This window comes from Natrinema limicola JCM 13563 (assembly GCF_000337475.1).
Taxonomy (GTDB): Archaea; Halobacteriota; Halobacteria; order Halobacteriales; family Natrialbaceae; genus Natrinema; species Natrinema limicola.
Map to the genome: position 1 here is coordinate 1 of NZ_AOIT01000025.1, position 49,103 is coordinate 49,103.

46 protein-coding genes and 2 pseudogenes are annotated in these 49,103 nt (G+C 61.3%); 23 read left to right on the forward strand and 25 right to left on the reverse strand.

The annotated features are described in order from the left end of the window. Nucleotides 1–280 (reverse strand): pyridoxamine 5'-phosphate oxidase family protein (locus tag C476_RS05305; protein ID WP_049911610.1); only part of this gene is annotated, 280 nt, incomplete at its 3' end. 472 nt (nt 281–752) lie between these two features. Between C476_RS05305 and C476_RS05310 the strand changes: the two genes are divergently transcribed. Continuing rightward, nucleotides 753–977 carry a hypothetical protein gene (locus tag C476_RS05310; protein ID WP_008010631.1) on the forward strand — a complete coding sequence of 75 codons (225 nt, stop codon included), beginning with the start codon at nt 753–755 and terminating at the stop codon, nt 975–977. Between the two features lie 214 nt (nt 978–1,191). On the opposite strand, the gene C476_RS05315 is transcribed toward C476_RS05310, so the two are convergent. Next, nucleotides 1,192–1,815 carry a class I SAM-dependent methyltransferase gene (locus C476_RS05315; RefSeq protein WP_008010633.1) on the reverse strand — a complete coding sequence of 208 codons (624 nt, stop codon included), beginning with the start codon at nt 1,813–1,815 and terminating at the stop codon, nt 1,192–1,194. A 114-nt stretch (nt 1,816–1,929) separates the two neighbouring features. On the opposite strand from C476_RS05315, the pseudogene C476_RS19795 reads away from it, so the two are divergent. Further along, nucleotides 1,930–2,075 (forward strand): annotated as a pseudogene (locus C476_RS19795) (ion transporter); the annotation flags it as partial. A 326-nt stretch (nt 2,076–2,401) separates the two neighbouring features. After that, nucleotides 2,402–3,796 carry an FAD-dependent oxidoreductase gene (locus tag C476_RS05320; protein ID WP_008010635.1) on the forward strand — a complete coding sequence of 465 codons (1,395 nt, stop codon included), beginning with the start codon at nt 2,402–2,404 and terminating at the stop codon, nt 3,794–3,796. A 68-nt stretch (nt 3,797–3,864) separates the two neighbouring features. Here C476_RS05320 and C476_RS05325 read toward each other — a convergent pair whose 3' ends face one another. From C476_RS05325 to C476_RS17715, 3 genes are all read right to left on the reverse strand, one after another. Continuing rightward, entirely contained in the window at nt 3,865–4,440 is a 576-nt protein-coding gene (locus C476_RS05325; RefSeq protein ID WP_008010636.1) for a hypothetical protein, read from the reverse strand. Nucleotides 4,441–4,682: 242 nt separating this feature from the next. Then, nucleotides 4,683–5,147 carry a pyridoxamine 5'-phosphate oxidase family protein gene (locus C476_RS05330; RefSeq protein WP_049911611.1) on the reverse strand — a complete coding sequence of 155 codons (465 nt, stop codon included), beginning with the start codon at nt 5,145–5,147 and terminating at the stop codon, nt 4,683–4,685. 64 nt (nt 5,148–5,211) lie between these two features. After that, entirely contained in the window at nt 5,212–6,867 is a 1,656-nt protein-coding gene (locus C476_RS17715; protein WP_008010640.1) for a sensor histidine kinase, read from the reverse strand. Between the two features lie 181 nt (nt 6,868–7,048). Here C476_RS17715 and C476_RS05340 point away from each other — a divergent pair, with 181 nt between their 5' ends. Continuing rightward, nucleotides 7,049–8,974, forward strand: coding sequence for an MASE3 domain-containing protein (locus C476_RS05340; protein WP_241430474.1), 1,926 nt, complete (start codon nt 7,049–7,051; stop codon nt 8,972–8,974). Between the two features lie 17 nt (nt 8,975–8,991). Here the strand turns inward: C476_RS05340 and C476_RS05345 are convergent, their stop codons facing one another. Then, the gene (locus C476_RS05345; RefSeq protein ID WP_008010642.1) at nt 8,992–10,095 is read right to left on the reverse strand and encodes an LEA type 2 family protein; all 1,104 of its coding nucleotides are present in this window, start codon (nt 10,093–10,095) and stop codon (nt 8,992–8,994) included. A gap of 234 nt (nt 10,096–10,329) precedes the next feature. Here C476_RS05345 and C476_RS05350 point away from each other — a divergent pair, with 234 nt between their 5' ends. From C476_RS05350 to C476_RS05370, 6 genes and pseudogenes are all read left to right on the forward strand, one after another. Further along, complete coding sequence (locus C476_RS05350) at nt 10,330–10,995, forward strand: AIM24 family protein (protein WP_008010643.1); 666 nt, start codon at nt 10,330–10,332, stop codon at nt 10,993–10,995. Between the two features lie 206 nt (nt 10,996–11,201). Further along, a pseudogene (locus tag C476_RS19800) lies at nt 11,202–11,371 on the forward strand (sodium:calcium antiporter); the annotation flags it as partial. 225 nt (nt 11,372–11,596) lie between these two features. Then, entirely contained in the window at nt 11,597–11,734 is a 138-nt protein-coding gene (locus tag C476_RS19345) for a hypothetical protein (RefSeq protein WP_241430475.1), read from the forward strand. 125 nt (nt 11,735–11,859) lie between these two features. Then, the gene (locus C476_RS05360; protein ID WP_008010645.1) at nt 11,860–12,597 is read left to right on the forward strand and encodes a hypothetical protein; all 738 of its coding nucleotides are present in this window, start codon (nt 11,860–11,862) and stop codon (nt 12,595–12,597) included. Nucleotides 12,598–12,685: 88 nt separating this feature from the next. After that, complete coding sequence (locus C476_RS05365; protein ID WP_008010646.1) at nt 12,686–13,126, forward strand: DUF2391 family protein; 441 nt, start codon at nt 12,686–12,688, stop codon at nt 13,124–13,126. 144 nt (nt 13,127–13,270) lie between these two features. After that, entirely contained in the window at nt 13,271–14,530 is a 1,260-nt protein-coding gene (locus tag C476_RS05370) for an MgtC/SapB family protein (protein ID WP_008010647.1), read from the forward strand. 46 nt (nt 14,531–14,576) lie between these two features. Here C476_RS05370 and C476_RS05375 read toward each other — a convergent pair whose 3' ends face one another. From C476_RS05375 to C476_RS05415, 9 genes are all read right to left on the reverse strand, one after another. Beyond that, nucleotides 14,577–15,830 (reverse strand): RNA-guided endonuclease InsQ/TnpB family protein, encoded by a 1,254-nt coding sequence (locus C476_RS05375; RefSeq protein WP_049911605.1) that lies wholly within the window; start codon nt 15,828–15,830, stop codon nt 14,577–14,579. Between the two features lie 124 nt (nt 15,831–15,954). Further along, the gene (locus tag C476_RS05380) at nt 15,955–16,413 is read right to left on the reverse strand and encodes a pyridoxamine 5'-phosphate oxidase family protein (RefSeq protein WP_008010651.1); all 459 of its coding nucleotides are present in this window, start codon (nt 16,411–16,413) and stop codon (nt 15,955–15,957) included. Nucleotides 16,414–16,526: 113 nt separating this feature from the next. Continuing rightward, entirely contained in the window at nt 16,527–17,390 is an 864-nt protein-coding gene (locus C476_RS05385; RefSeq protein WP_008010653.1) for a GNAT family N-acetyltransferase, read from the reverse strand. A gap of 123 nt (nt 17,391–17,513) precedes the next feature. Next, nucleotides 17,514–17,924, reverse strand: coding sequence for a universal stress protein (locus C476_RS05390; protein WP_008010654.1), 411 nt, complete (start codon nt 17,922–17,924; stop codon nt 17,514–17,516). A gap of 59 nt (nt 17,925–17,983) precedes the next feature. Beyond that, nucleotides 17,984–19,690, reverse strand: coding sequence for an acyl-CoA synthetase (locus tag C476_RS05395; protein WP_008010656.1), 1,707 nt, complete (start codon nt 19,688–19,690; stop codon nt 17,984–17,986). A gap of 102 nt (nt 19,691–19,792) precedes the next feature. Then, entirely contained in the window at nt 19,793–20,089 is a 297-nt protein-coding gene (locus tag C476_RS05400; RefSeq protein WP_008010659.1) for a hypothetical protein, read from the reverse strand. Between the two features lie 100 nt (nt 20,090–20,189). Beyond that, on the reverse strand, nt 20,190–21,071 hold the full coding sequence (locus C476_RS05405) for a TIGR01548 family HAD-type hydrolase (RefSeq protein ID WP_008010660.1): 882 nt from the start codon (nt 21,069–21,071) through the stop codon (nt 20,190–20,192). A 71-nt stretch (nt 21,072–21,142) separates the two neighbouring features. Continuing rightward, entirely contained in the window at nt 21,143–21,778 is a 636-nt protein-coding gene (locus C476_RS05410) for a metalloprotease family protein (protein WP_008010662.1), read from the reverse strand. 30 nt (nt 21,779–21,808) lie between these two features. Next, complete coding sequence (locus C476_RS05415) at nt 21,809–22,234, reverse strand: UPF0146 family protein (RefSeq protein ID WP_008010664.1); 426 nt, start codon at nt 22,232–22,234, stop codon at nt 21,809–21,811. Between the two features lie 39 nt (nt 22,235–22,273). Here C476_RS05415 and C476_RS05420 point away from each other — a divergent pair, with 39 nt between their 5' ends. After that, nucleotides 22,274–22,795 (forward strand): archaemetzincin family Zn-dependent metalloprotease, encoded by a 522-nt coding sequence (locus C476_RS05420; protein ID WP_008010665.1) that lies wholly within the window; start codon nt 22,274–22,276, stop codon nt 22,793–22,795. Between the two features lie 150 nt (nt 22,796–22,945). Here the strand turns inward: C476_RS05420 and C476_RS05425 are convergent, their stop codons facing one another. The 7 genes from C476_RS05425 to C476_RS05455 all read right to left on the reverse strand — a co-directional run bounded on the left by C476_RS05425 (nt 22,946) and on the right by C476_RS05455 (nt 32,365). Beyond that, on the reverse strand, nt 22,946–24,118 hold the full coding sequence (locus C476_RS05425; RefSeq protein WP_008010666.1) for an extracellular catalytic domain type 1 short-chain-length polyhydroxyalkanoate depolymerase: 1,173 nt from the start codon (nt 24,116–24,118) through the stop codon (nt 22,946–22,948). Between the two features lie 81 nt (nt 24,119–24,199). Continuing rightward, nucleotides 24,200–26,014, reverse strand: coding sequence for a ribosome biogenesis/translation initiation ATPase RLI (locus C476_RS05430; RefSeq protein ID WP_008010667.1), 1,815 nt, complete (start codon nt 26,012–26,014; stop codon nt 24,200–24,202). Between the two features lies 1 nt (nt 26,015). Continuing rightward, nucleotides 26,016–26,330 (reverse strand): EMC6-like membrane protein, encoded by a 315-nt coding sequence (locus tag C476_RS05435; protein WP_008010668.1) that lies wholly within the window; start codon nt 26,328–26,330, stop codon nt 26,016–26,018. A 213-nt stretch (nt 26,331–26,543) separates the two neighbouring features. Further along, nucleotides 26,544–29,729: a DUF7289 family protein gene (locus C476_RS05440; protein ID WP_449289257.1), complete on the reverse strand. Its 3,186-nt coding sequence runs from the start codon at nt 29,727–29,729 to the stop codon at nt 26,544–26,546. A gap of 561 nt (nt 29,730–30,290) precedes the next feature. After that, nucleotides 30,291–30,815, reverse strand: coding sequence for a hypothetical protein (locus C476_RS05445; RefSeq protein ID WP_008010672.1), 525 nt, complete (start codon nt 30,813–30,815; stop codon nt 30,291–30,293). A gap of 103 nt (nt 30,816–30,918) precedes the next feature. Next, nucleotides 30,919–31,461 carry a DUF7344 domain-containing protein gene (locus C476_RS05450; RefSeq protein WP_008010674.1) on the reverse strand — a complete coding sequence of 181 codons (543 nt, stop codon included), beginning with the start codon at nt 31,459–31,461 and terminating at the stop codon, nt 30,919–30,921. A gap of 130 nt (nt 31,462–31,591) precedes the next feature. After that, complete coding sequence (locus C476_RS05455) at nt 31,592–32,365, reverse strand: bactofilin family protein (protein WP_241430476.1); 774 nt, start codon at nt 32,363–32,365, stop codon at nt 31,592–31,594. Between the two features lie 538 nt (nt 32,366–32,903). Here C476_RS05455 and C476_RS05460 point away from each other — a divergent pair. From C476_RS05460 to C476_RS05485, 6 genes are all read left to right on the forward strand, one after another. Then, nucleotides 32,904–33,440, forward strand: a complete 537-nt coding sequence (locus C476_RS05460) for a hypothetical protein (protein WP_049911607.1) — start codon at nt 32,904–32,906, stop codon at nt 33,438–33,440. 147 nt (nt 33,441–33,587) lie between these two features. Further along, entirely contained in the window at nt 33,588–34,700 is a 1,113-nt protein-coding gene (locus tag C476_RS05465) for a CARDB domain-containing protein (protein ID WP_008010679.1), read from the forward strand. 165 nt (nt 34,701–34,865) lie between these two features. After that, nucleotides 34,866–36,044 carry a signal peptidase I gene (locus C476_RS05470; protein ID WP_008010684.1) on the forward strand — a complete coding sequence of 393 codons (1,179 nt, stop codon included), beginning with the start codon at nt 34,866–34,868 and terminating at the stop codon, nt 36,042–36,044. A gap of 151 nt (nt 36,045–36,195) precedes the next feature. Next, nucleotides 36,196–37,380 carry a DUF5305 domain-containing protein gene (locus C476_RS05475; protein ID WP_008010685.1) on the forward strand — a complete coding sequence of 395 codons (1,185 nt, stop codon included), beginning with the start codon at nt 36,196–36,198 and terminating at the stop codon, nt 37,378–37,380. A gap of 287 nt (nt 37,381–37,667) precedes the next feature. Further along, entirely contained in the window at nt 37,668–37,961 is a 294-nt protein-coding gene (locus C476_RS05480) for a MarR family transcriptional regulator (protein WP_008010686.1), read from the forward strand. 45 nt (nt 37,962–38,006) lie between these two features. Next, complete coding sequence (locus C476_RS05485; RefSeq protein ID WP_049911609.1) at nt 38,007–38,420, forward strand: hypothetical protein; 414 nt, start codon at nt 38,007–38,009, stop codon at nt 38,418–38,420. Between the two features lie 39 nt (nt 38,421–38,459). Here C476_RS05485 and C476_RS05490 read toward each other — a convergent pair whose 3' ends face one another. Continuing rightward, nucleotides 38,460–39,365, reverse strand: coding sequence for an NAD+ synthase (locus tag C476_RS05490; RefSeq protein WP_008010689.1), 906 nt, complete (start codon nt 39,363–39,365; stop codon nt 38,460–38,462). A gap of 190 nt (nt 39,366–39,555) precedes the next feature. Continuing rightward, complete coding sequence (locus C476_RS05495; protein ID WP_049911615.1) at nt 39,556–40,158, reverse strand: hypothetical protein; 603 nt, start codon at nt 40,156–40,158, stop codon at nt 39,556–39,558. Nucleotides 40,159–40,307: 149 nt separating this feature from the next. Here C476_RS05495 and C476_RS05500 point away from each other — a divergent pair, with 149 nt between their 5' ends. The 4 genes from C476_RS05500 to C476_RS05515 all read left to right on the forward strand — a co-directional run bounded on the left by C476_RS05500 (nt 40,308) and on the right by C476_RS05515 (nt 44,217). Then, on the forward strand, nt 40,308–41,048 hold the full coding sequence (locus C476_RS05500) for a bacteriorhodopsin (protein WP_394295554.1): 741 nt from the start codon (nt 40,308–40,310) through the stop codon (nt 41,046–41,048). Between the two features lie 290 nt (nt 41,049–41,338). Beyond that, nucleotides 41,339–42,214, forward strand: a complete 876-nt coding sequence (locus tag C476_RS05505; protein WP_008010693.1) for a bacteriorhodopsin — start codon at nt 41,339–41,341, stop codon at nt 42,212–42,214. Between the two features lie 166 nt (nt 42,215–42,380). Next, a complete protein-coding gene (locus C476_RS05510) occupies nt 42,381–43,163 on the forward strand; it encodes a lycopene cyclase domain-containing protein (RefSeq protein WP_008010694.1) in 783 nt (260 codons plus the stop codon). Then, nucleotides 43,153–44,217 (forward strand): Brp/Blh family beta-carotene 15,15'-dioxygenase, encoded by a 1,065-nt coding sequence (locus C476_RS05515; RefSeq protein WP_008010695.1) that lies wholly within the window; start codon nt 43,153–43,155, stop codon nt 44,215–44,217. The genes C476_RS05510 and C476_RS05515 overlap by 11 nt, the downstream gene beginning before the upstream one ends. Nucleotides 44,218–44,273: 56 nt before the next feature. Here the strand turns inward: C476_RS05515 and C476_RS05520 are convergent, their stop codons facing one another. After that, complete coding sequence (locus C476_RS05520; RefSeq protein ID WP_008010696.1) at nt 44,274–46,151, reverse strand: PINc/VapC family ATPase; 1,878 nt, start codon at nt 46,149–46,151, stop codon at nt 44,274–44,276. 333 nt (nt 46,152–46,484) lie between these two features. Between C476_RS05520 and C476_RS05525 the strand changes: the two genes are divergently transcribed. Beyond that, nucleotides 46,485–48,131, forward strand: coding sequence for a globin-coupled sensor protein (locus C476_RS05525; RefSeq protein ID WP_008010697.1), 1,647 nt, complete (start codon nt 46,485–46,487; stop codon nt 48,129–48,131). Nucleotides 48,132–48,221: 90 nt separating this feature from the next. Further along, nucleotides 48,222–49,103, forward strand: an 882-nt coding sequence (locus tag C476_RS05530) for a M20 family metallopeptidase (protein ID WP_008010698.1), incomplete at its 3' end; no start/stop codon positions are given.

The following is a 49,103-nucleotide window of genomic DNA, read 5'->3' on the forward strand; positions in this document are numbered from 1 at the left end:
CAGCCGTTTCGTCCTCGTCGTCGATCACCGTCGCCGTCCCGAGCAGTGACACCATCCAGCGTGCCTGTCCTGCCTCGGCTTTCTGGATCGAGAGGGAAACGCGTGGGTTTTGCCTGACGTTCGCCAGCTTTCGGCCCGTCGTCACGATCTCGACGACCCCGTCGGCGTACCGGTACCAGACCGGCGCGACGTGGGGTCGCCCCTCGACGCAGGTTCCCAGGTGGGCCATCAGCGGCTCGCGCTCGAGCAATCGTTCTGCCTCCGGTGGAACGGTTGACACAGTGGGATCGTTGACGGCGATCGAGAAAAGCGTCGGCCCCGGCTGCACGGAACCTCGCCTCGCGAGACTCTCCGGGAGATAGTCGGCCTCGTTTCGCGCCGGTCCCACGAAACCGGCGTCCATCACGGCGGCAGCGACTCGCTCGTCACGGCTATCGATACGCGAGGCATCACTGGCACGTATTCTCAAGCTGTCGATGTAGTCGCCGGTCACTGCCGCTTTCGATCGCACCCATCGCATCGATTTCAGTCGGCCACCTCCCAGTCCCGAACGCGGCTCGATGGCTATCCTGGCAGTGACATCTTCTACCATGGTGGTTACTTTCTGACATCATTTGCTCGAGGTGAGGTTTATCATGAACTTTTATAACCATGGGGGCGGTATGAGGGTGTACAGATGTCGGTCGTACACGTAGCAGCCTGAGTTCATTGCCGACCAGTACCGATTTCGACGACATTACCACCCGACCGACATGCACACAGAATACCTGACCCGATCCGAGCCCGAACCCGAACCGACGACCGACCGAACGCGAGCGACACCCGCGAGCACGACCACGACCCCGCTCGAGGACCCACGGACGGCGACCGACCGCGCCCCCCGGATGTTCTCCTATCGGAACCGGGCGCGACTCGAGAATCTTGTCGACGAGTGGAACGCAGCGTTTGCGCCCGGAACCACGGACGAAGCGGCGTAAGGAAGACCTGTTCTGTCGAATCCAAACCGTCTTTTGAGCGACGGCGCTACGTTCGCATGGCCGATGACGATACACCCGCTCCGAGCCGGACTCGGCATCCGGTCGTGACGAGCCCTATGAGTGCCGAGGCCTGCTTTTGAAAACGACGATGGCCTGCTGAGACATCGGTCTCCGTCGTTGTGTCCGCACACTCCGTTCGCACGCTCAGTAGCGATTAGGCCTGTGGCGTCCGGAACGTTCGAACCGTATCCCGCTTGCCGGACGTGGCCTCGACCTCGACGCAGCCCAGCTCGGTAAACACACGGTTCCAGTCGCGGTGGTACAGCGGGAAGTCGTCGTTGACGTAGCTCACGTCGGGGGCTGCTGACTTTGAGCTGTCGCCCTCGCCCTCGTTTTCGATCGTAATGAGGAGGTCAGCGGTAATTCGGGCTAGATCCTCGAACACCCACTCGACGTCCGGGTGGAGGTGTTGCAGCGTCTCGACCGAGTAGACGACGTCGAACTGGCCGTCGTCGAACTCGCCGACGGCGGCTTCGATCGAGTCGTGGTAGAACGTTCCGTCAGCGGCAAGTTCGGGGTAGGCCTCTGCCATGACGTCGAACGCGTCGTCGTTGACGTCGATTCCCGACAGAGTTTCGAAGCCATGGTCGTGGAGATGCGCGAGGTGACGGCCTGAACTACAGCCCACCTCGAGAATAGATACGTCTCGGCCGACGAGCCGATCAAGAATACTGCGAATCGTCTCACTCGTCTCGTCAGGCCCGTAGTAGGCGTAATATTCCGGTGAGTATTCGCCGGATCGGTCTGCCCACTGGCGACGGACCGTTGTAGAATTCACGTGTACTACTGCCGACGAACACGTAAAGTCTAGGTGGTCTCTCTCGTCATTTTTCATGCATCAACGTCGGATTCACGCCGACACGCCATCCATCGGGATCGCTGTCATCCCGTGGCAAGCAAGATCGTCCGTGAGTGGAGCCGCAGGGATAACGTCGACGTCACGTGTCCGAACTGTGGGCTGTCGTCTCACGACCGGGACGTCCCCACTGCAAGGCCTGTGGCCACGTCATCTACCAGGACGACGACTCGAGCGAGTGACCAATCACGGAGACAAGCAACGCACACCCGGTGAGGAGTCACTTCGTGGTACGTCGACTGTCGATATCGTGTTGAGATACGGACCGAGACATCGGGTGAGAAACGGCAGTGGACGCACGACTATCCACTGCTGAAGTCATCGGATACGCTGATAATCAGTCGAACTGACCAACTTATCGGCCGATAACGCCGCTCTCCGTACGATTCCGGCGCTAAGCTTACAGTCGTCGATTCCGATATAGACAGTTGTCGAAAACCAGGAGGAAAAAATATGAGTTATAGGTCTGGAGTCGAGCGTATGCAGTACCGACCCACACAACCCAATAATGTCTGGTAAATACGACCTAGTTATCGTCGGCGGCGGTATCAGTGGCGCATCCCTTCTGTACACGACCGCGAAGTTCACTGATATCGACTCGATCGCACTGATCGAGAAGGAATCGGAGATCGCAGCGATCAACTCCCACCACACCAACAACTCCCAGACGCTCCACTTCGGAGACATCGAGACCAACTACACGCTCGAGAAGGCCGAAGAGGTCAAAGAGGCTGCGGAGCTTCTCGCGGGCTATCTCGAGAACCACGACCCCGACCGGGAGATGCACTCCAAGCGCAGCAAGATGGTCCTCGGGGTTGGCGACGAAGAGGTCGCAGAACTCGAGGAGCGCTACGAGGACGAGGGCTTCGGCGACCTCTTCCCGAAACTCCGGCCGATCGGCCGCGAGGAGATCGCCGAACTCGAGCCGAAGGTCGTCGAGGGCCGCGACCCCAACAAGGAGATGCTCGCCCTGCAGACGCCCGACGGCTACGTCGTCGACTACGGCGAGACGTCGAAGTCGTTCGTCGACGAAGCCCGCGAGGAGGCAAACGTCGACGTCTACACCGGCACGGAAGTCACAGACATCACGCCGACGCTCGACGGCTACACGATCGAGACCGACCGCGGTCGCTTCGATTGTGACGCCACCGTCGTCGCTGCTGGCTCGCACAGCCTGCAGATGGCGAAGGAACTCGGCTACGGGCAGGACAAGGTCTTGCTCCCCATCGCCGGGAGCTTCTTCCTCGCGGACACCGACGACGGCCTCCTGAACGGGAAGGTCTACACGCTTCAGATGAAGAAGCTGCCCTTCGCGGCCGTCCACGGCGATGCGGACGTCCACGACGGCAGCATCACGCGATTCGGGCCGACCGCAAAGCTCGTCCCGACGCTCGAGCGCGGTCGCATCTCGACGGTCAAAGACTTCCTCGACGTGTTCGGTCTGAACGCCGCCGCGTTCCTCAGCTACGCCAACATCCTCTCGGACCGCATCCTGCTGCCGTACGTGCTCCGGAACCTCCTCTACGACATCCCCGAGGTCGGCCGGAAGCAGTTCCTGCCTCACGTCCAGAAGGTCGTCCCGACCGTCGAACTCGAGGACATCGAGCGGGCGAAAGGCTACGGTGGCGTCCGCCCACAGATCGTCGACACGAAGAACAAATCGCTCGACATGGGCGAGGCCAAAATCGTCGGCGACGACATCATCTTCAACATCACGCCGTCGCCGGGTGCCTCGACGTGTCTCAAAAACGCCATGCGCGACACGCACACGCTGCTCGACTTCCTCGGCGACGACTACGAGTTCGACGAGGAAGCGTTCCGCGAGGAAACGATCGGTCATTTCCCGCGTGCTGACGACTCCGACGACCCGAAAGTGGTCGCACCGAGCGCTGACGACGACTGATCGGTCACGTTGGGGCCGTCCCGTCGGCTCTCATCTCATTTTTATCCGGTGCTGTGTCGCAGTTATGATCAGCCGTCGGAGTCGAAGCCGTCGTCGGATAGCTGTAGTCCCGAAAGCATCGCTCCGATCCCCGACCGTTCCTCGAGTGTGCGACGTGCCTGCTCGATGTGCGTTTGCACGTCTCCCGAGTGGGCAGTCTGCAACCGTTCGAGTTCCTCCGCGAGCGCCTGTCGCTCCGCGTCCAGTTCAGCGGTGGCCAATACGAGTGCCAGCGTTTCGATCCCGTCGACGGCGGCACGTCGGACCCGGCCATCGTCGTCAGTCAGTGCCTCGAGCAGGAACTCGAGCAGCGCGGTCCGCTGTTCGGAGAGATCATCGAGTGTGTACCCCTCGACGCTCTCGGTCGCACTGGCACCGAGACGGAGCTCGAATCGTGGATACGCATCTCGCAGGAAGCGAACGACCGATTGGCGAACGTAACCGTCGTCGCTTTTATAGATCGGGCGACAGGCGTCGAATAGGTCGTCGTAGACTGGTACGCGGTCGGTTGCGTCGATCGCTTCGATCCGGTCAATCGCCTCGTTGACGCGGTCGCTTTCGCCCGATTCGAGTGCGTTCGCATACCAGGTCGGCGACTCGTTCATGGACCGACGCTCGTGGTCGCGACGGATAGTTCTAGTCTTCGGTCGCGAAGGTTCTCATACGGACTCCTGTCAGCCATTTCCGGCGCACCCGCGAGCCTGTCATGCGGATGCGCCGGTAAATCGGTACAGCAGACCGTATCAGACAGTGCTGTCACTGGTTCCTGGGACACACCACATCCCGGATCACGGGCCTGCTAACATCCATTGACATAGGAGCACGTATTATGCGCAAGATCACGTGTTCACGTATCATCGTTGTCGCTCGAGTCAGTCATGCGCTCGCTGTAATCCCAGCTGTAGAGCTCGTGGGGCTCGATCCGAATTCGCACTTCCTTGCGGTCGTCGTCGAGCAACCACGCGGCGAGTTCGGAGTCGGTCCCGCCGAGATAGCGCTCGAGGAGCGCCCGCAGGACCGTCTTGTCGGCATCGGGCGCGAGGGTTGCGGTTCCGTTCCCCCTAACGCCGCGGTAGGGGACATCGTTGGTCGAAACCTCGAAGGCGACTGCCGGATCGTCACGGAGGAAGCGAACGAGCGCTGCGTTGGCACCGGTCGCACACTCGAGGGTGCCCTCGCGGTAACGATACCACAGCGTGACGAGCCACAGCGAGCCGTCGGGTCGCTGGGTCGCGAGCCGGATCGGGATCGTCGTCTCTTGGAAGAAGGTCTCGACCTCGGGTTCGGACCAGGCTCCGCGGAAGTCAGACACGGGCATACTCGAAACGACACGTCACAGTTGCAAAAAGCTCGACCACGAAGGGGTGATGAGCGCGCTACTCGGCTTTGGGGAGCGTGACCACGAAGACGGCTCCCTCGGGATCGTTGTCTTCGACCCAGATGTCGCCGCCGTAGGCGTCGACCAGGGTTTGGGCCAAGTACAGGCCGAGTCCAGTTCCGGCACTGTCGAGTCCGCGCTTGCCTTTGCCGAAGATCTCGTCTTTTTGTGCATCGGGGATGCCGGGACCGTTGTCCGCGATGCGAACAGTGACCTCGCTCGCGTCGTCGCGCACCGAGACAGTCACCTCGGGAACCGCCTTGTCGTTGTGCTGGATGGCGTTTTTCACCAGGTTTCGGAAGACTGACTCGAGCATTTCGTTTGCCAGTACGGCCGTCTCAGGGAGTGGCTCCGCGACGGAGACATCCGCGTCAGCGTACTGTGACTGGACGTCTGCAACAACATCTGTGATGAGAGGGCGGAGGCGTATCTGGCGCTGCCCGTCAGCGTTCGCGAGCATCACGTCGGCCATCTCCCGTGCCGTCTTCGTCAACTCGACTGCTTGTGACGCGCTGTCTTGGAGCGTTTCGAGATACTCCTCGCTGTCGCTGCCCGCCTCGACGTGGTCGGCCAGCAGATCTGCATAGGCGAGCACGATCTGAAGGTCGTTGCGGATGTCGTGGCGCAGCACCTGGTTCAGCGTCTCGAGGTCGTCACGCTGTTTCTCGAGTCGCCGTTCGTACGCCTGGCGTTCGTGCATGTGGCCGTCGAGCGTCCGACACAACTGGTTGAACCCGTGCTCGATGCGTTGCCACTCGTCGGCTCCCTCGAGCGTGATGCGCGTCTGATACTCCTGGTTTTCGATCGCTTCGAAGCCGGCCAGCAACTCCTCGAGCTGCGCGAGGTTCCGCCGGTAGACCCACCATCCGAACAGGGCGAGCGTACCGAGCACGAACACGAGCGCACTACCCTGGAGCATGGTGAGTTCGCGGCTCCGCTCCTGTATCGGAACGCGACTCTCACTGACGGCGACCGTCCAGCCAGTCTCCGAGAGCGTCGTCTGGCGTTCCATCAGGTCGGCGTTCGGCGACGGTGCAGCCGTATAGATGCGCTCGCCGGACTGTGACTCGATCGTCAACCCCTGTTCGTCCTCGAGCGTCGACGCAAACTGTGGGAAGAAGTTCCCGTGTTCTAAGTGAAACGCCGCGTTGAGCGTGCCAACGCGCGTGCCGTTCTCGGACAGCGGCGTACTGATCGTCAGGATAAGGTTCCCGGAGTCGGCTTCGATCGGCTCGCTCACGTAGGTCTCCCCGTCCATCGCACGCCGAAAGTAGGTGCGGTCGCTGAAGTCGTCGCCGACGGCGGCTCTCGGTCTGCCGGAGTCGGCGACGATGGTCGTCATCGTCCCGTTAGCGGCGATGACCGACGCGCCGGCAAACGACGACTGCTTGACGAACGTCTCGAGGGCCCGGCGCTGGGACGTGCTCCCGTGGCGCGTCAGTTCTGGGTTCGTCGCTCCGATCTCGGTGGTGCGCTGGAGCGCGGCGAGTTGGCCGTCGAGTTCGGACTGGAGATGCATCGTCGTATGTTCGAGTTCCTCTTGTTCGTGGGTGTAGAGGGCGTTTTTGTGGTGTTGAAAGCCGACGACGACGGAGGCAGAGAGGACAACTGCAATAAGCGCGATGAGGAGAAGAAACAGGCGCTTGGTCTTCATCGAGTGTGTATTCGTCGTTTGGACAGTGAAAGTACTGATTTCGCCCGACAGCCGCGTCTTCGACCGGCTCCCAGCAGCCGACTGGCTCACCCGATCTCGAAGACGCGACACCGCGATCCGAGCCGCTGCGGACGCCAGTCGATGTTCTTATAGCGACACGCTGGGACGGGAAAGCGTACAGGTGGCTGTCAGTAGCATGGTGTCCTGGTGGCGGACGCACGCGGGCGCTCTCGTCGGGGTTGCCGGTGGCGTCGGTGGGCTATATATCATCCAGTTGCAGAACTTCCTGCTCTTTCACAGCCTTGTCGAACTGGGCAGCATTCTCATCGCCGCCGTCGTGTTCCTCATCACGTGGAACGCACGCGAAGAGCTTGACCGGTCGTTTCTGGTAATTCTCGGTGTCAGCTATCTGTTCGTCGCCGGCGTGGATCTGCTCCACGTTCTCACGTACAAAGGCATGGGGGTCTTCCCCAGTGCTGGTCCGAATCTGCCGACTCAGCTCTGGGTTCTGGGGCGGTATCTCGAGGCAGGCTCGCTTTTGGCTGCAGGCATCGTCGGCCTCGTCCTCGGTGAGCGAGACGACCTCGAGTGGTCTGGGGTCACGCTGTGTGCGCTGGTAATGGGCTATGCCGCCGTCGTCGGCCTCGGGCTCGGGTCGATCGTCGTTGTCGACTGGTTCCCACAGATGTACGTCGACGGGAGTGGCCTGACACGAGCCAAGGTCGGCAGCGAATACGTCGTTATCGCCCTCTTCGCGGCCAGCCTCGGTCTCCTCTACGGTCAACGAGAGACGTTCAACCGGCGTCTTTTCCAGTTTCTCGCCGGCTCGATACTGCTGACGATGGGCGCGGAACTTGCGTTTACGTTCTACGTCGATGTCTACGGGATTTCCAACGCCGTCGGGCACTTCCTCAAACTCGCCTCGTTCTATCTGATCTACCTGTCAGTCGTGAAGATGGGGATCAAAGAGCCACAGAAGACGCTCTATCGAGCACTGGCAAAGCGCGAAGCCGAGGCCCGCAAATTCAAAAAGGCGGCCGACTACTCGGGCCATGCCGTGTTGATCACGGACCGAGACGGCACCATTCAGTATGTCAACAGCGCGTGGGAGGCGATCACGGGCTACTCGGCAGCCGAAGCCCGAGGGCGGAACCCAAGACTGCTCAACTCCGGCGAGCACGACGAGGCGTTTTACGACGAGCTGTGGTCGACGATTCTCGCGGGGAATATCTGGGAGGGCGAGATCGTCAACGAGCGTCGAGACGGCGACCGATACGTGATCCACCAAACGATCGCGCCGATCTTCGACGAGGACGGCACGATCCAGAGCTTCGTCGCGATCCACGACGATATCACCGATCAGAAGGTCTATCAACGACAGCTGGAGACCGACCTCCACCAAAGCGTCACACAGCTCCAGGTGCTCGCCCGCGTGCTCCGACACAACATCCGCAACGAGATGAACGTGATCGCGGGCAACGCCGAGATGATACAAGAACAGTCCGACGACACCGACGACATCGCGTCGATGGCTGGCCGGATCGTCGACGCGAGCGATCAATTGCTCGCCCAGGCCGACAAGCAACGTGAGATCGTTCGGCTCCTGTCCGCGCCGTCGACGACAACGACGCTCGAGCTGTCGGCCGTCGTCGACGAGATCGTGAGCCAACTCGAGCAGCAGTATTCTCGGGCCGAGATCACCACCGACGTCCCGGCTGACCTCGTGCTCCGCACGCTGCCAGAACTCGAGCAGGCGATTGTGGAGGTCGTCGAAAACGCCATCGTTCACACCGAGTGCGGAACGCCTGCGGTGACGATCAGCGCTCGTTCTCGGGACCGGCTGGTCGAAATCCAAGTCGAAGACAACGGACCGGGGATTCCAGCCGCGGAACGGCAGGTAATCGCGGGGGACGCGGAGATCGACGCGCTCTTACACAGCAACGGCATGGGGCTGTGGCTCGTCGATCATATCGTCATGGAAGCTGGCGGCACGATTCGATTCGAAGACGCACAGTCCCATGGGAGTATCGTCACGCTGACTCTCCCACGGAACGGGACGCTGAGCAACGGGAGCGATTCTTCCACCCCGATTGCCACCACCCGGTGACCCCTCTATCGTCTCTGTCACGCCGTTTTCCCGGCCGACCCACGGTTGCCCTCGAGTGGCGTCGCTCCGACTTCTAGCCGGCTCTCGTTGCTCGAGCGGGCCGCTATCGTGTCTCTCGTGCGTTGTGATTGGCGCTGACTCGACTGCTGTCCCTGTTCTTGTCCGGGCTCGTCGCTTCCAGACTCGGTCGTGCGCTCGTTTTTCTGTCCGAGCAGATCCGTTTCGAACGGCTGCTCGTACGAGAGAAACTCGAGCGGAACCGTCCGCTGGACGCCACCGTAGGCCAGTGTCGCAGTGAAGTCGACTGTCAGGGTCGACCGTTCGTCGTTTCGGAGGTGTGTCACCCACCACTCGTCGAGTTTGGAGTTGTTGACCATCGCAGTGGCCTCAAGCGTTCGAGTGCTGTTAGGCCGTAACACGGTCTGTTGGCCGGCGATGCCCTGCCCGACGACGATTCCGTTGAGCCGGACCGTGTATCGAAGTTCCGTGATCGGTACCGGAAGTGGCGTCGGATTAGTCACCGTCGCCGATGCGTCGATCGGCGTTCGGGTGGCGGTGGCGGTGCCCCACTGTGCGTTCGTTTCGTTGACGGCCAGCAGCGTTTGGCCGGCTACCTGCAATCGCTGACTCTCGTTCGTTTCGAGTGGCTCGAGCAGGTTCGTGTGAACCGTTTGGGTTCGAGTCCACTCCGTTGCCGGGAGCCGGATCCCAGCGTAGTTGACGACGACGTCGGGTTCGACTCGAACCGTCGTCGTCTCGTTTCTGTTGACGTGGGAGGCCCACCACTCGGGGATCTCGTCGTTGTCGAGCCACGTGCTGACGGCGACGGTCGTCTCGTCACCGTCGAGATTGATGCGGTTTTTCTCTCCCGTCGCGACTTCGATGTCGTTCATCGAAACCGTATACGAGATGTCCGCTGCGGGGCCGCCGACGCGGAGCAACAGCGCATTATCGACGGTGAGTTGCGTCTCGACTTCGGTTCGGTCGGCCGTAACGGTCCCCCAGCCGTTGTCGACCGATTCGACCTGCGGTCGGCCTACTTCGAGGACACCGTAGGCCACAGTTGCAATGAGCAGGAAGACGACGAGGAGAACTACTGCTCCCGTTCTGCGACGAACCATCTACCGCAAGTTCAGTGTCATCGTAATTCCGACATCGCGTTACACATTCAGGCCGTTGAAATCCACCACCCATTCGACCGATCCCGGCAAGATGGATCGCCCTCGTCCCGGTTTCTGCTGACTTTTGGGTGCATCTCGATCGGCCGTCTTTCATGCCGACCTGAAATTGGGATGTGAGTAACTATTTTTACGGGTGCCGCCCAACGCTCGGTAGAGCCATCCGGCTCGCTCATCATGAACGTCGACGAATTTGTTACTGCAAACGAACCGAAAACTGGCGGCGAGGCGTTTCAACTCGAGAACTCGACGCTGCTCGATATCGACCTCGACGGAACCGTCATGGCGAAAGCCGGCTCGATGATTGCCTACGACGGAGACATCTCGTTCACGGGGAAATCGTCCGCCGAAGGCGGCATTACGGGATTCATAAAGGAGAAAGCGACGGGAGAGGGAACGCCGGTGATGGAAGCGACCGGCACCGGCCACCTCTATCTGGCGGATCAGGAGAAGAAGATTCAACTCCTCGAACTCGATACCGGTCAGTCGATTTCGGTCAACGGCAACGACGTTCTCGCGTTCGAGTCGAGTGTGAACTACGAAATCCGGACGATCAAGAGCATCGCAGGCTTTTCGGCCGGCGGCATGACCAACGTCTTCCTCGAGGGACCCGGCAGCGTCGCGATCACGACCCACGGCGAGCCGCTGGTTTTACGCCCGCCGGTTCGCACCGATCCCAGCGCGACCGTCGCCTGGAGCGACACGACACCCGGCAGCCACGTCGACAGCGCGCTCTCGAACATGATCGGCCAGTCCTCCGATGAGACCTACCAACTCGAGTTTACGGGCTCGGAGGGGTTCGTGGTCGTCCAGCCCTTCGAGGAACGCGGGCCACAGCAGTAGCAGGCAGTACTGTCATCTGAACGGACGGCGGAGACGATCACCAGCCCATCTAGTTTACCTTTCAGGATGCCGTCATGAGACGACAAGCCTTGGGCGCGATTTCAGCCACCCTCGCACTGACGCACCTCTAGATCGCCATCTGATGGCCGACCGATCTCCTCGCTCAGTTTGCACCGGCCACGCTTCGAACGCTATCGACGCTCTGAACCGTGGGCGTGACCGGTCTCGCAGTCCTTTGTGCATCGTTTCTGCTCGTGTTGGGGGCCGAGACCGCCGAGAAAGACGTCCCGAGAGCGTTCGCGATCGCAGTGCAGTTTAGCTGTGTCGCAGTCGCCCTCGAATACCTGTCGACGCCCGCTACGAATGGAAAGCAGGCCAGGCCAGTTCGCGGGCACTGAACGAGAGATCGAGGTGCGGGAATCTGGCTAACGGCCACCCAGTCGTTTTTCGCGATCGGCTCTCTCCTTCGGTTCGAAACCCCCGTCCGGGAAGCGTTCGTCCTGCTTGGATCGTTCCTCTTGCAGGTCGTCCTCGAGGTTCGCATCATCCGTAATACGCTCTCGGTCCCGGTCTCGGGGACGGACCTATTCGCGACTACAGCGTGCTCTACGTCGTGCTCGGAACGGCGCTGTTCGTCAGTCGTCGGCGATCGGTCGGTCGCCTCGTCTGGACGACGGCGGGGACGGTCAGCGATGCAATGCCGATCCGAGAGGAGCGTCCACACGCCCTCGACGACTGAGACGGATTCCTGCCAGTCAGTGCCGGCCGCGACCGCCCTGCGGGTCCACCGGGACACAGTGACAGTAACCCGTATGACGTGTCGGCCATAGATCGACAATCGTCGGGACAGTAGTACCACTATCGATGCTCTCGATTGGTGCACCGCGCGCTGACACCGCGGCCGTCGCCGTGGCTACGGTCGCCCTCACGTTGCCCCATCTCTTCGCCGGCCGACTCGGCGTCAGCGGTCGGATCCCCCGGAGCCGATGGCTGTCGATCGCCGGCGGCGTCTCGATCGCGTACGTCTTCGTCCATCTCCTGCCGGATATCGGGGAGGCCGCGGCGACGCTCGCGGAACACAGGTACTTGACCGCCTTCGCCGAACATCACGGCTATCTGATCGCGCTGTTCGGATTCGCCACTTTCTATGGCCTCGAGCAACTCGCCCGTCGATCGAACGCCGATCCGGACGACCCCGAGCCAGCCGGCAACGGCATCTTCTGGATTCACGTCGGCTCGTTTGCCGCCTACAATGCGATCGTTGGCTCCCTGCTGTGGGATCGCGAACTCGGGAGTCTGCTCCTGTTTTCGGTTGCAATGGCGTTGCACTTCGTCGTCACCGACGACGGTCTCCGCGCACATCACGGCCAGTCGTACCACCGTCGTGGCCGGTGGCTACTCGCGGCGGCGGTGATCGTTGGGGCCGTCGCTGGCGCTGCCCTCGAGAACGTCGACTTCCTCATTGCGGTGCTCGTCCCGTTTCTCGCCGGTGGGATCATCCTCAATGTGATCAAAGAGGAGTTGCCAGTCGATCGCGAGAGTCGCTTCTGGGCGTTCGCCGTCGGTGCGGCGGGCTACGCTGCGCTGTTGCTGTTCGTCTAATTCAAGTTAATATGGACCCGTTCGGACCGTACTCCTCATCGGCAGATTCGAGCGGGAGCGTTTTGTCGGTTCGGTATAATCTCCTGCTATGAGACTCCGGCCGCGCCGCCCTCAGCAGTTCCGGCTCGCGGACTCTGCCCAGCAGATCGTCGGCGGGTTCCTGCTCGCAGGTCCGTTCGTGGTCACTGCGGAGGTCTGGGACCTCGCGGAGAACATGTCCCTCACCAAGGCACTGATCATCGTCGCTATCGTCTTCGCGATCGGGTACGCGGCGCTGTACAAGGCGGATACGACTCGCGACGCCGACGACGAACAGGAGGTCGCCGGAATTCCGATCCGCTTTATCTCACTGATGGTCGTCACGTTCGGCTCCGTGACCGTCCTCGCGTTGCTCTTCGGGGCTCCGGAGACCTTTCTCGAGACCGAGACGACCGGCCACCGTGCGGTGATTACGTTCAAAGCCGTCACCGTCGGCGCGGTCTTCAGTGTCGTCGGCGCGGCGACGGCCGACAGCATCTTCGCGAAGTAGCGCCGTTCACCGGTCCACGACCGGACCCCTGTCCGTCGCGGACGCAACGGCATCGACGTCACGGATGAGGTAAATGCGGCCACTGGTGTTCGCACACCGAAGCGTCCCGAAGTTTGACGGAACTTACCCACGAATCACAGCGACGTGACCGATCCTGTCGCTGCCCCGCTTCAACTGTTGGTGTTTCGGGTGACGATCGCGTTCGGGATCGGCGCGCTCATCGGACTCGAGCGCGAACAAAGCGAGTCAGGCGGCACGTTCGCTGGGAGTCGCACGTTTCCGCTGTTCGCGCTCTATGGTGCGCTCGTCCAGGCGTTTTTCCCGACGCTGCTTCCGATCGCAGTCGGGACGCTCGTGGTGCCGCTGACGGTGGCGTATCTCGGCAAGATCTGGTTCGAAGGTGATATCGGGCTCACGACGGTGATGGCCGTGCTACTGACCGTCATCCTAGGTGCACTGACGACCCATTCGGAACGAGGGGCGATTCTGGCCGTCGTCGTCGGCGGTGTCATCACAGTCTTGCTCTCTGCAAAGGGACCCATTCATGACTTCGTCGACCGGATTGGCGAGGCCGAACGCCGCGCGTCGATCAAGTTCATTCTCGTCGTGTTGGTCGTCTTTCCGCTCCTTCCCGATCGGGAACTCGACGTCGCGCTCGGGCTCAATCCACAGTTCATCTGGCTCATGGTCGTGTTCGTCACCGGACTGAGCTTCGCCGCCTACGTTTTGAGTCGGACGATCGGGACGGAACGGGGGATCGCACTGACCGGTATCCTGGGCGGGTTCGTCTCCTCGACCGCGACGACGGTGTCGATGGCTGAACGCGCGAGCGCGGACCGCTCCCTCTCCCAACTCTGTGCGTTCTCGACGATCGTCGCGTCGATCGTCATGTTTCCGCGGGCACTCATCGAAGTCGCCGTCGTCAACCGGAATCTGCTGCCACACGTCGCCGTTCCGCTGGCCGTGATGACGGCCCTTGGCGCGACCATCGCCGCCGTCGTCTACTGGCGAGCGACCACGAAGCGAGACGAGGAGGCCAAAACCGACCTCACGAACCCGTTTCAGTTGCGCCCGGCGCTGTTTTTCGGTGCCGTCTTCGCAGCCGTCCTGCTGGTCTCCGAGTCCGCACACTCCCTGCTCGGCGAATCGGGAGTCTACGCGACCGCGTTCGTCTCCGGCCTCGCCGATGTCGACGCGATCACGCTCACGCTGAGCAGGCTCGCAGCCGACGGGACGATCTCAAACCACGTTGCCGCAACGGGAATCGTCATCGGCGCGATCGCGAACACTATCGTGAAAGCTGGTCTCGCGTGGGTGATTGGGACCCACGAACTCGGTCGCGTCGTGACTGCTGGCCTCGGTGCCGTGTCGGCGGTCGGATTCCTCGTCGTCCTGTTCGTGTGAATCGCCTCGGGGCTTGACCCCGAGGCTTCCTGATTCTACGACGTTGTCAGACTCCGTCTGACAGCCTGTCGAGGTTCCCTCGACAAACGCGCTTTGCAGACACGCGCTGAAAGCCAGCGGTGTCCGTAGGGAGCGCAGTCTCCACAGGCGTGTCTTCGGGCCATCCCAGCCCTAACTCAGAAAAGCCGCGTTGCAAGACGTTCATCGCCGCGTTCGCATCCCTACCCGTCTCAAACCCACAAGACGGACACGAGTGTTCACGAACCCAGATTGGTTTCGCAGTCTCCACGCCACACTTCGCACACTCTTTTGTTGTTCCAGCGGCTTCAACCTGTACGGCGTAAGTGCCGTACAAGTCGCCCTTGTATTCGAGGAGCGTAATGAACTGTCGCCACGCAGCATCCTGCTTGTTCCGAGCATTCCCGTTGCCCTGAAGCATCCCAGATACGTTCAAGTCTTCCACGAACACGGCATCGTACTCCTTGACTAGCCATGTCGTGATTTTGTGCTGGTAGTCCAGTACTTTTCGCTGAATCTTCCGCTTGACCTTGGCGACTTTTCGGCGTTGTTTCTCGTAGTTGTTCGACCCGTGTTCTTTCCGAGAGAGTTTGCGTTGCTCGCGGCGCAATCGCTCGTATTCGTCTTCGAGGTCGAGCCAGTCCACAGTCTTCCCGTCGCTGGTGTGGATGTAGTTCTGGATGCCGAGATCAATGCCCACGCTATTGCTCGCATCGAGCGTGTCCAACGCGGGTTTCTCAGGAACGTGTTCGTCGTCTGTTTCGAGGCTGAATGAGACGAACCACTCACCCGTCGTCTCCTTTTTCAAGGTGACTTCTTTGATGGTGGCGTGGTCGGGGAGTGGTCGGTGGTAGCGGATTTTCACCCAGCCGATTTTGCTGAAGCGGACGTATGCAAACCCGTCTCGGCCCCTCTTGTTATCGAGGTCGAAGCCTGACTGGTTGTACGTGACACTTTGGTACTCGCTGGGCGATTGCCGCTTGAGCCGACCGACGTTGTACCCTTTCTCTTTCTTCTTGCGAAGGTTCGAGAGGTTATCGTGGAAGCGTGCGACGGTGGCTTGCGCGGCTTTAGAGTGAAGCTCCGCAAACACAGACCATCGGCACTTCCACTCTGGGAGTTTGTTGTTTTGCTGGTATTCGCTTGGTTTGTCGTCTTTGGGACTGTTGGTGTAGTCCCATTTGACGTGGTTGTAGAGTTGGCGATGAATGTCGATGTGATGTTCAGCAGCCATCGCTACCTCGTCGCTTGGGTAGGCGCGGTAACGGTGGCTGTGTTCGATCGCTGTCTGTGTGTTTGGATGTGTCTACTTAATTATTTGTATCGGGATTGCCTATCGGATTCATCCCCGAGGTCAAGCCTCGGGGTATTCTCCTATGCCGCTTGATAAACGACCACACGATCGGCTACGTCGACGTGGTCCGGCCGGTCATCGTGTCGATCTCGAACTCGAGGATGCGGATCTCGATCTCGTCGATGTTCTCGTCGAAGACGCGAATGGGTGCGAACTGTCGGTTGATTTCGGCCGTATCGAACCGGTCGTACTCCGAGTCCGGAATTTCGGAGAGCTGACCGGTGACCATAGCGCTCCAGGAGTCGATCTCGCGCGGATCGTCGGTCGTTTCCGTCCCGTAGCAGACGTAACATGCCGTCTCGGTCGCCTCGAGGAACGCCTGTTTTCGGCTCCCGTCGGTGACGCCGAGCCGGAAGTAGAGCCCGTCACCGTCGTAGTAGTGTGCAAGCGGGATGGCATAACTCTCGTCGTCTTTCGAGAGCGAGAGGGTGCCGGTCTCAGCCGTTCGTAGCCGCTCTTCGATCGCCGACTCGTCGATGCCGAACGTGTACGCGTAGTCGATGTGTTTCATCAGCGGGAGAAGGGTAGGGATACGTACACGGCCGCGGGCTATAGGTGTTCGCTCCGCCGTGTCGGTTCCGCACGGCTGTGTCGTTATCGTGGGATCGGAACTCCTCTCGATCACTAGAGGTACGAGTCGTCGTACGATTCCTCGGACCGCTCTGCGTGGGAGTTTCCACAGTCGTTACACTCGAGGCGATCCATGTTGTTCATCGAGACCGCGAGCGAGCCGCAGTTCGCACAGTAGAAGCCGTGCCGTTCGGTGTGGGTGACATCCTCGTAGGTCGCGAAAAACGGCGCTGCGGTGCCGGACTCCGCCTCGTCGCGGGCGATGTACGCCGTCGTTCCGTCGTCGGTTGTCGTCAGTTGCCCGCCAATTCGTTTCGTTTCGGGAAATTCCTCGTCTGCTGTGTCCACCCCTGTCGAATCAGGGCGAGTCGCGCCGACGTCCGGCTCCGTGTAGACGGAGTTGACGACCGACTCATCGGCGATCTCGACCCGCCGGTCGCCGTCGTGCTCGAGGCCGAACCGTTCGACGAAGTCGTGACCCTCCGTGTTGGCCTCGAGGACGGTGACACAGATGTGTTCGGCCCCGCGGTCGCGGAGGGTCTCGATCGCGGTCTCGTACAGTTCGGTGCCGATGCCTTTCCCTCTGTGTTCCGGATCGACGAACAGCCACCTGATCTCGCCCCAGCCGTCCTCGAGTCGTCCGTCGACGAACAGCCACCTGATCTCGCCCCAGCCGTCCTCGAGTCGTCCGTCGACGAACCCGGTGATGGTCGTGTCCTCGATCTCCGAACTGGTTTCGGCGACCTGCAGCAGGGTTTCCTCGTCCTCGCGTTTGTCGGTGACGGCCTCATCGGCGAACTGGTCGTCGACCAGCCCGTCGATCTGTGCCGGACTGAGCCTGAACGAGGCCGTCAGCGAACTGTCGACGACCTCACGAATCCGGTCGGCCGCTGCCGGTGTTGGTTCCCGAATCTCCATAGCGAATGCCCGGCATCGACGCGGATAAGATGGCTGCCGGCGGAGCCATGCGGCCACCTCCTCTGATTCGAACCTTCTCCGTCGGGTGGGTGACATGCGCCCAGAGTGCCGACGCGGCTCGAGTTACTCCTTGCTGCCTGTGATGACCACCGGCCGATCAGTGTTGAGAATCACACCCTGAGAGATGCTTCCGAACAGTGCTTTCCCGACGGGCGAGCGCTTCCGACCGCCGAGGACGATCGTGTCGACATCGTGGGCCTCGGCGTGCTCGAGAATGTCCTCTTCAGTGTCGCCGCTGTCCTCGACGATCGTCACGTCGATGCCGGCGTCCTCGAGGGTTTCCGCTGCGCGGCGGACGGCATCGATCTCGGAGGCGGAGTCGTGATCCTCAACTGCCGCCTCGCTTTCCTCGGTGAAGACGAACAGGACGTAGGCCTCAACTGCATCCGCGGCAGTCGGCAACGCCGTGACGTAGTCGACCTGTGCCAATGCACGGTTCTCGTTGGTGTCAACAGGAATCAAGACGCGATACATGGGTACTTGTTAGCAGTCTTTAACTATAAACCTCGTCCCAACAGAGGGTCACCTCGCAATTAGTCCTCGTCGTCGCGTTCTCGCAGGGAGCGGCGTCGGATCTTGCCCGTCGTCGTCGTCGGGAGCGTTTCGACGAACGCGATGTGTTGGGGATACTCGTATTCAGCCAGTCGATCACGGACGAGCGTCCGGATCTCCTCGCGAAGCGTGTCGGGATCGTACTCGTCGCGTGCGGGCTTGACGAACGCTTTGATCGCCTCGCCACGGGTCTCGTCGGGAACACCGACGACACCGACCTGTTCGACGGCGTCGTGGGTCAGAATCGCGTCTTCGACCTCCATCGGCCCAACGCGGTAGCCGCTGGTGAGGATCACGTCGTCGGCCCGCGAAACGAACCACAGATACCCATCCTCGTCACGTTCGACGAGGTCGTCGGTCAGGAACCACCTTCCCGAAGAGCGTTGCTCTTCTGACTCCCCACTCGCTCCGCTTGCGGGGACGTCTTCGATCTGTTTGTTCGCCGTCTTCTCCGGCAGCCCGTGGTACTCGTCGAAGAAGACACGCCGATCGTCCGGTTTGATCGCGAGTTCGCCGACCTCGCCGCGCTCTTTGCGCTCGTGCGTCTCGGGATCGAGCACCGCGACCTCATAGCCCGGGAAGGGCTTGCCCATGCTACCCGGCCGCGTGTCGAACCAGGTCTCAGAGTTGCCAACGACGAGGTTGAGTTCCGTCTGGCCGTAGAACTCGTTGATCGCGACGTCGTCGAACGTCGCGTCGACCCACTCGACGACCTCCGAGGTGAGCGGCTCGCCGGCCGAGGCGAACGTCTCGATCGAGAGATCAAAGCGGGCTTCAGGGTCGTCGACGCCCATCAGCATCCGCAGCGCAGTCGGCGGCATGAACGCCTTGGTCACGTCGTGGCGCTCGAGGAGGTCGTAGACCTCCTGGGGGTCGAACCCATCGCGAGGCCAGCCGACGATCGTACAGCCGTGGTGCCACGCTGCAAAGAGGGTGCCACCGAGGGCTGCACCCCAGGCCCAGTCGGCTGGCGTCCACAGCGTCGCCTCGCCCTCCGCGAGGCCCTGATCGAAGTAGTTGTACGCCGCGGCGGCACGTCCGAGCCAGAGCGCGTGGCTGTGGCGGACTCCCTTCGGCGGGCCTGTCGAGCCGCTCGTGTACATGATCGCCGTCGGCGTCTCGGGCGTCGCGTCGTAGACGTCGATCCCTGGCTCGTGGGATGCGACGAGGTCGTCGAAGGCGTGTGCGCCGTCCCGTACCGATCCGGCGTTGCCGAGTTCGATGACGTGCTCGAGTGCCGGACATTCGTCGCGGATCTCGTCGATCGTCTCCCGGACGCTCGGGTCGACGACGACGGCTGTGGCCTCGCTGTCGGCGAGTCGATACTGTAAGGCGTCGCGCCCGAACAGTACCGTCAATGGAACCGATACCGCGCCGAGTTTCCAGTTCGCGAGATGCGTCAGCGGGTTCTGCGGTTTCTGTGGGACGACGACGCCCACCCGGTCGCCAGCCGTGACGCCGAGGTCAGCCAGCGCGGCGGCAAGGCGATCAGAGCGTTCGTCGAGGTCGTCGAAGGAGTAGGTCTCGAGGCCGTCATCGGGGTGGTCGTATCGCAGCGCCGTTCGACTCGTGTCCTCGTGTTTCCGAAGGAAGTCGACCGCGGGGTTGTACTCGTCGGGAAGCTCCCACGAAAACTCCTCGCGGGCTGTCTCGTACTCGTCGTAACTCGGCATTACCGTCCAGGTCATGCGGTTGCGTACCGGTGCCAGCACATAGCCTTTTTCGACATGCGCGACCCTCGAGGTGGATCAGGGACCGCGGGTATGCGCAAGCGAACGTGGTGTCTCGATTCAGTCTTCGTCCTCGTCGTCCTCGTCCGCTTCTTCTTCCACGTTGGCCGCCTCTTCTTCCCCGTCTTCGTCTGCTTTTTCCTCCTCGTCTTCGCTTTCTTTCTCTTCTTCGCCGGTCTCCGCAGATTCGTCGTCCGCTTCCCCTTCGACTTCGACCGTCGCTTCGACTTCGATCGTCAACCCGCTGGCCTCGAGCTCGGCCTCGAACTCGCGTTCGTCTCCGACCTCGATCTCGAGTTCGTTGGAATCCACTTCGACTTCGACCTCGACGTCGACGGTGACTTCAGTGTCGTCCATACCGCTCTTTCGCTCGGCTGTCCTAAAGGAATACTGCGTGTTTTCGCGGACCGAACGGTTCCACTTCGAGCCGTTTCGAGTCGTTCGAGACAGCCCGGACCTACGACTCGAGCCAGCCGGGAACGGCGTTGACCGATTCGAGCACTGCTGTTGCCCCTTCGCGCTCGTATTTTCGTCGTCCCTCTTCGCCGGTCAGCCCGCCGGTCAGGACGCCGATCCCGTGATACTCGCGATCGGAATCGGTCTCGCTCGCGTTGACTGCCGTCCGAACGTCGTCTAACGTGTCACCGACGAACGCGACGCTGGTCGCGTCGAACCGCTCTGCGAGGGTCGTCAGCGCTTTCGGGTGCGGTTTGCCCTCCTCCCAGTCGTCCATCGTGAAGCGACGGTCGACCGGAATCGCATCGTCAAGCCCGACCCGCTCGAGGGCGATCTCGGCTTCGGCTTCCGGTCGCCCAGTGAGGACGCCCACGTCGTACCCCGCGAGCAGCCGATCTCGGGCGTCGGCCTCGAGCAACACCGGTTCGTCGTGGATAAATCCGGGCGTCTCCCGGTCGAGATCCGGCTCGCCACCCTCGAGCCCGCGATAGAGTTCGTCGCCGAGATACAACTGCTGGAAGACGTCGCGGAGTCGGTCGCGGTCCCAGCGGTCGGTCACGCGCTGGGTCGCGCGGGCACCGATCGCCTCGCGGACGACGGTTTCGGCCGCCTCGAGGCCACCGCTAGCGGCGGCGATGTCGTCGGTGAACGTCTCGAGTGACTCGCTGTACCCCTCCTCGGTCGCCAGAACGTAGAGTGCGGCGGCGTAGGTCAACTCCCAGTCGTTGTTGAACCCGCCCGCGTCCTTGAACGCCTGAATGTCGTCTTTTCGGATCGTCCGGTCGTAGACCGCCTCGACGGACTCGACGATCGCGCGCCGGTAGGAGTCGGCGACGTCGACGAGCACCCCGTCGATGTCGAGGACGACGGCATCTGCGTGCATACCCGTTCGGACGGGCCGCCGAGGATAAAAACCACCCTTTCGGACGCCGTGGCCGGCCACAGTGTCCCCGATCAGACCGGCACTGGACCCGCGCCGACGATCGAAAACGCCAGAATCCCCAGCCCGAGCGCATAGAGCACGTCCGCCCACAGCCACGAGAGCAGATTCGCGACGTAGATCACGACGACGACGGGAATCCCGAGCAACACCATCGGCGACTGTCGCCACTCGAGTCGCGAGCGACGCCAGAGCGTGTCCGCGTCCCCGGTGCTCGGAAACGCGTGCATGCCGATCGAGAGCCCCAGCCAGCCGAGGACGGCTGTGGCGGCGATCGTTTCGATCGAGGCGGCTCGCAGATTCCCGGTCGTCGAGACGAGCGCTGCGAGGCCGAGAAAAGCGGCGAACGCGACGACCGTGTTGACCAGAAACGGCGCGACGCTGACGACGAACGCCTCCCGATACCGTCTGGGCTGGCCGTGGCGGACGTACCCCGCTGGATCGCCGAACTGGAAGTAGACGACCTCGAGAACGGGGACGCCGACCAGCTCACAGGCCTGCTTGTGGGCGAACTCGTGGATGACGACGCCTGGGATCGTAACGAGCCGCACCAGAAGCCAGAGAAGCGTACTGATGCCGACGATTACTGCGATCAGCATCGCGATCGCACCGACGGCTGCAACGGCATACGCGACGGTCTCGGCGTTCACAACTCCGTGAACGTGTCGCGCCCGGATAATTCATTCGCGCCGGTCAGTTCCGGTCACTCCCGGCGCTCGAGCGACGTACAGCGTCCCGGATTCGATCGTCTTGCGCTCGACCGGCACTGCGGGCTGGTCTCCGCCGAGAGTCGTAAAGACGAACGCAGCGTCGACCGTCCGTGCGATCTCGAGTGCCGGCCTGTGAAGTTCCGGCGGCAGGTTCCGCGCGTAGATTGCGTCCGCGTCTGCGTAGACCGACGACTCGGGATCGATGATGTCGTCGCGAACGAACGTCACACCCGCCGGCACGTCACGGTCGTAGATGTCCGTTGCGGTGACTGCCACTCCGCGCTCGGCGAGCGCTCGAGCGAGGTCGGGCCGGCGGCCGATCCCGATTTCGACGACTCGATCGTACGTCGCGAGGTAATCGACTATTGCGTCGGGATTCCGGCGAGAGTCGGCCATGGCGGGACGTTTATGCCACCCGCGGCCATAGCACTTGCTATGCTCGTCGATATCGTGCCGGTCGGAAACGTCTCCGCCGAGGTCAAGCGGGCGGCCTCTTCTGCACTGCGATCGGTCTACGACTGCGACGTGTCGATCAACGATTCGCAGTCGGTTCCAAACGGTGCATATGACTCCGACCGGAACCAGTACTCCGCCGAGACGTTCATTCAACTGGCCGAACGCGTCGGCCGCGGCACGAAAAATATCGCGATCACACCCCACGACCTCTTCTATCGGCGTCGAAACTACGTCTTCGGACTCGCCTATCTCGACGGCAGCGGCAGCGTCGTCTCTACCTACCGGCTCCAGACCTCGAGCGACGGCGGCTTCTCGAATCAAAGCGCCGCCGACATCTTCGAGGACCGTGTCCGCAAGGAGATCGTCCACGAAATCGGCCACACCTACGGCCTCGAGCACTGCGATAACAACCGCTGTGTGATGAATTTCTCGCCGACGGTCCGCGAGGTCGACATCAAAGAAGAGAACCTCTGTGGGAGCTGTCAGCGCCTGATCAGCTGATACGGTTTGCCGTAACTGTTTACCGGAGGGACCGCAGGACGGCTCGCGGTCACTCCGGAACTGACTGACAGCAGACCGTATGAGTCCGTTCGGTCACTGTTCTCCGATACGATCTCACCAACCGCAGCGATCATTGTCTCGAGTCGTTGGTCACCGCTCGAGCAGTCGCGAGACCGCTTTCCGTCCCCGCGCTCGCACTCGCGAGCGCCAGCCAAGCGAGACGGGGCCGACGACCGGCAGCGTCCACTGGGCGTCGGCGGCAGCCTCGAGCGTCGATCGCTCGTACTCGCTGACGAACTCCCACAGGAGGCGACTTGCGTCCGGCCCATCGGGTGCGGTGAACCGCCCGTCGGGACTGCCGCCGGACCACGCGTGGCCCATCCCATCAACGATCCATTCCTCGACGACGAGGGTTCCGGTCGCGTCGCGATACTGGCGTCTGGTATACTCGTACGGGCCGCTTGTGCCGGTCTTCACCCGGTCGGGATCGACCTCGAGTGTTTCTTCGTCGCCGTCGACTCCGAGATGGCTCGCACGGAGCGTCCCTTCGGTGAGCTGCCGGGCGTTGGTCACGTCGACGACGTCGTCGTCGGTCCCGTGGAAGACGATCGTCGGGATCGCACGCGCACGGTCGCCCATCGCCTCGTGCGCTTCGATCCCCGCTTTGCGCCCCTTCCGTCCGTCGCCGCGATACATCTGTGACAGTGCCGAAAGCGCGCTTCCGACGGCGTCGTACGCAGGCCCGCTGTGAACGCCCGCCGCAGCGAACAGGTCGGCGTATTCGACGATCGCTCGAGCCGCCATCGACCCGCCGGCCGAGAGGCCGGCGACGTACACCCGATCCTCGTCGACGGCAAACTTGGCTGTCACGCTGCGCGTGAGGTCGGCGAGCCAGGCGAGTTCACCGCTCCCGCGTGTGGCCTCCGTGTCGTCGTACCAGTTCCAACACCGGAGCGGGTTTCCAACGCGCGACTGTTTCGGGTAGGCGACCAGAAACGTCTCGTCCGCTGCAACCTCGTTCATGCCGGTTTCGGCCGCAAACGCCGCTGGCGTCTGTCGACAGCCATGAAGGAACACGAGCAACGGCACCGGCTCGTCGGCGTCGTAGCCGGGTGGCACGTACAGCCGATACGATCGCCCGTCGTGGTCGCTGCCCCGGAACTCGCCGGCAGCAGAACCTGGCTCCGAACCCGTACGCTCATCGCCAGACCGGACGGCGCGTTCGGCTCCGAGCGGGGACGACTGCAACAGCTCCTTCGCACGGAGCAGCGTTCGGCGACCGACGGCATCGTCGGTCGCGTCCGTGTCGTCACTGACGGGCATACTGCAGCCATGACTATCCACTCGAGTATAAGTTCTGGGCTCGGCGACCGATTCCGTCTCGAGAAGGGCCGATCTGCGAACCTACGGCGCGTAGTAGTACTCGCCCTCGCTTTTCTGCTGGCGATCCAGCTGAGACTCGGGCTTGTTGATCCGCGGGCGCGAGGTCCGTTCGTCACGACGGAACGTGACCTCGAGGTTCGCGAGGAACTCGTTCATACCGTCGCGCATCGGCTGTGGTTGGCCAGCACGACCATGGACGGCGGGTTCGCCGTCGAAGACCATCAGCCGGTCGGCGAGCAGGTCCATCATGTAGATGTCGTGGTCGATGACCAACACGGTGGCGTCCTGCTGTTCGGCGTATCGGCGGATCGCGCTGGTCGCCTGCACGCGCTGTTCGACGTCCAGATGGGCCGAGGGTTCGTCGAGCAGGTAGAGATCCGCCGAGTCGGAGAGACAGGCCGCAATCGCGACCCGCTGGCGTTCCCCACCGGAGAGATCCGAGAGGTTCTGCTCCATGATCCGCTCGAGTTGGAGCGGCTGGGCGATCTCGGTGTTCCAGTACGAGGAGCCAAACTGGTCCGTAATCGAGGAGAGGAACGCGTCGACCCGCATGGGCTGGTCGATGGTGACGTACTGAGGCTTGTAGGCGATCTCAAGATCGAGATCGGCGTCGCCCGTATCGGGCTCTAAGTTGCCCGTCAACAGCTTCGCGAACGTCGACTTCCCGATCCCGTTGGGGCCGACGATGCCAAGCACTTCGTTCTCGCGGATCTCACCGCCCTCGATATCGAGGCTGAACTCGCCGTCGCCGTAGCTCTTTGTGAGATCGGGATACTCGACGAGCGTGTCGGCGTGGCTCGCAGTCCGGGGGGCGTGTTCCTCGAACTCGATTGGATTCGGTCGAATCCGCATGTTCTCGTTCTCGAGATACCCCGCAAGATACTCGTTGATCCCGTTGCGGACCGATTTCGGCGAGGTGATGACACCGTAGGCCCCGGGCTCACCGTAGGCGACGTGAAGCGTATCGGCGAGCAAGTCCAAGATTGCGAGGTCGTGTTCGATGACGAGCATCGACTTGTCTTCTTCCTCGGCGAGTTCGCGGATCAGCCGTGCCGCGGTCACGCGCTGGCCGATGTCCAGATAGGGCGTGATCTCGTCTAAGAAGTAGAAGTCCGTATCTCGAGCGAGCGTCGCCGCCAGCGCAACCCGCTGGAGTTCACCACCCGAGAGGTCGTCGATCGACTGGTCCATGACCGGGCCGATCGAGAGCCGCTCAACGAGCGACTCGAGTGCGCCGCGTTCGTCGGTTCGCTCGAGCAGTTCGCGAGTGTTTCCGTCGAAGCTATTCGGAATCTGGTCGACGTACTGGGGCTTTCGCGCGATCGTGACGTCGCCGTCGCGGACGTCCGCGATGTAATCTTGCAGTTCGGTCCCGCGGTAGGCCTCGAGCACCTCGTCCCACCCCGGCTCGTCGTCGTGACGGCCGAGGTTTGGCTCGAGTTCGCCGGCCAGAATGCGAACGGCGGTCGTCTTCCCGATCCCGTTGGGGCCAAGAATGCCGGTGACCTGCCCGTCCTGCGGTGCAGGAAGCCCGTACAGCGAGAAGGCGTTCTCGCCGTAGCGGTGGGCAGGCTCGTCCTGGAGTTCCTTCGGGAGGTTGATGATCTCGATCGCGTCGAAGGGACATTTCTCGACGCAGATCCCGCAGGTTTCGCCCAGACAGATCTCTTCGGAGATGTGGATCTGCTCGGGTTGACCCTCGTCGGTCTCCTCGCCGCGGAGGGTAATACCCTCCTTGCCCGTTCGATTCGGCGGACAGTAGTTCTTGCACTCGTAGCTACACCGGTCGGGCTGACACCGGTCTAGGTCTACGACGGCGATGCTGTCGTCTGCCATCTTAGGACGCCTCCGCAGTCAGCAGGATGCCCCACGTAACGAACCACAGCGCGAAGGTCATGAACGCGACGAACAGGTAGTGTTTCGTCCCGAACTCGTCTTCCTCGTAGATCCCCGCAGCGTTGATGAGAACGTACTGGACGAAGATCGCACCGAGGACGAACGCGAGCGCCTGCGTGTTCTGGGCGGCTGCCTCGGACACCCCAACCCAGGTCGCAGAGGCCAGCGCCGCGGCGACGCCCAGCAGCGCGGACAACGCCGTCACGCCCACCGAGCGGATGTGTTCACGCCGGTCGCTGATCGATTCGGTCGACATGGGTGGATGTCTGCGGGCGGGGCTGAAAAGGCGTTCGGGTTGGGTTTCTCGAGGCGGCCAATTAACGTGGACTGATTGCTGGCTGGACGAAGAAGTCGCAACCGACACTCGACCAGCTCGAGGACCTCGAGCCTGTCAACGACCGGAAACCGAACTGTTCCTTGGTCGGCCTGCCGTTCGAACCGAGAGTACAAGAGACGACGATCGGGGAATCTAGCCTAGGATGACGTTGTCGGACCCGATATTGATGTTGGTATCGTTAGTCATCGTCCCTGTCCCCGTGGTATCCGAATCCGAGTCGCCAGCCCCGATATCGGGTGAATCACTCTCGTCGACCTCACCATCGATGTTGAGTTCTGGGTCAGCGGGCGTTCCAGCCTCGTCGCCTTCGCCGGGATCGATATCTGCTTCGTTACCGTCGCCCGGAACGATCGTGATACTCGGTTTTCCGGGATTGACGCCCGCTCGCTCGACTTCGACGTAGACGATAAGATCGTTGAAGTTCGGGTCACCAGAAACACTTTGATGTTGTGCACTCTCCCACAGCGCGTCGATATCGTTATTGTCGGCATCACAACTGGAGTCCCGCATCCCACATTCGGTGGTCATCTCGAAGAGGAAAATGAACTCGTCTTCGTTCAGGTCGAGTTCACCGTCTTCCCAGAGACTGTCGCGGTCGATGGCTGGGTCGGAGATATCCGAAAGAATCTCGTTAACACTCTCCTGCTCTTCGTTACCGGGTTGGAGACTGGGTAGATCGTTGTTTTTTGCGGTTCGAACTCTGAGGTTCTGTTCTTGCTTGTCGGCGGTCGCGTCGACTGGATCGACGAGGTAGTCCGTCGACGAAGTGTCGAAGTCCTCACACCACTGGTGGTCGCCAACAGGGTAAGGTCCAAAGAATGTATCAATAAAACGGTCTTCTTCTTTCCATTCACATCCCGCCGTCTGCCCCGGCAAGCCGTATGACTTGGACGCGAGCGTCAATGTCGCTTCTTCTTCAATCTCGATCGTCGTGTTGTAGACACGGTCACTCTTGTCCTGCCACGTCGGATACGTATTAATATTTCTCCCATTCTCAGGATTCTCGAACACGTGTTCCGTATTCGTTTCACCATCCTGTTCAGTGAGAACCTCGAGCGTCATGGTTCCAAGCTTATGATCTCCTCGGTGGATACCGGAGACTTGCGAACTCAATACCGATATGTCAACGGTCGCATTCTCGACGTCACTGAGTCCGACCCGTCCCGGATCCACGCCGGCGGTGACGTTGAACGTCACCTCGAGTTCGTCATCCTCGGTTGAGATCGTCGCGTCGTAGGTGCTATCGACGAGGACGCTCTTGTTGATCGGCAGTTCGACGGTATCGTTCTCGCCGAACGACCGGTTGATCGTTCCCGCGTCGATCCCCGTGTAGTTATCTTCGTTAAGATCCTCGGGCGGATCACGGAGATCGAGATCAAGGGAGACATTCTGTTCGCCATCGTCGACACCCGTGTTGTGCAGGTCGGCCGTAATGGTAACTTCTTCGTCGCCGACCGTCGCGTTCCCGTTGGAGAGTTCGAACTCGGTTCCCGGATGGCCGAAGTAGAACGATCCGGTTTCGTTCAGACTGCTCTCTTCGGCTTGCACGTCGTACTCGTAAACCTTCCCGTGTTCGAAAGAGTGATTGTCGGGATCGACATCAAACACGACTGTCTCGCTTTCGCCGCTGTCAAGTATTGTCCGATTGCCAATCTCGACACCTGCATCCGGAATCGTCAGCGTGACATCTCGTTTGACGTTATTGTTCGAATACGTACTGATGACTCCAGCACGCACCTCGAACGGTGTCCCGTCGTCTTCGACGATCTGATCGTTCCCAGCACCCTCATCCTCTACGACAACAAATGTTCCGCCGTCGCCGGTCGACTCTCCCACGACCGTGGTCGAAGCGGTCTCGTCGCCGGTATCGATCGTGACGTCGTGTTCCCCTACCGGCAGAGCGGTCTTGTTCACCGTCCACTCGACGGTTCCGGTTGCGCCATAGTCGACGTCTAGCGTTCGGGTATCGGTGATGTTGAGGTCATCGAACTCGAGGGTGATGTCGGCGCTCGTCGCGTTCTCGATACCGACGTTCCGCACGTCGGCGCTGATCGTCATGTTGTCGTCCTCTTCACTCGTTTCGATGTCGTCGTTGGTCAGGTTGAGGTGCGTTCCCTTCTTGCCGACGTAGAACGACCCTGGCTCGTCGAGTTCATCGTCCTCGGTTTTGACAATATACTTGTAGACGTTACCGTGAGAGAGTTTGTCTTTGTACTTGCTATGCTCGAACTTGAGCTCTGGATGATCGATAGTTTTGTTCTCGTTTTCACTGAGAGTGAGACCTCCTCCGCTGTCGTACTCCGTCTCGAGTAGTTCCTTCTCGAGGTTCTCGTCCCAAATGGAGGCCGTAATCTCCTGGGTATCTTCGCTTTCGCCAACATTTTTGACGTCGACTCTGATACTGAACGGCTTGTTGTTCTTCCCTCCCTTGTCAGGGAAGGGGGCAAACCGTCTGTCGTATTCTTTCCAACCGGGACGAGTGATTCCCTTATCCTTGTTAACGACGAACGAGACCGACTCGTCTGTCTGCCGGATGCCCTTGATTTTCACCTCAACGGTGTCATCGTTGACGGAGTCTACTTCCACCTCGTCGTACTTGTCCGCACCGAGCGCATCCTCGAGATAGTCGTACCACGCGTCTTGGTAGGTAGTGTCTTCGATACGGAACGCGATATTTTCGCCGTTACAGCTCCCCTTCTTTTCAATCTCTTCGGTCAGCGCCGCCGTCTTGTTCCAATTCGCTTTCGCAGCTAATCCGGAGTTACCGATGTCGCCCTTCTCGAATTGCATTACCTGAAGCCGTAATGACCCTGTTTTCTCACTTGACGCGTTGGTATAGGCGATGTTGGGCTCGGAGATGACTGTGGACGAACTGTCGGTGTATTTCCAGATACCGCCCGCTTGGTGGACGATTTTGGTACCATCTTCGAGGTCGTATTTGAGTGCGTTCAGTTCGCCCGAAGTGTTCACCGGTGCCACACAGCCATTCTCGAATGGCTTGTCCGTCGATTCGTTGTACCAAGAGACTGTCATTTCACCATCGTCCACGATCGATGCATCGGCGTCGGGTGGCACTGGAATTGATCGAACATCATCTGTTGTTGCCACCGTTGAGAGCGTGTGATCCGTCTCTGTCATGTACATCTTTGCCCGCTCCTCGCTAGTCTTGTCCTCAATCGCATCGAAAAATGGAACACCAGTGATAAGTAGCAACGCTACAGCGAGCATTACAATCATACTCAGAAGCGCGAAGCCGACGACTGGGGATACACCTCGTTTATCGGGTGACCTGTCTCTCAATATTCCCCTTAATTTCATCTTGTAGCCCTGTCGTTAATCCTATTTTATATACCTTATTGCCATTATAGGCGGAAAGGAAGTACTGTCCTTCCTCAAGGGACGCTTGAGAGCGCAAAAACCGCTTTCGAGTACAGTGAGAAATAAATATATTTGACAGTAATGGCCGTTCTAACCACTCGGTGCAGAATTGCTATCCGATTACATCTCTATTGACGACTGCACCGTCGTCAATATTCGTATTGCCATCTGCAGTGATATTACCAGTGACCGTTGCGCCCTACGTGAGTAAAATCCCACCACCGACATCGCTGCCCCACCGATTGTCACATACTTCTACATTTATTCGCAGCCACTCGAAAATATATGAACTATTATAGAAATTAAAAATATTTTAAACTATTTTGATATTATAATAGAAGGAAGGTTGGGTTTCACTAGTTGTGCGTACCTGCGCTATCTCGACATTCCTTCGTGTAGACAGTACCAATTGTATAGTCTCGGTCAAATGCGACCACGCGAATGGATGGGACATTGACTCCTCCTAGAAACCGTGGTCACGCAGTGACAACTCCATCACTCCTAATCGGATACGCATTTAACGGTAACCTCCCGATCGAGCGTGGTAGAAAACGATCCATCGCTTACTTCGAGTGATATCGTTAGCGTCGTACTGCCGGCTTGCTGACCCCGCCAATTCTGGCACTCAAAGTCGCCAGTTACAACCCGAAGACTATCGCCGGCGGTCTCTTTTCTAATTTCGTTCGTGATGCCGTCTCCGTCTCGTTCAACGCGAAGATCTTCGATAATCAATTCGGTCGATGCAGTCTGGTCAGTTATGACAGTAACCTCGACGTCATCATATTCATAGTCGGAACAGAAAATCAAGAAACAGCCACCACTGTCGGCCTCACTGCTTTGCAGTCGAATCACGCGATTCTGATCAGCGTTGGGATAGTCGAGTCCAACGTACGCGTCCGCGTCGTGTGCGGTCTCGACGCCAATTCCTCGATCGGCGGCCATCGAGTCGAACGCGCCGCTCGATGTAGCAAGTATGGCTGCTCCGACGACGAGCAATCCAAGCCCGAGTTTTGTGACGGTCTTCATATCAGCATCGGCGTTTGTTGTGTATTTCGAGTCCGGGTCATGCAATATGACGTATCAACCGTCATTTAGACCGAGCCCCGATTTGGCTATCATGGCACCGTGTTTACGGAGGTCGTTCTATTTCTCCGAGTCGCATCCGCCGGTTCTGAACCACGTGGACGACCGCCGAAACAGCAAACAATGCGAACACCAGCGTCGCCCAGCCGAGTTCTGGAACAGTCTCAGTTGGAATGACCTCGAGCCACAGCCCACCCATCACAACCGACCCGATCACGGTCAGCCCCAGATAGTAGACACCCCACGGGATCGAATCGCCGGGGACGATATCGAGGTAGACCTCGAGTTCGGCAGCCTCATCGGTGAGCTCGATCGTTCGGTTGTCGAACTCAATGATGTTTGCGCGCTCGAGCGTCGGCAAGTGGGTCTGTTGTAACGACGTATAGACGCGCTTTCGCTCGGCAGAGGTGATTTCATCGACCTCTTTGTCGAGTTCCCAGGCAGCGACGTGTTCGGCGAGGTCGCCGAGCGTGACGGGCTCGTCCTCGCGCTTGCAGTAGTGAATGGCGTAGCGACGGCGCTGATTACTCAGCAGGTCGAAAATTTCCCCCTGACTTGGATCCGACCGTGTTTCAGCCTGTGTCGCCATTGACGCTCCTGTATAGAACTACGGAACTCACGACCAATAAGTACACTGTACCATCACGAATCCGTGGGAATCGGGCTCGAGCACGGCACGGCGTCTATGTCTGCGAATCGTCGTCCCACAGGTAGCAACATCAACACTGGACGCCGGGCAGGTCGGTCTGATTCTCGGAGATTGTACCAGTGACGACCGCGTTGTTCCCGACGGTGACTGTCCCACAAGCCATGATGTCACCGTCGATTTCGGCGTTGTTCCGAATGTCGACGTTGCCACCAGCGATGAGGTCACCGCTGACGGCGTTGTTCCGGATTGTAATATCGCCCTGTGCGACGATGTTTCCGCCGACGTTCGCGTTGTTGGTGATCGTCACCGAACCGCCGCTTTCGATGTCACCGCCGACATTGACGTTGTTGTCGACCGTCACATCGCCACCGGAAGTGACGTCGCCGTCTTCGTCGACCGAGACCACGACCGGCTCGTCAGTACAGTCCACGGGAACGAGCGCGGTCGTTTCTCGAGTCGCGTCCACGCTCGAGGCGTCACCCGACGCGACGAACTGTAGCAGCACGCGGTAGGATCCATCGAGCGACGCCCCATCCTCACACGCGAGGACGACATCGAACGTCTCGGTGTCGCTACCGGGCTGGACATCGACCGACAGCGCCGTCGACGTGACCGGATCGTTGCTCTCGTCGGTGATCCCGACGATCGAGGCGTCGACTGTGGCCGAGTCATCTCGGGCGTTGTCGGTCACAGTATAGACGGCCGTCTGCTCCCCGGGCGAGTCGATCGACGCTGACGCCGATTGGTCTTCGAGGCCGAGATAGGCGCTCGAGTCGTCGGCCGTCGCGACGCTCACGCCACGGTCAGCGGCGATCGTGGCGAAGCCGAATGTCGGTCCGGCCATCGTCGCAACTCCGAGGAGGATGAGCACGACCGCGATACCCGTGAAAGGACGTATCATGTTGGGATACTGTATAGTGTGTGAAACCCTGGTGTTACGAGACGTCTCTACAGCCGGTGTTACGCACCTGTGCCCGTACAATAGCTACGCAGCGAACGAATATAAGATTGCTGTACAGTCACGCAATCTCGTACGTCGGTTGCGACTCGCTGTGCCGTGATATTGTGGTCAGTCGCCTGTCTTGTGTGCCAACGGCTGTCCAGCCGTGACAGTGGTCGACAATCGCGAGTGTCACGAGGTATCGTAGCACTCGAGAGTGTGTGGTTTGTCTACATCCCAAATTCTCGAGACGCCCCGACTTCGGCCGTTCAGGCCGGGCTTGAAGCTGATCGCGGTGTCGCTGCAACGGGTATTATCAACCTTGAACAGTATCTCGGTACTCAATACAAAGTGGGTAGGGTGCTATGATTGAGATAGAAGCCACCCGGTAATCGATGGCCTTCGGTTGCCGGCGCAAGGCAGATACACGAAACACATAATCATGAGAACAAATCGCAAAAACGTCTTGATTTCACTCGGATTGATCGTTGCCATCAGTGGAGCAGCCCTCGGGTCGGGCGCGTTCACGTCAGTTGAAGCAGACCGCGGCGTGACCGTCAATACTGCTGGTGACGCAGATGCGTTTCTCGCGATCACGCCAGGTGACGGATACGGTGGTAACGGGTACATTTCAAACGATAGCAGCGAAGGTGCGATGACATTCGACCTCGGCGATGAAGACAGCGAAACTAACAGTTCTGGCCAGGGATTCAACCAGAATGCGACAACGAATATCACTAGCTTAATTCAGCTGGAAAATCAAGGAAACAATGCTATTACCGTTGGGTTTGAGAACGCAGACACCCCATCTAACACCACCACTGTCGATGTTGATCAGGGGACGGTGACATTCGAAATAGAAGACTCACCTGACCTCGAGACGGGTGAAACTGCAAACGTCTCAGTCTCAGTGAACACATCTGCTGAGCCTACCACCGTGTCTGACTCTCCAAGCGTCACGATCTACGCTACGGAATAACCGTAGAACCGTTTGGCTAGGCTCGGATCTGCGATCTTGCCGACCTATGTTCTGAGCCCACAACTGGTGATTTATGTGTTATCTCTCAAACCAACTCTCGCTGTCGTTCTTGTCCTTACTGCTAGCCTCGCAGTAGCGACCGCTGCCGTGGCCCTTGAGGACGACACCACCGGCGAGATCATTCTCGAGCCCGCATCCTCACCGAACGGCGACTACGCCGCGATCGAGGATAACCACCTCGAGCTCAACCTCGAGAAACTCAACGATCGCGCGATCACACGCGCGGACAACGTCTTCACGATCACGGTCACCAACGAAACTGTCGACCGGGTCTGGATCGAGCATAACGTCACTGGGCTCACGTTCTACCACGGGAACGATCTCACAAACACAATCAGCAAATCGAATCCGCTCGAGGTCTCTCCCGGCGACACCGAACACATCGGCGTTGCCATCGACACTCACGTCGCACAGGAGGGAACAGAGACGTTCACAGTCACGGCACAGTACGCCGACAACGAAACCGAGCCAGACCAGTCTGCGGGAGGTTCGGGAGGTGCAAGCGACTCGAGTTCGTCACCCTCACCAGCCATCGAGCGCACGGACCTCACTGTCTCGCCAACGACGGCCGACACAGGTGACACGGTCACGGTGACCGCGACTTACCGCAACGTCGGCGACGCATCGGGCCAGACGACGGCGCAGGTGACCGTCGACGGCATCGTCGTCGATCAGCGGACGATCGTCCTCGAGCCGGGCGAGGAACGAACCGTCACGTTCGAACGCACGATGGACTGGCCTGGCACACACGAAGTCGGCGTTTCGGGAGCAGGCAGCCAGTCGGTGACCGTCGGAGGGCCGCCGATCGACGTGGTCACCGCCAGCGTCGATGACACGACAGTCACCACAGGCGACTCGACCACCGTTCGAGCAACCGTTACCAATCCGACCGACAGGGGGGTCGATCGGACGCTCGAGGTGGCGGTCGACGGCATCGTCGTCGACAGCCGGGCCGTCTCGATTCCAGCACACAGCGAGCGGACGGTGACCTTCGAGCGGGAACTCGAGACAGCAGGAACTTACGAGATCGCAGTCAGCGGCGTCCCCGCAGGCGAGGTAACAGTCGAGGAGCCGGGGGGATTCTCACTGCAGAACCGTGACCTCTCGCCCGCGACGACGGCGGCGCTCGCACCGCCGGCGACGGCGGGGCTGTTGTTCCTGGCAGTCGCCGCCAACCGCCGGTGGGCGATCTTCGGGTAGCGACGCCGTCACAGGTCATGATACCAGTCAGGACCGTCGTACAGGTGTGTCGATATGCCCAACCCCCCTCGAGTCTGGTAACTCGCGCGGGCTTTAAGACTGCTGGACACGAAGAATCGCTATCCTGAACAGTCAGCCACGTATGATCGTCACCGCTACCGATCGATGACTGCGTCCACCATCGTCTCTCGAGGACTCGGATATGCCGCTGCGCTGTTCGTCATCCTGTTGCTCGTTGGCCAACTGCTCGGCCAGCCGATCCTACTCGGCTACGTCGCAACCGGCAGCATGGAGCCGACGATGGACGCCGGCGACGGGTTCATCGCCATCCCGAGTGCCGTCACCGGTGACGTTCAGGAGGGCGACGTCGTCGTCTTCCAGGCGAGAGAACTCCACGACGGCGGGCTGACAACCCATCGCGTGGTCGACGAGACTGAAGGTGGGTACATCACGAAAGGCGACGCCAACCCGTTTACCGATCAGGATGGTGGTGAACCGCCTGTCACCGACGGGCAGATCGTCGCCGAAGCCTTGCAGGTAAACGGCGAGGTCGTGACGATCCCGTATCTCGGAACCATCGTCATGGGCATTCAGGGTGTAGCGATGGCGGCTGCCAACGCCGTCACATCGGTCTTTGGGATGGCAACGACGTCGTCGAACGGCCTCGGCTCCATGCTGGTCGCGATCGGCGTCGCCCTGCTCGGCTTTGGAACCTTGCTCGAGCGACTCGGGCCCGCGCGACGCGAGACGACCAGACGGCGCTCGCGCGAAAACGTGCTGGCGTTCTGGACCGTGCTGGGACTCATCTTGCTCGTGTTCGTCACGCTTGCGACTGCGGCGATGGTCGTCCCGTCGGGGACCTACGAGTACGAACTCATTAGTACGGAGTCGCCGACCGACGATCCACAGATCGTCGAACCCGGTGCGACGACGGAACTCGCCCGGTCGGTCGATAACGCTGGCTATCTGCCGGTGGTCGTCGTCCACGAGGCCGAAAGCAACGGGATTAGGGCAGATCCGGGATGGCAGACGGTCAGCATCCGCGGAAGCAGTGAGACGACGGTGCAACTGACCGCACCTGAAGAACCCGGCGAGTATACGCGCTCTCTGGGTGAGTATCGCTATCTTGCCGTGTTGCCGCCGTCGCTGCTGGTCTGGCTCCACGGCGTGCATCCGTTCGCCGCGATCGCGGCGGTCAACGGTGTCGTCGTTGGCCTCACCGTCGCGATCATCGTTCTGCTGTTTGGCAGCGGCGATATCCGACTTCGATCCGGGCCCGATCACGTGTCGCTCTCGACCCGGCTCGAGCGGCGGCTTCGTGCGTGGCTTCGCGACCGCGAGTAGCTCGGGCCACTATTCTTATGATGATCGATTGCTTCGGGGTACGTATGTATTGTCCCGATGACCGACCAGTTCGAACCCGAACGGGTCGGCCAGCGGGCGGGTTCGACCGACGAGGCCGAATCGGGGGAGACAGGGACGGTGAACACGACGGATGATCGACAGTCCACGACTCGAGTTGGTGCTTGCCAGATCCGGACGGGAGATCGCGATCGTGCTGGCTGTCGTTGGCGTCCTGTCGATCGCTGCGACCGGCTGGGCCGTCGCGAATCCGGTGACGACGACGACACCGCAGTTCGATGAGGAACGCGTCACGGCTGACGCCGGGACGAGCGCTGTCGTTACCCAAAACGGCACGCTCTGGACGGAGGGAGAGCGGCTCACCGATAGTCCGGTCTATATGCTCAATGAATCGCCGGAGTTGACGATCCATCCCGAGACGCGGATACAAAACGCAAGCGGGGGGACGCCTATCGAGGACGGCACTGTCCGTCACGAGCTGGTGCTTCGGTTCGAAGCGGTTCGCAACGACGAGCCGTTCTGGAACGAGACACGGCCCGTGTTGCGCGAGTCGCCGTCGATCGACAACGGCGTCGCGACGTCGAACGCAACGATCGATATCGAAGCCCTTCGCCAGCGACAACGGCAACTCGAGCGCGAGGTCACTGGCGTCGGCTCGATCAGATTAACGATGGCGTTTCACACCGAGTACGATACCGGCCGGCATCAGGGGTCGATGACGACGACGACGCCGGTGACGATCACGGACGAAGCCTACTGGCTCGGCGGGTCGCTGTCGGATTCCGCAACCCACAGCTATCAAAGCGGCAGTACGCGGACGACCGAGTCTCGGAGTCCGGCACTGATCGGTGGACTGTCGGTGCTCGGGACGCTCTCACTCGCCGGTGCCGTATTCGTTACCCGCCGGTCGCCCGCGGAGATCGACGCCGCCCGCCGAGCGGTCCACGAACAGCGCTACGCCGAGTGGATCTCACAGGGGTCGATTCCGATGTGGATCGGCGATCATCACGTCGCACTCGAGACGCTCGAGGACGTCGTCGACGTCGCGATCGATACGAACGAGCGGGTCGTCCACGACGAGCAACGGGACCTGTTTGCGGTCCTCAGTGACGGCGTCATCTACTACTACACGGACCGCGGCCTCTGGGAGGAGACTGCCTGGCCGGAGATGGATCTCCGGAGCCAGTCGTCCACCGTGGAGGCTGACGGTGAGTTGCCTCCTGGCGACGCCGCCGAACTCGAGGAGATCGACGAGTTCGCGGATGCTGACGATCCGGATGGCTTCGAGGACGACGAGGAGATCTGGAACCAGCTGTAACGCTCCGTTTTGTCATCACACGGCCGCAGAGCGACGACAGTCAGACATCGATGCCAGGCCACGGATGTGGTGACGCGCCCGCACAGCGGTTTCCGAGCCGTTTAAATGACTTCTTACTGAACGATGGCCTCCATCGTTTTCACTGCCCGCGTTGCTGTTGGGAGCCGAAAACTGCCTGCTGAGCAACTGACGGTATACTTTACGGACAGAAAAATACAGGGCAGTATCACGATCTTATTTTTGGTAAGGCTCAACTTTTATACTGCTGGGGACGTTCGATTCGTAGTATGGCAGAGACCGACGGGGAGGAGATCGAAGACTTGCCACCAAGCGCGAAACTCGTCTTCAAGGTCCTCGAGTACGACGGGCCCTTGACACAGAAACAGATCGTCGAGGAATCGATGCTCTCAGCCCGGACGGTACGATACGCCCTCGAGCGTCTCGAAGGGATCGGAATCGTCGACGAGGATATCTACTTTGCGGACGCTCGGCAGAGTCTCTATCGGCTCGAAGAGCCGGTCGCAGCCGACGGGAACGGTGTCGAGGAATCCCCGAAAAAAGACGCCTGCTGTGCGGAATAACGGCCGGAACGTCAGGATTATCCCCAAGCGGTGACCGTCTCCGATATGGACAAAGCGCGGCTTCCGCGGTGGGCTTGGCTGATGGTCGGGCTGTTTCTCGCGGTGCTGGGTTCGAATCTGCTTAACCTGCTCGTGTTGGTACCGGCAGTGCTTCCGGAGACGTACCGATCGATTACGGTCATCGCCGCGATGGCACCGGTTTTGATCTACGTTGGCGTCTGGTACGACGAGGAGCGCCAACCGTACTGGACGCAGTCGCAGGCGAAAATCGTCGGGGACGTCCTGTTCGTCGTGACAGGAGCGATACTGGGGTCAGCGATCGCACTCGTGGCACTGGTCGGTATCGGGCTCCCCAGCACGGTGCTGGACATCCTCGCGATGACCGCGGGTTTCCTTCTGGCATGGGGGCTGTTCTGGTGGCGCAATCCGACGCTCTACGACGTCGACCTCGAGCGCTAACGCCGTTCTCTCGTGTGAGCGTTCGACGGGTGGTCAGTCCTACTGGGCTCCCGTCCTGTCGCGACCGGCGATCCCCGGTGTCGGCGGAACGGTGCGTTTGTGTTCCGTTTCGGCGTATCGCGACGTGATTTCTGCGGCCGTCTCGCGGTCGATTCTGAGTCCGACGATGGCCTCCTCGAGCGGGCGGCCCTCCTCGACGAACCGATATAGTAAGGGATCGATGACGTCGTAGCGTGCGCCGAGTTCGCCGGCGTCCGTCTGGGTCGCCCAGAACCCCGCCGTTGGTTCTTTGGTGATGATTCGGCGAGGGAGACCGATCTGTTTGGCAAGCGCCCGGACCTCCGTCTTGTAGCAGTCGCCAAGCGGATGGACGTCGGCCCCACCGTCGCCGTACTTAGTGAAGTAGCCGAGTAGCCGCTCAGAGCGGTTCGCCGTCCCGAGGACGACCCGTGACTGGCGGTTCGCCGCGTAGTAGGCCGTCAGCATCCGCAGGCGCGCCGTTGCGTTCCCGAGTTCGTGGTTGCGCTCGTTGGGCCGCTCGTCGTCGGTCGACGGCTCGAGGTCACGTCCGACTGTCTCTGCGAAACACTCGAGCAGCGGCCGCAACTGGAACTCCTCGAAATCGATCCCCATGCCGTCGGCGATCGTGCGGGCATCACTGACGTGGACGCCGTCGGTCATGTGACAGGGCAGCCCCAGTCCGAGGACATTCTCGCTGCCGACAGCCTCGACCGCAAGCGCCGTCGTCAGCGTCGAGTCGATTCCGCCGCTCATCGCGACGACGACGCCCTCGGCGTTCGCGTCGGCAACGGCGTCACGGATTGCCGCTCGGATCGACTGTCGAACGCCTTCCAGTTCGACCGTACTCGTGATGAAAGGCCCGGTGTGGGTCTGTTCTCCGCCGATAGCGGGTCGGCGATCGTTCGCAACTACGTTGCCCGTCATAGCTTCGTGATCACAACCATAGGCTGTTTTGACGAAACATTCGTCGCGTATATGTGTGTTCTCCTTAAACAGCTATAGGCCATATACGTTCTGGCGAGACGTTTGGCAATCTCCGGTGTTCCGTATCGGCTGGTCTAGACTCACGACGTGGTGGATGCTCGAGAAGGTCTGGCTGCTCCGGGTAGCGTTTTCACTTCGACGCGAGATACTGGCTGACAACGTAGACGGCACCGGCACTGATCGCCGCTGCCGCGCCGACTGCGATCACGGGAATCGGGACGCCGGTCTGTCCGTACGGGTTTCGGGGAGCGGAGTCGATGACCGCCTGGAACGTCTCGGCGCCTGCGTGGCCGAGCGAGAAGAAGCCGACTGTGAGCAGGATGGCGAATCCGCCGGTCGCCAACCCGAACATCGACGCAACGTCCTCGACGTTCAGTAACATGTGCGCCTGTGACTCCGAGAGCTGCGGTTCACGGCTCCGGCGAACGATTGCGACCGCGACGAGACACGCTGCGGTTCCGAGCTCGATGCTGCCGGCGTACACGCCGAGCCAGAGGACGAGCGGCGATGCCCACAAGGGCTCACCGCCCGGGAAGGCTGCTTGGACCGATGTCGGGTAGGTGGCCGTGATCGGCACGACGAGTGCGAGCGCGAGCAGCAGGCCGCTCTGGTAGACGAGTTTCTGTGGAATCCGCCGCTTGATCAGCGCGTATCGCTCCACTCGAACTCGTTCGTACGTCGACTCGCCAAGGAGTGCGTCCGCGATCGGGTCGTTCGGATCAGTCGAGGTCATCGGTTTGGGCGTGATCGGCCGTCGGTCCAGATGGCCGAACACAGGCCGTCAAAATATACACTCCGATTTCGTGTCCAGCGTTAGAATTCTGGACATACACTCCTGTCTAAGGGTTATCTTCGTTAGGCCCAATCGGTATATTATGTGCGATGGTACCCTTAGTCATGACCGCACTAGTCGGTCCAGAATCCCTGTGGCTGTGGATCGGAACGATCGGAATGACCCTCGGAACCCTGTACTTCATCGGTCGGGGGCGCGGTGTTCGCGACCCGAAGATGCAGGAGTTCTACATCATCACGATCTTCATCACGACGATCGCCGCAGCGATGTACTTCGCCATGGCGACAGGCTTCGGTGTCACCGAAGTGATGGTCGGCGACGAGATGCTCACGATTTACTGGGCACGCTACGCCGACTGGCTGTTCACGACGCCGCTCCTGTTGCTTGACCTCTCGCTACTGGCGGGGGCAAACCGCAACACGATCGCGACGCTGATCGGCCTCGACATCTTCATGATTGGGACCGGCGCGATCGCGGCGTTCGCAGCGACCCCCGGCACCCGGATCGCGTGGTGGGCCATTAGCACCGGTGCCCTGCTCGCGCTCCTGTACGTGCTCGTCGGGACACTCTCGAAGAACGCGCGCGCCCAGTCTTCGGAGGTCGCGTCGCTGTTCGGCACCCTGCGCAACCTGGTCATCGCGCTGTGGCTCCTCTACCCAGTGGTCTGGATCCTCGGCACTGAAGGGACGCTCGGTATCCTTCCGCTGTACTGGGAGACGGCCGCGTTCATGGTGCTCGACCTCTCGGCCAAGGTCGGCTTCGGCGTGGTCCTGCTCCGGAGCCGCTCCGTCCTGGAACGGGCCGTCACGCCGTCCGCTGCGGCCGCATGACGACCCAGCAGGACGCTTCCCGACGACCGCCGGCGTAACGGCCGATTACGGAGCCAACGCCGTTTCGACCGATCGTCGTCCTGCGCGAACGGTTCAGTGAGCATGGACATCCCGTGATCGAGTCGGACACGAACGCTCGAAACAGCCGAGTGCGACGCCACGTACTGCTCGGCTCTCGATATGACCGCAGCGCTGGTCGCCCACCGCATGCTGACCGCTCAGCACCCATGATGTTCCGCATCGGGACGGACACCTGTTTATGGGTAATGATGGTGCAGTAACGTGTGCGCATGCAGTCACTTATCGCGTCCGCGCCCGCCGTAGGGGCACACGCGCTCCAAACCGGCCCGACAGACGCGGAACTGTTCGAGTACGTCTTCGGTGGCGGCAACACCCTACTCGCGCTGTCGTTCGTCGTCAACATCGCCCTCGCCGGGCTCACGATCCTCGGAATCGTCTATCTCGGACGGTCGCTTACCGATCCACGATCGAAGGCGATCGCGACCGCGCTGTTGCTGATCTCGGTCGTCTCGATCTCGAGTTATACCGGCCTCACGTCAGGGCTTACACTGAGCGTCATCGAGATGCCGGCGGGCCACCCGGCCGCGGGTGCGACGACGGCCGGCGAGAGCGGCGTGCTGGTGATGTGGGGTCGGTACCTCACGTGGACCTTTTCCACACCGTTCATTCTGATCGCGCTTGGGCTGATCGCCGGGTCGAACTGGACGAAGATCCTCACGACCTGTGCGTTTACGATCGCGATGTGTGTCACCGGCCTGGCGGCCGCCCTAACGACGTCCTCGCTGGTGCTGCGCTGGTGGTGGTTCGTGCTATCGTCGACCTTCTTCCTCGTGATCGTGTACGTCATCCTCGTCGACTGGACCGCCGAAGCCGAGCGGACGGGGACGTCGGACCTGTTCCGGACGCTCAAACTCCTCACCGTCGTCGGCTGGTTCGGCTATCCGATCCTCTGGGCGCTCGGGGTCGAAGGGATCGCGATCTTAGACGTCGCGATCACCTCGTGGGGCTACAGCATCCTCGATGTCATCACGAAGTACGTCGTGACGTTCCTCGCTCTGTCCTATATCGTCGACGAACCGGAGTCGATCACCGGCGGCTCGGACTACGGTGCTACCCTCCCCGGGTCCAGGGTGTCGGACGACTGATCGTCCCGGTCCTCGGTCGGTTCGGGTTCCATGTCGGCACCGGCGCGCCGTCTCGCGCCCTGACCTGGCCTAACCAGTTCGGATTTGGGGCTTTGTCGGTACCGACCCTAGCACGACCACGGAGCCCGCTCTCTGCAAAGAACCGACGAGACACGCTGCCACGCTCATGACCGTTCCACTCACGTACTTCGGCGTTCACCTGACGTTCATCCTCCCGCCACTTTTGATTCTGGGCTGGCTCGCGCGCCGACGCGATCGGGCCTGGTGGGGCGTACGGCCGCTCTCCGGACTCGCCATCATGATCGGCCTCGCCGTCGTCTACACGACGCCGTTGACGAATCACCTGATCCCTGCGGGTGTCTGGTGGTACGGCGAGGGTGCGGTTATCGCGACGATCTGGCACACGCCGATCGAGGAGTATACCTTCTTCATCCTTCAGCCGATGCTGACCGCGTTCTGGTTGTTCCAGCTGCCGGCAACCGCCGATCGATCGCTGGCGATCCCCCTCACACACCGGCTGCTCGGCGTCGGGGGCGGCCTGTCGATCGCTGGCGTCGGCTTGTTGTTGACCGCCAACAGCTCGACGTACTATCTCGGATGGCTGTTGCTCTGGGCTGGGCCGATCCTCGCCATCCAGTGGGGATTCGGTCTCACGTACCTCTGGGCCGTCCGTCGACCGCTGGTGGCTGCGATCGCCGTCCCGACGATTTACCTCTGGGTCGTCGATCGCGTCGCGATCGAACTCGGCATCTGGGTCATCTCGGACGCCCACACGATCGGCTTCGCGCCTCTGGGACTCCCAGTCGAGGAGGCGCTGTTCTTTCTCGTAACCAATCTCTTCCTCGTGCAGGGACTCGTCATGTACGTGTGGCTACTCGAGCGCGTCCACGAACTCCCGTCTCTCACCAGGGTGGCGACCCGACTCGCCGCACGCTCCGATGAGCGGTGACACAACCTCGAGTGGTACTATCTCTCACACAGATGCCACAGCCCGTCGACTGGCGGCTCGCCTGAGCCTCGGCGTCGGACTGGTGCTTATCGTCGCCGTCGTCTCGATCACGATTTTCGTGGGCTCGCCGCCGCTTGCATACCAGTACGTTCCGCTGGCGCTCAGCGTCGTCGTCCTCGGACTTCCTCACGGGGCCGTCGACCACCTCGTGTTACCGCGGGCTCGAGGCGATCCCGTCACCTCGCGCTCGCTCGGGTTTGTCGGCGGCCTCTACCTGCTGGTCGGCGCTGCGTACGCTACCGTCTGGTTTCTCGCCCCTGCCGTCGCGTTCGTCCTCTTTATCCTCGTCACGCTCGTCCACTGGGGGCAGGGCGATGTCTACGCCCTGCTCGCGCTCGTCCGCGCCGACCATCTCGAGACGCGAGCCAGTCGTCTTCTCGCCCTCGTCGTCCGGGGCGGGCTTCCGATGCTTGTTCCGCTGATCGCATTCCCGACCCAGTATGCCTTCGTCGCCGAGACGCTCGTCGGACTGTTCGACCCCGACGCAGCGGCCGCGCTCGAGCCAGCGTTCTCCCAGCCGGTTCGGGCGGCCGTCGCGATCGGCTTTGGCTCCCTTGTCGCGAGCGCGATGGTTCTCGGCTTCGCCAGGACGAGCGGCGGCGATCGTGGCCCGTGGATCATCGACACCGCGGAGACGATCGGGCTCGTCGCCTACTTCGCGATCGTCCCGCCGATTCTCGCGATCGGGCTCTACTTCTGTTTCTGGCACTCTCTCCGGCATATCCTCAGAGCGATGCTCGTCGACCCCGCCGCCGGCGCAGCGCTCGAACGCGGGGCACTCGGTGCCGCGTCTCGTCGTTTCGCCCGCGATGCAGCGCCACTGACCGCGGGCGGACTGCTCGTCCTCGTCGGGATCGGGCTCTCGGTCCCGCGAACGCCCGCAACCGTCCCCGACGTGCTCGCGCTCTATCTGGTGACGATCGCCGTCCTGACGCTCCCGCATGTGGTCATCGTCACGCTGCTCGATCGAGAACAGCGGCTCTGGTCGCCGTAGGACGGCCTGGGCACACTCACGAAGAAAACAAAAAGCCGTTCGCTCGCTGACTCCCTCTACGACGGAACGACCGTGATCGGCGCTTTCCGGTCGATCGCCCGCTCGAGTTCCTCCGCGATCGCACTCCCACGCGACACCTGAATTTCGCCCCCGCGGCTCACCGTCGCGGTAAAGAGGTAGTCACCGGCGGCCTGGACTTCGACGGTTTCACCGTGGTTGCCGTCGACGGGGATAACGATGTGCCGGGAGGTAATTTCGGGTTGGACCATCTGGCCGGCCTGTGACCCGCCACCGGCGTTGTTTGCACTCGCGCCGCCGCCACCACCACCGCCGGCACCGTAGTGGGGATTCTCGTCGTGGGTGCGAACGTCGATGTCGATCCCCAGCCGGTTTTCGATGTCGGTGATCCGACCGCCGCCTTTGCCGATGACACTCGAGATATCGTCCTCCTCGACGTACACGACGGCTCTGTCCTGGCTTTTGAGTTGGACGTCGACGTAGCCGCGGGCGACCGAGCGGATCTCGCGTTCGATTTCCTGTTTGGCGATGCGGTCGACGCCGGACTCGCTGCCGGGGCCGCCTTCCTCGTCTTTCAGCGGGACGGTGACGACCTGGCGGTTGAACGTGTAGATCTCGTATTCGGGTTCGCCAGTCTGGAAGTTCGTGACTTGGATGACCGGCCGGGCGAGGTCCTCCTCGGTGAGACCGGCGGGCACTTTGACCGTCGTCTTGACGTCGTAGACCGTCTCGACTTTCCCGGCTTCGATGTAGACGACGGTGTCGGCGACCTGGGGAATCATCCCGAGTTCGACCCGGCCAACGAGCCGCTGGAGCGAGTCGATCGGTCTGGTCGCGTGGACGACGCCGATCATGCCCACGCCCGCAAGCCGCATGTCGGCGAAGACCTCGAAGTCGTCGGTCTTGCGGACCTCGTCGTAGATGGTGTAGTCCGGTCGGACCATCAGCAGCGCGTCGGCCGTTTTGGCCATCTCGCCACCCAGTTCGGTATATTGGGTGATGTCTGGGCCGACCTGCAGGTCACGGGGCTTTTCCATCGTCTTGACCGAGTAGTCGTGATCGGAAATGTAGCGGGCGACCGCCTGCGCGAACGTCGACTTCCCGGCCCCGGGCGCACCCGAGATCAGGACGCCGCGCTGGCGCTCGAGCAGTCGCTCTTTGAGTTCGTCGGCGTGCTCGTAGTCGTCGATGTCCGTCTGGGCGATCGGGCGGACGGCAGTGATCTCGATGCCGTCGGAAAACGGCGGGCGGCCGATCGCGATCCGGTAATCCCGGAACTGGACGATCTTCATTCCGGGTTCGGAGAGCTCGATAAAGCCGTCGTGGGCCTCCTTGGCACCGTCGATGACCTCGCGGGCGTACTCGTCCATCGTCGCCTCGTCGAGTGGTTCGTCAGCGATCGCCTCGTAGTGCATCGCGCCGAGTTCGCCGCGTTTGGCCCGCGGGACGGCGTCCGTTTTCAGGTGGACGCTCATCGTCTCGTCGTCGAAGTACTCTTCGACGGCCAGCGTGCCGACCCGCCGAACCTCGGGGGAGACGTGTTCGACGTCGAGTCCTTTCGCCTGCGCGACCTCCGCCTGAACGACGTCGCTGGTGACGAACGTCGCATCGAGTTCCTCCGCGAGATCGCGGATCAGGGCGTCGATTTCGCCTTCAGAGGCGTGGCCTCGTTCGATGGCGCTTGGCCGCTCACCGACGTATTCGAGGTCGACGACGCCCTCGTCGGCCAGTTCGGCCAGCCGCTGGAGCTCCTCTAAGCCGTCCCAGCCGCTATCGAGTCCGTCGTTGGCCTGCGCCTCGAGTTCCGCGACGACTGCTTCGGGGACACAGATCGTCGCTCCCTCGAACTGCCCGTCTTCGATTGTCGCCGAAACGCGGCCATCGATGACCACGCTCGTATCCGGCACGACGTTCATACGTAAACTGATTCACGTACGCCTATAAGGGTTTCACAGGCGGTACGAGGCGGATGCGACGAGCCGGCCGTAACGTGGGGCTATTGAGATACTGATACGACCGGACAACAGTCAGTGAATACTCGATCGCGTCTCGACGGCTGTCGCCGTCGGCGACAGCGTTTTAGGTGCGATCGAGGGATGAACCGTTTGTCCGGTCGTATGAGACACACTGCACACCTGATCCCCTACCCTGCGATCGGTCTGAACATCGTTTCAATTGTCATGGTATGTCTTCTTATTCAGCGGGAACATCAATGGAACCTTAACTGACCCACTCACTAGCAGTTTCGTATGCAACCGGAGCAGACGTTTGGTAAGGGGGGTCTCAACGGTTTTCTTGACGTCGACGAACTCGTCGATCGGATCGGGCTCGACGAAGACGAAGTCGAGTGGCGAAAGCACTTCATCGGATTCGATGAAATCGATGAACAGCGGCTCTCGGACCTCGAGCCACTGTTGCAGGACAACCGCCAGGAGATCGCCGACGACTTCTACGAGAACATCCTCCAGTACGAGGGGACGCGCACGGTCATCAACCGGTCGCCGAAAGGCGTCGAGGCGCTCAAAGAGACCCAGAAGGCCTACCTCGTCTCGCTGGCGACAGGCGACTACGACCTGTCGTACTTCGAAAACCGGACCCGGATCGGCAAACTCCACGAACTGCTCGATATGCCCCTGAAACACTACGTGGGGCAGTACGGCGTCTACTACAATCTGCTTCTCTCGCGGATGAACGAGCGGGTCCAAGATCAGGTCGTCGATGCGATCGAAACGTGGGCCGCTGAACGCGACGCCGACAGCGACGAGGGCGGACTCGGCAAGGTCGTCGGTGCGCTGGGGTTCGGCGGCGGCGACGACGACATCGACGACGGGCTCGAGGAGTCGTTCGAGACGGCTGTCAGGGATGCTATCGACGACGGCATGATGGACATCCTCTCGCTGCTCCGAATCATCAACCTCGATATGCAGATCGCGACCGAAACCTACGTCGACTCCTACGCGAAGCGACTCGAGGAGTCGATTGACCGTCGGAAACGCCTCGCCAACGAGGTCGAAACCGACGTGCAGGCCCCGCTATCCGAACTCCACGAGTCGAGTGAGGTGGTCTCGAAGCGTGCCGAGGCGATCAGTCAGCACACCGAGTCGCAGGCTACCGGCGTCACACGAGCGGCACGCGAACTCGACGAAGTGAGTGCCGCGGTCGAAGAAGTCGCGAGCGTCGCCGACGAAGTCAGCGACGAGAGCGCTCGAACCGAGCAACTCGCCGCCGAAGGGGTCGAAGCGGCCGACGATGCCTTGGACGAACTCGAGGCGATCGAGAACGCGACCGACCGCGTCGCAGACGCCGTCGACTCGCTCGCAGAGCGGACCCAAGAGATCGACGAAGTCGTCGACCGGCTCGACGATCTCGCCGAGCGAACGACAGTGCTGGCAGCGAACGCGAAGATCGAGTCCTCTCGTGGGGGTGGTGGTGACGGCGACACGATGGGTGTCATCGCCAACGAAGTGCGCTCGTTCGCCGAGCAGACGAAATCGGACCTCGCGGAGATCGAAAGTGCCGTCGAAGCCGTCCGCGAGGACGCCAGCGCGACGGTCGCGACGACCGAGGAGACGGTTGCTCGCGTCGATGCTGGCACCGATCGGGTTAGAGAGACCGTCACCTCGCTCGAGTCGATCCACGAGTCGGCACAGCAGACGGCGACGGGCATGGAAGACGTGACGGCGGCGGCCGACCAGCAGGCACGGGGTGTCGAAGCAACTGCCGAGACGCTGGCAGACCTGTCACAGTCGGCCGACAAGGTCGCGAGTGCGGCGGAATCGGTCGCTGCGGCGAGCCAAGAACAGACGGCCAGTCTCCGCGAGGTACGCGACTCGGTCGCGCGGCTCACCGACGAGGAACAAGACCAGGAACCGCCAGTCTACGACCAAGTGGACTGACCGCGAACGGGTTCACCGCTTTCACCCGCGAGACAGCGGCCGCCGCTCGTTTCCGGTGTACTGAACACGACAGCCAGCGATAGTCTCCGCATGACTCTCGTCGAGTTGACGCGCGAACTCGTTTCGATTCCAAGCCACGGCGACGAGACTGCTGCCGGTGAGTTCCTCGAGTCATGGCTACGCCAGGAGACCGACGCCGACGTGCGACGAGACGAAGCCGGGAACGTGATCGCGCGGAAAGGCAGTGGCGACGAGACGCTCGCACTCGTTGGCCACCACGACGTCGTCGAGCCGGCCGATTCGCAGGTCGCCGAGACTGGCGACGAGTACACCGTCGAGGAACGCGACGGCCGCCTCTACGGTCGTGGAACCGCGGATATGAAAGGCGCGCTTGCGGCCGCCCTGCTTGCGTTCCGTGGTGCTTCCCCTGCCGGTGAACTCGTGTTCGCGAGTTTCGTCGGCGAAGAAGTCGGCGGCGTCGGCGCACGGCATGCGATCGAGCAGGGATTCGTTCCAGAGTACGCCATCGTCGGCGAGGGCTCGACGAACTACTCGGGGCCGGACGTTACTGACGTCGCCGTCGCGCACAAGGGACGACGCGGAAGTACGCTCACCGCACACGGAACCGCGGCCCACGCCAGCGAGGCTGACGCCGGCGAGAACGCTATCTACCTCGCGACGGACGCCATCGACCACGTTCGCGACCTCGAGCCCCCGTCGGTCGACGTCGTGGGCGAGACGCTTGTGGGCAGTCTCACCGTCACCGAGATCGAAGGCGGATCCGCGTGGAACGTCGTCCCTGCCCGGTGTGCGTTTACCGTCGACGAGCGGACGGTACCGGGCGAGCGCGCCCCCCTCGAGCGCGTCGCGGACTGCGAGGGCATCGAGTGGACCGTCGACCAGGACTGGCCGCCAATGCAGTGTGAGGACGCGGCCTTTGCTGACGCGGTGCTCGAGCTGTCTCTTATACAC

Excerpts from the sequence above, each read along its gene's own strand:
- C476_RS05405 (WP_008010660.1), bottom strand. The coding sequence starts at position 21,071 with ATGCACGCAGATGCCGTCGTCCTCGACATCGACGGGGTGCTCGTCGAC.
- C476_RS05435 (WP_008010668.1), bottom strand. The coding sequence starts at position 26,330 with ATGTCGACCGAATCGATCAGCGACCGGCGTGAACACATCCGCTCGGTG.
- C476_RS05520 (WP_008010696.1), bottom strand. The coding sequence starts at position 46,151 with ATGAACGTCGTGCCGGATACGAGCGTGGTCATCGATGGCCGCGTTTCG.
- C476_RS05425 (WP_008010666.1), bottom strand. The coding sequence starts at position 24,118 with ATGCCCGTCAGTGACGACACGGACGCGACCGACGATGCCGTCGGTCGC.
- C476_RS05480 (WP_008010686.1), top strand. The coding sequence starts at position 37,668 with ATGGCAGAGACCGACGGGGAGGAGATCGAAGACTTGCCACCAAGCGCG.
- C476_RS05460 (WP_049911607.1), top strand. The coding sequence starts at position 32,904 with ATGAGAACAAATCGCAAAAACGTCTTGATTTCACTCGGATTGATCGTT.
- C476_RS05440 (WP_449289257.1), bottom strand. The coding sequence starts at position 29,729 with ATGAAATTAAGGGGAATATTGAGAGACAGGTCACCCGATAAACGAGGT.
- C476_RS05320 (WP_008010635.1), top strand. The coding sequence starts at position 2,402 with ATGTCTGGTAAATACGACCTAGTTATCGTCGGCGGCGGTATCAGTGGC.
- C476_RS05385 (WP_008010653.1), bottom strand. The coding sequence starts at position 17,390 with ATGGAGATTCGGGAACCAACACCGGCAGCGGCCGACCGGATTCGTGAG.
- C476_RS05350 (WP_008010643.1), top strand. The coding sequence starts at position 10,330 with ATGAACGTCGACGAATTTGTTACTGCAAACGAACCGAAAACTGGCGGC.
- C476_RS05485 (WP_049911609.1), top strand. The coding sequence starts at position 38,007 with ATGGACAAAGCGCGGCTTCCGCGGTGGGCTTGGCTGATGGTCGGGCTG.
- C476_RS05470 (WP_008010684.1), top strand. The coding sequence starts at position 34,866 with ATGACTGCGTCCACCATCGTCTCTCGAGGACTCGGATATGCCGCTGCG.
- C476_RS05360 (WP_008010645.1), top strand. The coding sequence starts at position 11,860 with ATGCTCTCGATTGGTGCACCGCGCGCTGACACCGCGGCCGTCGCCGTG.
- C476_RS05505 (WP_008010693.1), top strand. The coding sequence starts at position 41,339 with ATGCAGTCACTTATCGCGTCCGCGCCCGCCGTAGGGGCACACGCGCTC.
- C476_RS05475 (WP_008010685.1), top strand. The coding sequence starts at position 36,196 with ATGATCGACAGTCCACGACTCGAGTTGGTGCTTGCCAGATCCGGACGG.
- C476_RS17715 (WP_008010640.1), bottom strand. The coding sequence starts at position 6,867 with ATGAAGACCAAGCGCCTGTTTCTTCTCCTCATCGCGCTTATTGCAGTT.
- C476_RS05450 (WP_008010674.1), bottom strand. The coding sequence starts at position 31,461 with ATGGCGACACAGGCTGAAACACGGTCGGATCCAAGTCAGGGGGAAATT.
- C476_RS05400 (WP_008010659.1), bottom strand. The coding sequence starts at position 20,089 with ATGGACGACACTGAAGTCACCGTCGACGTCGAGGTCGAAGTCGAAGTG.
- C476_RS05525 (WP_008010697.1), top strand. The coding sequence starts at position 46,485 with ATGCAACCGGAGCAGACGTTTGGTAAGGGGGGTCTCAACGGTTTTCTT.
- C476_RS05380 (WP_008010651.1), bottom strand. The coding sequence starts at position 16,413 with ATGAAACACATCGACTACGCGTACACGTTCGGCATCGACGAGTCGGCG.
- C476_RS05490 (WP_008010689.1), bottom strand. The coding sequence starts at position 39,365 with ATGACGGGCAACGTAGTTGCGAACGATCGCCGACCCGCTATCGGCGGA.
- C476_RS05510 (WP_008010694.1), top strand. The coding sequence starts at position 42,381 with ATGACCGTTCCACTCACGTACTTCGGCGTTCACCTGACGTTCATCCTC.
- C476_RS05365 (WP_008010646.1), top strand. The coding sequence starts at position 12,686 with ATGAGACTCCGGCCGCGCCGCCCTCAGCAGTTCCGGCTCGCGGACTCT.
- C476_RS05415 (WP_008010664.1), bottom strand. The coding sequence starts at position 22,234 with ATGGCCGACTCTCGCCGGAATCCCGACGCAATAGTCGATTACCTCGCG.
- C476_RS05420 (WP_008010665.1), top strand. The coding sequence starts at position 22,274 with ATGCTCGTCGATATCGTGCCGGTCGGAAACGTCTCCGCCGAGGTCAAG.
- C476_RS05390 (WP_008010654.1), bottom strand. The coding sequence starts at position 17,924 with ATGTATCGCGTCTTGATTCCTGTTGACACCAACGAGAACCGTGCATTG.
- C476_RS05430 (WP_008010667.1), bottom strand. The coding sequence starts at position 26,014 with ATGGCAGACGACAGCATCGCCGTCGTAGACCTAGACCGGTGTCAGCCC.
- C476_RS05515 (WP_008010695.1), top strand. The coding sequence starts at position 43,153 with ATGAGCGGTGACACAACCTCGAGTGGTACTATCTCTCACACAGATGCC.
- C476_RS05495 (WP_049911615.1), bottom strand. The coding sequence starts at position 40,158 with ATGACCTCGACTGATCCGAACGACCCGATCGCGGACGCACTCCTTGGC.
- C476_RS05325 (WP_008010636.1), bottom strand. The coding sequence starts at position 4,440 with ATGAACGAGTCGCCGACCTGGTATGCGAACGCACTCGAATCGGGCGAA.
- C476_RS05345 (WP_008010642.1), bottom strand. The coding sequence starts at position 10,095 with ATGGTTCGTCGCAGAACGGGAGCAGTAGTTCTCCTCGTCGTCTTCCTG.
- C476_RS05310 (WP_008010631.1), top strand. The coding sequence starts at position 753 with ATGCACACAGAATACCTGACCCGATCCGAGCCCGAACCCGAACCGACG.
- C476_RS05395 (WP_008010656.1), bottom strand. The coding sequence starts at position 19,690 with ATGACCTGGACGGTAATGCCGAGTTACGACGAGTACGAGACAGCCCGC.
- C476_RS05445 (WP_008010672.1), bottom strand. The coding sequence starts at position 30,815 with ATGAAGACCGTCACAAAACTCGGGCTTGGATTGCTCGTCGTCGGAGCA.
- C476_RS05500 (WP_394295554.1), top strand. The coding sequence starts at position 40,308 with ATGGTACCCTTAGTCATGACCGCACTAGTCGGTCCAGAATCCCTGTGG.
- C476_RS05455 (WP_241430476.1), bottom strand. The coding sequence starts at position 32,365 with ATGGCCGGACCGACATTCGGCTTCGCCACGATCGCCGCTGACCGTGGC.